The organism is Amycolatopsis sp. 2-15, from assembly GCF_030285625.1.
Lineage (GTDB): Bacteria > Actinomycetota > Actinomycetes > Mycobacteriales > Pseudonocardiaceae > Amycolatopsis > Amycolatopsis carbonis.
This window is the reverse complement of the sequence record NZ_CP127294.1, coordinates 9,053,216-9,108,366: the sequence shown is the minus strand read 5'-3', so window position 1 is coordinate 9,108,366 and position 55,151 is coordinate 9,053,216. Positions and strand designations below refer to the sequence as shown.

Here is a 55,151-nt window from a genome sequence, read left to right as displayed (position 1 = left end):
CGACGGTGCTCGTGAACAACGCCGGCGTGCTGCACTTCGCCGAGCTGGCCGGCACCACGCTGGCCGACTACGAACGCGTGGTGGGCGTGAACCAGATCGGGGCGTTTCTCGGGATGCGGTCGGTCGTTGAACCGATGACCGTGGCCGGTGGCGGCTCCATCGTCAACGTGTCCTCTGTGGAGGGACTTGCCGGCATGCCGTTCCTCGTCGCCTACACCGCGAGCAAGTTCGCGATCCGCGGGATGACCAAGGTCGCCGCGCTGGAGCTGGGCGCGCGCGGCATCCGGGTGGACTCCGTCCACCCCGGCATGATCGACACGAAGATGGTTTCCGAAGCCGCCGGCACGGATGTCGACGTGTCGTGGGTCGGCAAGAAGGTGGCGCTCGGCCGGGTGGGGCGGGCCGACGAGATCGCGCCGCTGCTCGTGTTCCTGGCGAGTGACGAGAGCTCGTACTGCACCAGGAGCGAGTTCGTAGCGGATGGCGGGGCTACGGCGACTCACGCGTTGAAGCTGTGATCCAGGCGACTGAGAGCGAGCAGTGAACACCGCTAACGGAAATCGGGCGGGAGGTATGGACAAGACTCGGGGGTGACTACTGGGAGGTGTGGTGAGCGAGAGCGGCTCGATCATCCTCCCGGGCACCGCGGCGCTGACCCAGGTCGGCCGGCTCGCCACGCTGTCCTGGGAGGTGCTGCGGGCGATCTTCCGGCGTCCGTTCCAGTTCCGCGAATGGATCCAGCAGTGCTGGTTCTTCGCGAGCGTCACGATCCTGCCGACGGCGCTGGTCGCCATCCCGTTCGGGGCCGTGATCGCGCTCCAGCTGGGGTCGCTGACCACGCAGATCGGCGCGCAGTCGTTCACAGGGGCCGCGAGCGCGCTCGCGATCGTGCAGCAGGCCGCCCCGCTGATCACGGCGCTGCTCGTGGCCGGCGCGGGCGGCAGCGCGGTCTGCGCGGACATCGGCGCGCGCAAGATCCGCGAAGAGATCGACGCGATGGAAGTGCTCGGCGTCAACCCGATCCAGCGCATTGTGGTGCCGCGAGTGCTGGCCGCGATCGTGGTGTCGGTGCTGCTCAACGGCCTGGTCAGCGTCGTCGGCGTGCTCGGCGGCTACTTCTTCAACGTCGTGCTCCAGGGCGGCACTCCGGGCGCGTACCTGGCCAGCTTCAACGCGCTGGCCCAGGTGCCGGACCTGTGGATCAGCGAGATCAAGGCGTTCCTCTACGGCTTCGTCGCCGGCGTGGTCGCGGCCTACCGCGGCCTGAACCCCGCGGGCGGGCCGAAGGGGGTGGGCGACGCGGTGAACCAGGCCGTGGTGATCACGTTCCTGCTGCTGTTCCTCATCAACGTCGTGCTCACCGCGATCTACCTCAAGATCGTGCCGCCGAAGGCGCTGTGACGTGACCGCCGAACCGATCGAGGCCCCCGCGCTGTCCGACCGGACGCTCGAGATCATCGCGCGCCCGGGCGCGAGCCTGGAAGGGCTCGGGCGCCAGCTGTCGTTCTACGGCCGCGCGCTCGCCTGGTCCCCGCGCACGATCCGCCGCTACGGTCACGAGACCCGCCGGCTGCTCACCGAAGTCTGCTTCGGCACGGGCGGGCTCGCGGTGATCGGCGGGACGCTCGGCGTGATGATCGGCATGACGCTGTTCACCGGCCTCATCGTGGGACTGCAGGGCTACTCCGCGCTCAACCAGCTCGGCACCGCCGCGCTCACCGGCTTCATCTCCGCCTACTTCAACACGCGGGAGGTCGCGCCGCTCTCGGCCGGGCTCGCGCTGTCGGCCACGGTCGGCTGCGGCTTCACCGCGCAGCTGGGCGCGATGCGGATCTCCGAGGAGATCGACGCGCTCGAAGTGATGGCCGTACCGAGCATGCCCTACCTCGTGACCACGCGCGTGCTCGCCGGCGTGACCGCGGTGATCCCGCTGTACGCGATCGGCCTGCTGTCGTCCTACCTCGCGTCGCGGCAGATCACGATCTGGCTCTACGGCCAGTCGGCCGGCACCTACGACCACTACTTCACGCTGTTCTTGCCCCCTGAAGACGTGTTGTGGTCGTTCGCCAAGGTGATCGTGTTCAGCGTGATCGTGATCCTGTCCCATTGCTACTACGGCTATACCGCAGACGGTGGCCCGGCCGGCGTCGGCGTGGCGGTGGGCCGCGCGGTGCGCACGTCGATCGTGCTGATCTCGGTACTCGACTTCTTCCTCAGCCTCGCGATCTGGGGCGCCAACACCACCGTGCGGATCTCCGGATGAGCACGCGGCGCGAAACGCTGAAGCGGCTCCGGTACCAGGTGCTGGGGCTGGTCTTCCTCGTCGTCGCGGCGCTGTTCTTCACGACCACGATCGCGATCTACAAGAAGGTCTTCACGCCCGTCACGCTCGTGAAGCTGGAGACCGACCACGTCGGCAGCCAGCTGCGCACCGGCGGCGACGTGAAAGTGCGCGGCCTGCTCGTGGGCGAGATCCGTTCGGTGACCGCGAAAGGCGACCACGCGGAGCTCGAGCTCGCGCTGCAGCCGGACAAGATCGGCGAGATCCCGAGCAACGTGTCGGCGCGGCTGCTGCCCAAAACACTCTTCGGCGAGCGTTACGTCGCCTTGCAGCTGCCCGGAAAGCCCGCCGCGCACATCGAAGCCGGCGACGTGATCCCGCAGGACCGCAGCAGCACGGCGATCGAGCTGGAACAGGTGCTCGACGACGTGATGCCGCTGCTGCAGGCCGTGCAGCCGGAAAAGCTGTCGAGCACCCTCAGCGCCGTGTCGACCGCCCTCGACGGGCGCGGCAAGCAGCTCGGCCAGACGCTCGTGAACCTCTCGGACTACCTCGGGCAGCTGAACCCGTCGCTGCCCGACCTCAAGGCCGACATCACCGGCCTGGCCGACGTTTCGGCCACCTACGACAAGGCCGCGCCGGACCTGCTCGACGCGTTGGCGGACCTCACCACGACGACGCAGACCATTGTGGAGAAACGCCAGGGACTGTCCGATGTGTACGCCTCGGTCTCGGCCGCTTCGGCCGACCTCACGAGCTTCCTGGACGTCAACAAGGACAACCTGATCCGGCTCACCACGGCCGTGCAGCCGACGCTCGACGTGCTCGCGAAGTACGCACCCGAGTACCCCTGCCTGCTCAAGCAGCTCGCCGCTTCGGTGCCGGAGGCGGAGCTGGCGTTCGGCAAGGGCACGGCCCACCCCGAGGTGAGCCGCGTGACGATCGAGTTCAGCGCCAGCCGCGGCAAGTACCTGCCGGGTGTCGACGAGCCGAAGTACGATGACAAGCGCGGCCCCCGCTGTTACCCGCAGGTGCCGAAACCCGGGTACTGGCCGCAGTATCCGCCGGACGGCGCGGTCAAGGACGGTTCCTCGAAACCCGCGCCGCCGCACAGCCCCGCCGAGTCGCTGCCGGGTGAGATCACCTCGGGCGCGATCACGTCGAACACCGTCGCGGGCCGTGGCAATGGCGACGGCGGTGGCGGTGGCGGTGAATCGGGCGGCGCGCCTTCGATCTTCGGGTCCACCGACGAACAGGACCTGATCGACCTGCTGGCCTCGTCCGCGATGAAGACCACGCCCGACCAGGTCCCCGGCTGGGCGGGCCTGCTCGTCGGGCCGCTCTACCGCGGGGCGGAGGTGGAGCTCAAGTGAGGTCGTTCATCCCCGCGCTGGTGAAGATCCTCGTCTTCGCCGCCGTCACGGTGTTGCTCACCGGCATCCTCGCGGCCACCATCGCCAACACGAACTTCGGCACCACGGCGGGGTTCGCCGCCAAGTTCACCGACGCGTCGGGCCTGCAGCCGGGTGACGACGTGCGCATTTCCGGCGTGAAGGTGGGGCAGGTCGACTCGATCGACGTGCAGCAGGGCGAGCAGAATTTCGCTGACGTCCGCTTCGCCGTGGACGCCCAGTACAAGCTGCCCGCGCTCACGACCGCGACGATCAAGTACCGCAACCTCGTCGGCCAGCGCTACCTCGCGCTCGGCACCGACGTCACGGGCGGCGGCACGCTGGCCGACGGCGCGACGATCCCGCCCGAGCGCACCAAACCCGCGTTGAACCTCACCGTGTTGTTCAACGGGTTCAAGCCGCTGTTCCAGGCGCTGGACCCGAAAGAGGTCAACCAGCTCTCGGCCGAGATCATCCAGGTCTTCCAGGGTGAGGGCGGCACGATCACGAGCCTGCTGGCCCACACCGCGTCGATCACGACGTCGATCGCCGGCAAGGACCAGGTGATCGGGCAGGTCATCGACAACCTCAACCAGGTCCTGACCACGGTGAACTCCCGCGGCCCGCAGCTGGGTGACCTCGTCGACCAGACGCAGCGGCTCGTGAGCGGCCTGGCCGAGCAGCGCAAACCGATCGGCGACGCCGTGGGCGCGCTGGGCGAGCTGACCGAGACCACGTCGGGCCTGCTCGCCGACGCGCGCCCGGCCGTGCAGGAAGACGTGAAGCAGCTCGGCACGCTGTCGAACAACCTCGCCGATTCCGATCAGCTGCTCGACCACCTGCTGCAGGTGCTCCCGGGCAACCTGGAGAAGTTCACGCGCACGCTGAGCTACGGCAGCTGGTTCAACTACTACCTGTGCGGGATCGAGGGCACGATCGGGATCTCGTCGCTGGACGTGACGTTGCCGATCGTGCCGTTGCCCGCCACGCAGCGCGCGGCGAGGTGCGGGCCGTGAAGCGGCTCAAGGAACGCAACCAGGCCGCGGTCGGCGGGGTGACGCTGGTGCTCATCCTGCTGGTGACCGCCGTGGCCTACTTCTCCGACAGCATCCCGATGTTCGGCAACGGCACCACGTACTCCGCGTACTTCGGCGAAGCCGCCGGGCTCGCGCCGGACAACGAGGTGGAGGTCGCCGGCGTGAAGGTGGGCCAGGTGACCTCGGTGGCGCTGGGGCACAAGCAGGTGCTGGTGAAGTTCCGGGTGAAGGGCGTGCGCGTGGGCGACGCGTCCACCGCGTCGATCGAGATCAAGACGCTGCTGGGGGAGAAGTACCTGGCGCTCGACCCGAAGGGCGCCGGCACGCAGAGCCCCGGTGACACGATCCCGCTGCAGCGCACGCGCACGCCGTTCCAGCTGCAGGACGCGTTCGACCAGCTCTCCACGACCGTCGGCGACATCGACACCAAGCAGCTCGCCGACAGCTTCACCGCGCTGTCGGATTCGCTCTCCGGCAGCCCGCAGTACCTCAAGGACACGCTCTCGGGCCTGTCTGCGCTGTCGAAGACGGTGTCCTCGCGCGACGCCGACCTGCACACGCTGCTGGCGAACACGAGCACGATCTCCAAGACGCTCTCGGACCGCAACACCCAGCTGCAGCAGGTGATCAGCGACGGCAACCTGTTGCTGAGCGAGCTGCAGAACCGCCGGGACCAGATCAGCGCGCTGCTCAAGGGCACGCAGCAGATCTCGCAGCAGCTCTCGGGGCTCGTCGCCGACAACCGCACGCAGCTGAAGCCGACGCTCGACGCGCTGGGGAAGGTGACCGATGTGCTGCAGCGCAACCAGGGCAATCTCGACCGCGGCCTGGCGCTGATGGCGCCGTTCGCGCGAGTCGGCGCCAACGCGACGGGCAACGGCCGCTGGTTCGAGGGCTACCTGTGCGGGCTGTTGCCGCCGACGATCACCGCCGGCGGGCTGTCGATCAACCCGGAGGGCTGCACCCCGCCGATCGCGGCGCCGAACCAGGGGGTGGGCGGACGGTGACTATCGAAACGCGAGCGCAGCGGAACCTGGTGACCTGGCTGGGTTTTGCCTGCGTCGCCGCGTTGCTGCTCACGGCGGGGCTCTGGCTGGTGTTCCGCACGAGCAGCGGCACCACGCTCTCGGCGTACTTCGGCAAGACCGTCGGCCTCTACGCCGGTTCTTCGGTGCGCGTGCTCGGCGTGCCGGTCGGCGAGGTCACCGCCGTGACGCCGGACGGGCAGGCGGTGCGCGTGGACATGCGCGTGAACGACGACGTGCCGATCCCCCTCAATGTGGGCGCAGTCGTGGTCGCCCCGAGTCTCGTCAGCGACCGCTACGTGCAGCTCACCCCGGCCTACGACAGCGGCCCCACGCTCGCGAGCGGCACCGTTCTCGCCCGCGACAAGACGGCCACACCGGTCGAGCTCGACGATCTCTACGCGAGCCTCGACAAGCTCTCCACCGCCCTCGGCCCCGACGGTGCCAACAAAAACGGCGCGCTGTCCGACGTCCTCGACACCGCGGCCGCCAACCTCAAGGGCAACGGCGCCGACCTCAACTCGACCGTCGGCCGCCTCGCCGACCTCGCGGGCACGCTCGACGACTCCAAGGACGACCTGTTCGCCACCGTCCAGAACCTGAACTCGTTCACGGCTGCCCTCGCCCAGAGCGACAGCCAGCTCAACGAGTTCTACGAACGCGTGGCCGACGTCAGCGGGTTCCTTGCCGACGACTCGGCCGACGTCGGCGCTGCGCTGAGTTCCCTGGCTTCCTCACTCGGAGACGTGAAACAGTTCGTGGCCGACAACAAGGCCGGCCTGGAGTCCAATGTGGACAAACTGGCGTCGCTCACGGGCGTGCTCGTGGACCAGCGCGCCGCCCTCGCCGAGGTGCTCGACATCGCGCCGACCGGCGCCACGAACTTCATCAACTCCTACGATGCCGCCTCCGGCACCATCGCCGTGCGCGACAACCTCAACGAGATCACCAACCCGCCGATCCTCACCGTCTGCCGGATCCTCGCCGCGGGCACGCCGAAGGGCGCGCCCACCACGTTGACCGACATCTGCAAGCAGCTCGCGCCGGTGCTCGACGGCGCGCTCAAGCTGCCGACCGTGCCGCAGGTGCTCAACTCGCTGCAGAACGGTCAGCTGCCCCCGTTGCCGCTTCCGCTGGTGGACGTGATGACGCAGCTTTCCGGCGGTGGCAAGTGAAGCGGCGGCGCCTGGCCGGGGTGCTCGCCGGCGTGCTCGTGCTCGCCGGCTGCAGCGACGGCGGCTTCAACGGCCTCTACTCCACGCCGCTACCGGGCGGGCCGAACCTCGGCGACCACCCGTACTACGTGACGGCGCTGTTCACCGACGTGCTCGACCTCGTGCCGCAGGCGAGCGTGAAGGTCGACGACGTGGCCGTGGGCCGGGTCGACAAGATCACCCTCACGCCCGACACCCGCTCGGCCCTCGTAGCCATGACGGTCAACGGCGACGTGCAGCTGCCCGCCAACGCGCGCGCCGAGCTGCGCCAGTCGAGTCTGCTGGGCGAGAAGTTCGTGGAGCTGGGCCAGCCGACCGCCGAGAAGCCCGCCGGTCACCTCGCCGACGGCGCGCAGATCCCGCTCGGGCGCACCAACCGCAACCCCGAGGTCGAGGAAGTGCTGGGCGCGCTTTCGCTGCTGCTCAACGGCGGCGGCCTCGGCCAGCTGCAGGACATCAGTCACGAGCTCAACGACGCGTTGTCCGGCAACGAACCCGAGATGCGCGCGCTGCTGTCGCGGGTGGACGATCTCGCCACGCAGCTCGACTCGCACAAGGGCGAGATCCTGCGCGCGATCGACGGGCTGGACAAGCTCTCGCACACGCTCGCGGGGCAGCAGCAGAACATCAAGACCGCGCTGGACAATCTGGCGCCGGGCCTGAAGATCGTGGCCGACCAGCGCGACCAGCTCGTGGGCATGCTCAACGCGCTCACCAAGCTTTCGGGCGTCGCGGTCGACACGGTGAACCGCAGCCGCGACCAGCTCGTGGCGAACCTCAAGGCGCTGCAGCCGACGTTGCAGAAGCTCGGCGAGGCGGGCCAGGACCTGCCGAACGCGTTGCAGATCCTGCTCACCTACCCGTTCCCGGACTACGCGGGCAACACGATCAAGGGCGACTACGCCAACGTCGACGCGACCGTGAACCTCGACCTCGACAAGCTGCTCCAGAACTTCACGAACTCCTCGCAGCCGCCGATCCAGATCTCCGGGCTGACTTCGCAGGGCTCGGGTGCGGCCACGCCGGCGTTGCCCCTGCCGTTGCCGACCACCGCGCCGCCGGCGAAGAACCAGGCCGGGCCCGGCGGGCTGCTCGGCGGCCTCCTGGGCGGCCTGCTCGGGGGAGGTGCGGGATGACCTCGCGCAAGACGCGGATCCAGCTCATCGCGTTCGTGGTGATCGCCGTGGTGTCGGTGGTCTACGCGGGCGGCAAGTACGCGGGCCTCGACCGGCTCTTCGGCTCCCGCGGCTACCAGGTGACCTTGCAGCTGGCCGATTCCGGCGGCATCTTCGTGAACTCCGAGGTCGCCTACCGCGGCGTGACGGTCGGGCGCGTGTCCGCTATGACGCTCACCGGCCACGGCCTCGACGTGCACCTCGACCTCGACTCCGGCGGCCCGGACATCCCCGACGACCTCCACGCGCAGGTGGCGAACCGCTCGGCGGTGGGGGAGCAGTTCGTGGACCTGCTGCCCGACCGCGAGACGGGCCCGTATCTGCACGACGGCTCGGTGATCACGGAGGACCGCACGTCGCTGCCCACGTCGCCGGACTCCGTGCTGTCGCATTTGGACGATCTCGTGGCGAGTGTGCACCCGGACTCGCTCAAGACCGTGGTCGACGAGACCTACGACGCGTTCGCCGGTACGGGCCCGCAGCTGCAGAAGCTGTTGGACAGCACGGGTTCGCTCACCGCGAAGGCCGCCCAGTACATCCCGCAGACGCGTGGGCTGCTCGCCAACTCGCGCACGGTGTTCGCCACGCAGGAGCGCCAGGCGCAGAACATCACCGACTTCGCGGGCGGGTTGAAGACGATCGCGGCGCAGCTGAAGTCGTCGGACCCGGACCTGCGCACGGTGATCGACCAGGCGCCGCAGCTGAGCCGCCAGATCAGCGACGTGCTCGCGACCTCGGGCACCGATCTGGGTGTGATCTTCGCGAACTCCCTGACCACGGCCCAGATCACCTCCACGCGCACCGACGCGATCGAAGAGCTGCTGGTGGCCTACCCGGTGATCTCGGCGTTCTCGCCGTCGACGTCGCCGGACGGCACCGGGCACCTGGGTGTGGTGTTCAACTTCTTCGACCCGGCGTCGTGCACGAAGGGCTACGAGGGCACGAAACAGCGCCCGGCCAACGACACCACCGAAGCGCCGGTGAACGTGAACGCCTACTGCGCCGAGCCGCCGGGCAGCCCTGTCGAGGTTCGCGGTGCGCAGAACGCGCCCTACGCGGGGAAGCCGCCCGCGATCCCGGCTGCGCCGAAGGAATCGGCGCCGTCGACCACTCCGGACGCGAACCAGCTGCCGGGCCTGCTCGGTCTGCTCACGCCGCCGGCCGGCGGTCTCGGGGCGCTGCTGGGCGGGTCGTGATGAAGGCGCTTCTGATCGTGCCGGTGCTCGCCGTACTCGCGGCCGCCTGGTTCGGCTGGTCCTGGTGGCAGGCGGCCCATGACGAAGGCCTGGCCCGCGGCCGCGACCGCGACGCCGTGCTCGCCGCGGCGAGCACGGACTTGGTGGCGCTCAACACGATCGACTACCACACCGGCGGCGCCGACGTGGACCGCTGGATCGGTGCCACCACGGGGCAGTACGGTGCGAACCTCGCCGGCGACCGGCAGCTGCAGCTCGACCGCGCGACGAGCACCAAGACGGTGTCGACGGCGTCGCTCCTGCAGGCCGCGGTCACCGACCTCGACCCGGCCGCGGGCACGGCGCGGGTCATCGCTGTGCTCGACGTACGTGTAAGCACCGGCGGCGGCGCGCCGGTACCGAAACAAGCGCGCCTGACCGTGGACTTCGCGCGCGAGGGCGACACGTGGAAGGTCGGCGGCGTCCAGGCGGTGGGCTCGTGAAGCGCTGGTCGATCGCCGTGACCGTGGTGGCGCTCGCGTGCGCGGTGTGGTTCGCCGTGCAGGCCTCGGCGCTGCGCCCGCGCGACGACGACACGTTGGTCGACCAGACCACCACCACCCAGGTGCGTGACCAGGTGAGCGCCGGGGTGAAGGCGTTGTTCTCCTACGACTACGCCAATCTCGACCGCACCTCGCGCGCCGCCGCCTCCGTGCTCAGCGGTCCCGCCGTCGGCCAGTACCACGCGCAGTTCGCCGCCGCGAGCCAACGCGCCACCGACGGCAAGCTCATCCGCACCACCACCATACGCTCGGCCGGCGTCCGGACGCTGCACGGCGACGACGCGACGCTGCTGCTTTTCCTGGACCAGCAGACGATCCTGCCCGGCGGGGGAGCACCGCAGTCCTCGGTCGCGCAGCTGGCCGTGACCGCCCACCGCGTCGACGGGTCGTGGAAGATCACGGGTCTCGACCCGCTGTAGATTCCGTCCTCCGCGGGCGAATACAGCGCTTTCGCCGGGAACGTTCCGGTCGGTCACACGAAACGCGCGTCCTCTTTGTTCACAGTGGTGACCCGGTTCACCCCTTGCGCGTCCACAGTGGACGCATCGGTGTGATCCGCGTCGCCGCAAGGGGTTCCGGTCGAACCCGGAACCGGGGCGCTACGTGTTCCGGGTGTGGGGGAGTCGCGAAGGAGAAGGGTGGAAACCGTGAAAAACCTCAGGATTCTCGCCATCGCGGGCAGTGCGGTCGCGGCGATGGCCGGGCTGGCCGCGTGCGGGAGCGGCGGCATGGCCGCCTCGGCGCCCCCGCCGGCCGGCGCTCAGGCGCCCGCCTCCTCGGCGGCCGCGCCCGCGACGCTGGGCGAGGCGAACACCTCACTCGGGACGGTTCTCGTGAACGCCAAGGGCTTCACGCTCTACACGTTCGACGAGGACAAGCCCGGCATGTCGGCGTGCACCGACAGCGGGTGCAAGTCGCTCTGGCCGCCGATCACCGGCCCGGCACAGCCCGCGAACGGCGTGAGCCTGCCCGGGCAGCTCGCCACGTTCACCCGCTCCGACGGTATCGAGCAGGCGACGTTCAACGGGAAGCCCGTTTACACCTACGCCCAGGACAGCGCCCCCGGCCAGACGAAGGGCGACGGCGTGCTGGGCACGTGGCACGCCGTCGTGGTCACCCCGGGCGGGGGCGCACCGGCGACCACCGCGAACGGCACGGGCACCAGCGGCGGTGTCTCGGGCTACTGATCGCTCGGCGAGGGCCCGGCCCGGCATGGCCTGGCTCGGCCTGGCCCGGCTCGGCCTGGCCCGGTCCGGCCTAGCTCGACCCGGCCTAGCTCGGCCCGGTCCGGCCTGGCTCGGCCCGGTCCGGCCTGGCCCGGCCCGGTCCGGCCTGGCCCGACCCGGCTCGGCCTGGCCTGGCCCGGCGCGGCTCGGCCTAGCTGGCCTGGCCTGGCCTGGCCTGGCCCGGCTCGGCTTGGCCCGGCTCGGCCCGGCTCGGCCTGGCCCGGCTCGGCTTGGCCCGGCTTGGCCTGGAGCGGCGTGAGCCGTGCGGTGCCAGGCGGCTACCCGTTCCCGAACGGCCCGCCCGCACCGAACACCAGGTGCGCGAAGCGTCCACCGACCCACTGGTGGGTTTCGGCGTCCGGGTGCAGGGCATCGGGCAGGGGCAGCTCCGCGAAGTCCTGCTCGCCGTAGAGGGTCAGGCCGTCGAGCAGGTGCAGGTTCGGGTCGTCGCGCCGCTGCGAGACGATCCGCGCGAGTTCTTCCCGGATGACCTTCAACGTCAGCTTGCCCGGGCCGGGTTCGCCGGTCGCGCGGAAGCGCACGACACCGTCGGCCTCGAAGACCGGGGCGCCGGGGCCGGGGGTGTCCTCGTGGATCGGGCACAGCAGCGGGGAGACGACCAGCAGCGGCGTGGCGGGGTGGCCGGCGCGGATCGTGTCGAGGAACCCGTGCACGGCCGGGCCGAAGGCGCGCAGCCGCATGAGGTCGGCGTTGACGAGGTTGATGCCGAGCTTCACGCTCACGACGTCGGCCGGGGTGTCGCGCATGACCTGCGCGGTGAACGGATCCAGCAGCGCGCTGCCGCCGAAACCCAGGTTGGTCAGCTCCACGCCCGCGTGCCTCGCGGCGACCGCCGGCCACGTCGTGGTGGGGCTCGCCGCGCCGGACCCCTGGCTGATGGAGCTGCCGTGGTGCAGCCGCCGCCGCCGCCCGTCGGGGTTCGCCGCGCTGGCCGGCGCGTCGGCGCGCAGCTCGACGAGCGTGGTGAGCTCGTTGTGGGGCAACCAGATCTCGACGTCCTTGACCCGCGCGGGCAGCCCGGCGAACCGCACCGTGCCCGGCTCGCCGCGCCGCACCTCGGTGCCGCCGGTCGTCATGTCGACGCGCAGCTCGTCCCCGCCGCCGACCGTCCCGGCGCCGACGGGAGCGCCGTCCACGAACAGCTCGTACACCCCGTCGGGCCGCGCCGCCGCGCCGACGTAGGACACCTTGGTGCGCACCGCGTCCAGCTCCACCACGGTCGCCGCGGTCCGGAACACCAGCCGCACCCCGGAGGGCTGCGCCTCCGCCATGGCCAGCTGCGCGTCCCCCCGCGCCCTGGCCCACGCGGGCAACCGATGCGGCACCAGGCCCCGCTCGGTGCGCTCGAGCTCCAGCGCGCCGCGGACGACCTCGGGCAAGTCGATCATGTGCACGCGCCCCAGTCTGACCGCCCCGACCGAGGAGCGCACGGTGTTTTCAGTGGTCGCGCTGCGGCACGCGCCTTCGCACCCGGACGAAGTGGAGGAGCTGGTGGCGTCGATCCGCGAGCTGCGCGCGACGGCGGTGGCCAATGCGCCGCATGCTTGGCCAGCATGGACTTGCCCGTGCCCGCGGGACCGACGAGCAGCACGTGGCAGCGCGCGTGCAGGGCCACCAGCACCTCCGGCAGCACGGCGTGGGTGTCCTCGGCCAGCTCGATCGGCTTGCCCTGCGGCCAGCTCCTTCTCGGCCGCCGCCTGCACGACCGAGCGGACACGCGCCACGGCCACGGCCGACACGCGCTCGACGAGGTCGGGTTTGGCCTGCCGCGCCACCTCCGCCACGGCCTTCTCGATCGTGCCCGACAGCGCTGCCGTCGCTTCACGCACCAGGTGCTCGCGGGCCTCGGCGACATCGGGCGTCGCGTTCGCGACGGCCTCGCGGGCCAGCTCCGGCAGCACCGTGCGCCGGAGCTGGTCGGCGAGCGTGGTCCGCAGGTCGGCCGTCGCCTGTTCGACGGCTCCGGCCACGGTCTTGGCGGTCTGCTCGCGCAGCGCTTCGGCCACCTCCGGCGTGGCCGTCGACACCAGCTTCGCGCGGATGGACTCGACGTCGGGCGTCGCTTCCCGCACCGCGCGTTCGGCCAGCGCCGGCAGCAGCCGCGCCGACGTGATCTCCACCGATTCGGCCGCCGACGCGCGCAGCGTGTCCCGCAGCGCGAGCTCCACCGACGCCTGCGCCTCCGCCAGGTCCGGCGTCGCGTCGGCCACCGCGGCCTGCGCGAGCGGGGGCAGCAGGCCCTCGGCGTGCCGGCGGATCGTCTCGGGCAGGCGCGCGTGCACCTCGCGGTCGATGCCCCAGTACATCGCGGCCTGGGTGAACATCGACCGCGCCACGGCCTCGCAGATCTGGGCGATCTCGGCTTTCTGGCTGTCCCGCACTGCCTCTCCCCGCTTTCCGCGTTGCTCTGCGAAGACGATAAGAGCGCAGGAGCGGGAGGGGTCCCGGATGGCCGCTTCCGGTCAGCCGTCCCAGACCGCGGCGCCTTGGCGCACCACGGTGACGGGCGCCGGCGCGGTAACCGGCCACAGGTCCACGACGTAGCGGAAGTGCTCGCCGTACTCGTGCTCGTTCCACGTCACGGCCGGCGGGCCACTCTCCACATAGGACACTCGTACGCGGTAACGGCCGGGCGCGAGCTCCAGCACGCGCTCCTGACCCGGGTAGTCGGCCGGACCCGCGAGCGTCACCTTCCCGCCCGGCACGGCGAGGTCGGCCTCCACCACGTGTTCGGCCCCGGATGGCACCGGGGGCGAACCGGGGTGCACGGCGACCTCCACCTCGACCAGATCGGAGCGCGCGGTGGCGACCGCGAGCGACGACGGCTCCACCGCGATCCGGTGCGAGGTCACCGCCTCGTCGGACCACCCACCGTCGCCGGGGACCCAGGCGGTGTTGTCCCGCAACGAGAACTGACGCTGATCGGCATGGACCACGTGACGCACGAGACCCCACCGTAGACCCTGGACAGGGGGTCACCCGAAATGGTATCGACGCGCGGTTTAGCGTGGTGTCATGACCACTGCTCCCGTCGACGTCGACACCGCCCGTCGCGACTACGCGGCGCTCGTCGAGCGCGGCCTCTCCCTGGACATCACCCGCGGCAAGCCGTCCCCCCGGCAGCTCGACCTCTCCGCGGACCTGCTCACGCTGCCCAACGGCGAGTACAAGGCCGAAGACGGCACCGACACCCGCAACTACGGCGGCCTCAAGGGCCTGACCGAGCTGCGCCGGATCTTCGCCGGCGCGCTGCAGGTCCCCGTCGACCAGCTGCTCGCGGCCGGCAACTCGAGCCTCGAGCTCATGCACGACGCCGTGGTGCAGGCGCTGCTGAGCACCCTGCCGGGTGGCGAGCGCCGCTGGGCCGACGAGCCGCGCATCGCGATGCTGTGCCCGGTGCCGGGCTACGACCGTCACTTCGCGCTCGCCGAGCGCTTCGGCATCGAGCTGATCCAGGTCCCGATGACCGACGAGGGCCCGGACATGGACGTGGTCGAGCGTCTCGTGGCCGAGGACGCCGGCATCAAGGGCATCTGGTGCGTGCCCAAGTACTCGAACCCGACCGGCGTCACCTTCTCCGACGAGGTCGCCCGCCGCCTGGCCGCGATGCCCACTGCCGCGCCGGACTTCCGCATCTTCTGGGACAACGCCTACGCGGTGCACCACCTCACGGACACCGAGGCCGAGGTCGCCGACATCCTGGCGCTGTGCGCCGAGGCCGGCAACGGCGACCGCGCGTTCGTGTTCGGCTCCACCTCGAAGATCACGCTCGCCGGCGCCGGTGTCGGGTTCTTCGGCGCGTCGGCGGCCAACATCGCGTGGTGGTCGGGTGTGCTGGCCAAGCGCACGATCGGCCCGGACAAGGTCAACCAGCTGCGCCACGCGATGTTCCTGAAGGACGCCGACGGCGTGCGCGCCCACATGCGCAAGCACGCGGAGATCATCGCGCCGAAGTTCGCGGCCGTCGACCGCATCCTCACCGAGGAGCTGGGCGACTCGGGCCTGGCGACCTGGACCAAGCCGACCGGCGGGTACTTCGTCTCGCTGACCGTGCCCGAGGGCACCGCCAAGGAGATCGTGCGCCTGGCCAAGGAGGCCGGTGTCGCGCTGACCCCGGCCGGCGCCACGCACCCCTACGGCGACGACCCGAAGGACGCGACGATCCGGATCGCCCCGACCTTCCCGGTGCTCGAAGAGGTCGAGGAAGCGGTGCGCGCGCTCGTCGTCTGCCTGCGCCTCGCCGTCGCCCAGACCGCCTGAGCCACCCGAGTTCCCGCTTCCGTGTCACTGCCGCCCGGTACGGTCGGCGGTGGCACGGACTCGGGCACTGGGGGGATTTAGATGCGCGTTCTCATCGCCGGCGGTGGCGTCGCGGGCACGGTCACGGCGATGGCGCTGCAGCGCGCCGGCCACGAGCCCGTGGTCTTCGAGGCCTATCCCTCCGGAGGAGCCGACGCCGGCGCCTTTCTCACGGTGATGCACAACGGCATGGACGCGCTGAAGGCGATCGACGCCGCCGGCCCCGTCAACGACGCGTCGTTCGCCGCCCTCGGCGTCGAGCTGGTCGGGCCGGACGGCACGACGACGGGCACCCGCGAGTTCGACACCGGTGAGCTCGCGGGGCCGCGCACGCTCACCCGCGCCGCGTTCTACCGCGCGCTGCAGGAGGAAGCCGACCGCCGCGGGATCACCGTGGAGCACGGCCGCCGCCTCGTTTCGGCCGGACCAGTCTCCGCCGAAACCGCCGCCTCCGGCGTGGTCGCCACCTTCGCCGACGGGTCCACCGCGACCGGCGACGTGCTCGTGGGCGCCGACGGTGTGCGCTCCGAGGTCCGCACCCTGATCGACCCCGCCGCCGACCGCCCCCGCTTCACCGGCCTCACCGTGGTCTACGGCTACACCCGCGCCGAGGGCCTGCCCGCGGCGCCCGGCATCTACCGCATGATCCGCGGCAGCCGCGCCGCCTTCGGCTTCACCACCGCGCCCGACGGCGCCACCTTCTGGTTCGCCCGCATCCCCGACACCGAACGCCCGCGTGACGAGATCGCCGCCGTCACGCCGGCCGGCTGGCGCGAGTTCGCCCACGCGGCCTTCGACGGCGACCCGCTGCCGTGCGCCGACATCGTGGCCGCGACCGGCGACGAAGTCTTCGGCGGCCACTCCTACGACGTGCCCACCACCCGCGTCTGGTCCACCGAGGCGATGGTGCTCGTCGGCGACGCGGCCCACGCGGCTTCCCCGGCCGCCGGGCAGGGCGCGTCGATGGCGATCGAGGACAGCGTGGTGCTCGCGCTGTGCCTGCGTGACCTGCCGGACGCGCCGGCCGCGTTCGCCGCCTACGAGAAGCTGCGGCGCACCCGCGTCGAGAAACTCGTGGCGGCCAGCGCCGGTCAGGACGTCGGCGAGGAACGCGGCTGGCTGTACCACCACCACATCGACTGGAACTCGCGAATCACAGGCTGATTCGCGAGTGCGCGGCGCCACCGATGGCTACGATCCGGCGCATGACCCAACCCGCACCCCCCATGCAGTTCCCGATCATGCTGTCCACGATGAACGATCTGCCCGGTTACCGCGTGGTTCGCGTGTTCGGCGAGGTTTTCGGCCTCACCGTGCGCAGCCGCAACATGTTCTCCAACATCGGTGCCGGCTTCAAATCCATGGCGGGCGGTGAGCTCAAGGGCCTGTCGAAGCTGCTGTCCGACTCCCGCTACGAGGCGCTGGGCCGCCTTTCGCAGGAAGCCATGGCGCACGGGGCCAACGCCGTGCTCGCGCTGCGCTTCGACTGCAACGAGATCGCCCAGACGGCCAGCGAGATCGCCGCGTACGGCACCGCCGTGTACGTGGTCCCCGACGGCGCCCCGCAGCAGCCCGGCCAGCAGCAGGCCCAGCACGCTCCGCAGCAGCCGCAGGGCCAGCCCCAATACCAGCAGCAGCAACAGCAGGCCTTCCCCCAGAACTGACCCGAGCACCCCAATGTGGCGTTGGTTGCGTTCAACGCACCGAACGCCGCATTGGGTGCGTTGAGCGCACCGAACGCCGCATTGGGTGCGTTGAGCGCACCGAACGCCACATTGGGGCGGTGCGGTGGGGGAGGGGCTCAGCGCTGGTAGAGCGCCTCGATGTCGGACGCGTAGTTCTTGTTCACCACGTTGCGCTTGAGCTTCAGCGAGGGCGTGATCTCGCCGCTCGCCTCGGTGAAGTCCTTGGCCAGCACGGTGAACTTCTTGATCGCCTCGGCGTGGGAGACCTGCTTGTTGGCCTCGTCGACCGCCGTCTGGATCTCCTTGAGCAGGTCCGCGTCGGCCGCCAGGTCGGAGACGGTGGCCTGCGCGGGCTTGCCGTGCTGGGTCTTCCAGGACGGGAAGAACTCCTCGTCGATGGTGACCAGCGCGGCGATGAACGGGCGCTGGTCGCCGACCACCATGGCCTGGCTGATCAGCGGCGACGCCTTCATCGTGTCCTCGAGCCCCGACGGCGCGACGTTCTTGCCGCCGGCCGTCACGATGATCTCCTTCTTGCGGCCGGTGATCTTGAGGAAGCCCTCGTCGTCCAGCTCGCCCAGGTCGCCGGTGTGGAACCAGCCGTCGGTGAGGGATTCGGCGGTCGCGGCGGCGTTGTTGTAGTACGCGCCGAACACGACGCTGCCTTTGAGCAGGATCTCGCCGTCGTCGGCGATGCGCACCGAGGTGCCCGCCACGGGCTTGCCGACCGTGCCGACGCGGAACGCCGTCTTGGTGCTCACGGCTGCCGCGGCCGAGGTCTCGGTGAGGCCGTAGCCCTCGAACACCGGCACGCCGATGCCGCGGAAGAAATGCGCCAGCCGCTCGCCGAGCGGGGCGCCGCCCGAGACCGCCGCGACGCAGCGCCCGCCCAGCGCCGCGCGCAGCTTGCTGTAGACGAGCTTGTCGAACACCAGGTGCTTGGCCCGCAGGCCGAACGCGACGCTGCCCTTGTCCACGGCGTGGCTGTACTCGACCGCGGTGGCCTCGGCCGCGTCGAAGATCTTGCCCTTGCCGTCGCTGTGGGCCTTCTGCTTGGCCGAGTTGTAGACCTTCTCGAACACGCGCGGCACGGCGACCACGAACGTCGGCCGGAACGTGCCGAGGTCGGCGACGAGGTTCTTCACGTCCGACGTGTGGCCCAGCGTCACGCGTGCCGAGAGCGCGGTCACGGCGAGCGCGCGGGCCAGGATGTGGGCCAGCGGCAGGAAACACAGCAGCGAGTTTCCCTGCTCCATGAGCTCGGGGAACGCCTCGATGTCGGCGCGGATCTCGGCCAGGAGGTTCCGGTGCGTCAGCTCGACACCCTTCGGCCGGCCCGTCGTGCCCGAGGTGTAGACGATCGTGGCGAGTTCGGCGGCGCTGACCTCGCGGCGGCGCGCGTGCAGGTCCTCGTCGGTGACCTCGGCGCCCAGCGCGGTCAGCTCGTCGACCGCGGGGGAGGCGCCTTCGATCTGCCAGGTGTGCCGCAGGGCGGTGAGCCGGCCGCGGATCTCGTCGACGGCGCCGGCGTGGGTGTCGGTCTCCACGAGCACGGCCGTGGCGGCCGAGTCGGACAGGATCCAATACACCTGCTCGGGTGACGACGTCTCGTAGATCGGCACGGTGACGGCGCCCGCGGCCCAAATCGCGAAGTCGATCAGCGTCCACTCGTAGCGGGTCTTCGACATGATCGCGACGCGGTCGCCGTGGCCGATGCCGGCGGCGATCAGGCCCTTGGCGACGGCCGCGACCTGGTCGGCGAAGTCCTTGGCCGTCACGTCCAGCCAGGTGCCCTCGACCTGCCGGCGGAAGCTCACGACGTCGGAGAACCGCTCGGCGTTCGCCCAGACGACGTCGGCCAGGTTCTCGTCGTCGGTCACCGGCTTCCCGGCGGGGGCGCTGTATTCGCGCACGTGGACCTCCGTGTTCGACGCGTGCGGGGTTACCCGCCGGTCAACTTAGCTTGCCGTAGACCTTAAGACCACGCCGCGCCGACCCGCCGGACGAGGTCGTGACATTCTGCGCCTGTGAACCCCGGACCACCCGCTCTCGATCTCGTGGACGAGACCTTCATCGTGGTGCCGCCGAGCACGATCGCCGCCGCGTTCGCCGACCCGGCCGCCTGGCGGCGGTACTGGCCGGACCTGTCCCTTCAGGTGTACACCGACCGTGGCGACAAGGGTTTGCGCTGGACCGTGACGGGTGCGCTCGTCGGTACGATGGAGGTCTGGCTGGAACCCGTGCTCGACGGCACCGTGCTGCACTACTTCCTGCGCGCGACGCCCTCCGGCCCCGGTGGTGCGCCGCGGACCCTGGCTCCGCGTGAGCTGCGCCGGGAGTTCGACCGGCGGGCCCGCGCGGCGAAGCACCTCGCACTGGAGCTCAAGCACGTCCTCGAGGACGGGCGCGAGCCCGGGATCCCGCCACGGTCTGCAGACCTCGGGACCACTGACTAGGAGGGTCTTGTGCGGGTTCACGTCGTTTCGGACGTGCACGGCAACGCCGACGCGCTGAAGCGGGCGGGTGAGGGAGCCGACGCGCTGGTCGTGCTCGGCGACCTGCTGGACTTCGTCGACTACCGCGAGCACGACAAGGGCATCATGGGCGCCCTGTTCGGCGCGGAGAAGGTGGCGCAGTTCGCGCGCCTGCGCCGCGAGGGCAGCCGCGACGAGACGGTGGCCTATTCGCGCACGCTGTGGGCCACGCTCGACGACCCGGCCTCGGCCGTGGACGAAGCCGTGCGCGAGCAGTACGCCACGCTCTTCGCCTCGATGACCGCGCCGACCTACGCCACGCCCGGCAACGTCGACTCGCCCGCGCTGTGGCCGGAGTTCGTCGGCGACGGCGTGCAGGTGCTCGACGGCGAGGTCACCACGATCGGTGGCCTGCGCTTCGGGTTCGTCGGGGGAGCGGTGCTGCCCGAAGGCGTGGCGCCGCGGCCCCGCAAGGGCGCCGCCTGGCGGCCTTACTTGCGGGCCCGCGAGGAGTTCGACGAGGGCGTGGCCAAGCTCTCGGACGTCGACGTGCTGTGCACGCACATCCCGCCGGCCGTGGCCGAGCTGACCTACGACGTGGTCGCGCGGCGCGCCGAGCTGGGCTCGCGGGCGCTGCTGGAGCTCATCCACGAGCAGCGGCCGCGCTGGTCGGTGTTCGGCCACGTGCACCAGCCGCTGGCCTCGCGGCGGCGGCTCGGTCACACCGAGTGCCGTAACGTGGGTCACTTCAAGGAGACCGGGCAGCCCTACGTGCTGCGCTGGTGATGACGTAGTCCGGCTACGCTTCGTCCCATGGCCGAGCAGTCCACGCAGTCCATCGAGGTCGACGCCGAGCCCCAACGGGTGATGACGGTGATCGCCGACTTCCCCGCGTACCCGGAGTGGGCGAAGGCCGTCCAGGAGGTCGAGGTGCTGGGCACCGACGACGCCGGGCGGGCCAAGCAGGTGAAGCTGACCCTGGACGCCGGGCCGATCAAGGACGTCTACACGCTCGAGTACGACTGGGACGCGACCGGGCTCGGCGTGAGCTGGCACCTGGTCAAGGGCCAGATGCAGAAGGCGCAGAACGGCCGCTACGCGCTCGAAGCGCTGCGTGACGGGCGCACGAAGGTCACCTACACGCTCTCGGTGGAGCTGGCGCTGCCGATGATCGGCCTGCTGCGGCGCAAGGCCGAGAAGATGGTGATGGACACGGCGCTCAAGGAACTGAAGCGACGGGCCGAAGGCTAGGCGACATGCGGATCCTGCTGTTCACCGGCAAGGGGGGTGTCGGGAAGACCACGCTCGCCGCGGCCACCGCCACCGCGCTCGCCGGGCGCGGCAGGAAGACCCTCGTGGTCTCCACCGACCCGGCGCACTCGCTCGGCGACGCGTTCGGCGCGGCGCTGGGCGGCGAACCGTCCGAAGTGGACGTCCGCCGGGACGGCTCACCGGCGGGCCTGTGGGCCGCCCAGGTGGACTCCCGTGCGCTGGCCGACCGGACGTGGCACGAGCTGCGCGACCAGCTGCGCACGCTGCTCGCCGGCGCCGGGCTCGACACGCTCGACGCCGAGGAGCTGACCGTGCTCCCGGGCGTCGACGAGCTGCTCGCCCTCGGCGAGGTGCAGCGGCTGGGCGGGCAGGGGCCGTGGGACACGGTGGTGGTCGACTGTGGTCCGACCGCCGAGACGCTGCGCCTGCTGGCGTTGCCCGAGGCCGTCGCGGGCTACCTGAGCAAGGCCTACGGCCGGCGCGGCGCTGGTTCCGTGCGGCGCCTGGGCGCGCACCTCGACTCGCTGCGCGAGCTGCTCACCGACCCGTCCGTGACCACCGTGCGGCTGGTCCTCACGCCGGAGCGCGTGGTGGTCGCCGAGGCTCGCCGCACGCTCACGTCGCTGGCCCTGCGCGGCATCGCCGTCGACGGCCTGATCGCCAACTGCCTCATGCCCGCGCCCGGGTTCTGGCGCGGTTCGGCGGCCGGCTGGCTGCGCACGCGGCGCGCCCAGCAGGACGCCGTGCTGGCCGAGCTCGCGGCCGCCGGGTTCGGGCCGGCCGACCTGGCGCGCGTCGAGCACCGGGCGAGTGAACCGGTGGGCGCCGAGGCGCTCGCCGAGCTGGCCCGCGAGCTTTACGGCACGCGGGATCCCTTGTCCGGCACCGGAAAACCCGTGACGCCGCTGCTGCAGGTGACGCCGGACGCCGACGGCTTCCGGCTGCGGATCGCGATCCCGTTGCAGCGCGAGTCCGACGTGGACCTCGCCCGCGTCGACGACGACCTCGCGATCACCGTCGACGGCTTCCGCCGGCTGATCGCCCTGCCGGAGACACTGCGGCCGTGCCGGATCACCGGCGCCGAGTCCGACGGAGGTGGCCTGGTCATCAGCCTGGCCGGGAACCGGGGTCGCGAGTGAGTGAAGAGGACGAGCCCGGGTACGCCGCCGAAGGCCTGCGGCTGGCCGAGGAGATCCGCCTGCTCGTGGAGCTGGTGGTCGAGCGGGCCGCGCCGTGGCTGGACGGCTTGGTGACCGCCGGGCACGGCCGAGACGAGGTCCACGAGCCGTCCCGCGACTCCGAGCCGGGTGCGGCGGGGATTCCGGGGTGCGGCTGGTGCCCGTTGTGTGCGATCGTCGCCGTCGTGCGAGGTGAACGGCCGGAGTTCGCCGCCCGGCTGCTGGAGCAGGCGGCGCAGCTGGTGGCGTTGCTACGGGCGGTTCTGGCGGACCGCTGGGAGCCCGACGAGGGTGTGCACATGCCGGGCTTCCGGCCCTCGCACAGCCCTACACCCAGCCCCAGAGACGCCACCGTGCCCGCGGACGACCCGGGAGCCGCCGCCCGGGTGCAGCACATCGCCGTCCGCAAGCGGGAAGACTGGCGGCCGGAGCAGGAGAACTGAGTGCTGACGATAGGGGTGGACGTCGGCGGCACGAGTGTGCGCGCCGGTGTGGTGGACGAGCGGGGATCGCTCCTGGACACCGCACGCGTCGGGACACCGAGTGAGGAGAACGCCCTCGAGGACGCCATCGCCGGCGTCGTCGAGGACCTGCGCAACCGCCACGACGTCGCCGCCGTGGGCCTGGCCGTGGCCGGGTTCGTGGCGCGCGACCGCCGGTCGGTGATGTTCGCGCCGCACCTCGCGTGGCGCGACGCGCCGGTGGCCGACCGCATCGAGAAGCGCGTGGGCCTGCCGGTGACGCTGGAGCACGATGTGAACTCGGCCGTGGTCGGCGAGCACCGCTTCGGCGCGGCCCGCGGCGCGCAGGTGGCGGCGCTGGTCGCGCTCGGCACCGGCATCGGCGCCGGGCTGCTGCTCGACGGCGAGATCTACCGCGGTGCCTATGGCGTCGCCCCCGAACTGGGCCACCTCACCGTGGTGCCGGGCGGGCGCGCGTGCCCGTGCGGCAAGTACGGCTGCTGGGAGCGCTACTGCAGCGGCACGGCGCTGGCCGCCACCGCCGTCGAGCTGCTGGCTCGCTACCCCGGCCGCTCCACGGTCCTTTCGCGCGAGGTCGCGGGCGACCCGGGTTCGGTCACAGGCCGCCGCGTCGCCGGAGCCGCGCGCGACGGCGACCCGATCGCGCTGCGGGCGATGGCCGAGCTGGCCAAGTGGCTGGGCGAGGGCCTGGCGCTGGTCGCGGACGTGTTCGACCCCGAGATCATCGTGATCGGCGGCGGCGTGTCCGAGTCGGCGCCGCTGTTCCTCGACGAGGCGCGCGAGCACTACGCGGGCGCCATCACCGGCGCGCGCTACCGCCCGCTGGCCCGCATCCGCACCGCCCACCTCGGCGACGACACGGCCATCGTCGGCGCCGCGGCCCTGGCCCTCGACGCGGCCAAGGCCCCGGTCGCCGAGGTTGCCGGCTGACGCTGTCGCCGGCGGACGCTGTCGCCGACACTCCCCGGACGCGGAAGTGCCCCAGCACCGTCGGGATGCTGGGGCACTTCCACCGCAACGGTCAGAGGCGTTCCAGGAACGCCCGCCACGCCGCCCCGGCGATCAGCAGGGAGCCGCCATCGCGGTCCTTGGAGTCGCGCACACCGGCCTCTTCGGAAAGCGTGCGCACCTCGACGCACTGACCTTGCTGGCCGCTGTACGACGACGTCCGCCAGACAGTGCACACTTCGACACACTCGCCCTGTTGGCCGCTGTACGACGACGTCCGCCAGACACCTTCGTTCATCCCGTTCGCTCCAACTCATCCGCGATTTTCGCGATGGCGCGCACCGAAGCCACTGCGCCCATCGCGTCACGGCGGATTCGCTCCGCCGCTTCCACGTAGTCTTTCACGTCGCGGGTGTTGGTCAGGGTCGTCGACGAGCGGTACTGCTCGACGTGGACCACAGTCGTCGAATCCGAGCGGATGAGGTCGAAGCCGCCCTCCCGCGCCGGGTGATAGCCCAGCCGGAATGGCAGCAGCTGAATCGAGATGTGGGAAAGCTCGGCTATCTCGCAGAGATCGCGCAGCTGCCTCACTGCTATATCGGGCGGGCATGCCGGGTACCGGATCGCCTGCTCGCCGATGACTGATTCGTACCGTGCGGTGCCGTCGAGATGTCTCCGCCGTCGCGCTGCTCGCAGTTCGAGCTTGCTGTCGATCTCGGCTTCCGGCATGTCACCGTCGACCATCATCACGCGGGTGTATTCCGGGATCTGCAACGGTCCGGGGATCAATGACGGCTGATACGCGAAGATGTCATTCGCGACCGATTCGTACTCAGTGACCACGGCGAGGTCCCGGGCGATGCCGGGGATCAGCCAGTTCGGGTCGGTTCCGTCGCGGCAGAGCCGAAGCGCCTGGCTGGTCTCCTCGCTCGTGGCGCCGGAGACCGTCAGGGTTCGCTCCAGCTCGGCCTGTTCTTCGAAGCCGAGTTCTCCGCGCTCACGGCGCGAGATGTGTGAGTGCGATCGGCTCACCAATTCCGCCACTTGCGGCTGAGTGAGACCGGCGCGTTTGCGAATCCTGCGCAAGAGCACGCCGAGTTCGACCTGCCGGGGTGTCGCACGTGTGCTGGGCATGCACAAACCCTATCAGTAAGTGTGCACACCGATTGGGTGTATCTAGTCGTTGGAACTTGCAACCTGTGCATGCACAGAAGAAACTCATCACGAGCAAAGAAATGGTGGTCGATCACCCGGGGAGGGCTCCATGTACGTGTGGCAGCAAGCGGAAGGACAGCGTCACGCGAGAGCGGCCGTGCACTTCGGTTCGCTCGATGCCGGGGCAACGTTCGCCGCCTTGTGCGGTTCGGAGCCGACCGTCGGGGAGAACGACATTCACAGCCCCGGCAAACCGTGGCTCGACCCGACCTGCCCTAGCTGCGACACGGCGTTCCGCCGCGCGCTGGGCATTCCGGAGCCTCGGCCGGACACCGGTCCGTCGCGCAAAGCCTTGTCGAAAGCGGCGTTCTCGAAGGTGCAGGGCTGACCCATGACCGCACGACTCCGCGTTGCCGGCGAAGACCCGCAGGACGACCCCGGTGCCGCTGCACCCGCATCACCTGCCGGGGACACCTCGACCCCTGTCGCCACGTCGGGTGGCGGCAGGGCCACCGCGTCCCGGGGCACTCGTGAACCCCGGCCGAGTGCCCCGGGACTCACCACCGGCGAGCGGCGTTTGCTCGAAGAGCTCCTGGACTCGGCCGACTCCGTGACCTACGGCCTGTCGATCCGCCTGGCGGGGGTGGTCTTCCGGATCCGGGAGAACCAGCCACCGAGCCGGCTCGAACTGGAGCTGCTCCGCAAGCGCGCGAACCGGCTGAAAGACAACCTCGACGCCTGCACGGCGTTCGTCGCCGAACGGCTCGGCGAACGCGGCTGACGATCACAGTTGTCCACACGGAGGCTGCGTCCGGCGGTCTTCCGGTGGAAGGCTGGCCGGGTGACGCCGATGACCGCCAACCGCTTCGTGCGGTGTTCGTGCGGTCGGCTGCACTGGGGTGCGCACGGCGCGGCCGGGCTGCTCCTGTCCGATCCCGCGCGTGGGGTCCTCCTACAGCGGCGCGCCTGGTGGGTGCACAACGGCGGCACCTGGGCTCTGCCCGGCGGCGCGCTGGAGACGGGCGAGACCGTACGCGAGGCCGCGGCCCGCGAAGCGTGGGAAGAGGCCGACGTGCCGAAGGCCGCGTTCCGGGCGCTGTCGTCGTCGGTGCTCGACCACGGGACCTGGCGCTACACCACCGTGCTCGGCGTCGCCGACAGCTCGCTCGACGCGCGCGTGGCCAACCAGGAGAGCTCCGAGCTGCGCTGGGTCGCGCCCGAAGACGTGGCCGAGCTGTCGTTGCACCGCGATTTCGCCGAGTCGTGGCCGGGGCTGCGGGAACAGCTCGGCCGCGAGCTCGTGCTGATCGTCGACGGTGCCAATGTGGTGGGCTCCCGGCCCGACGGCTGGTGGCGCGACCGCCGCGGCGCGGCCGAACGCTTGCGTGACCGGCTGGCGAAGCTGGCCGAGTGGGGGATCGCCGACTCCGTCGCGGGGATCGGCGCCGGGCCGACGTGGGAGTGGTGGCCGCGAGTGGTCCTCGTCGTCGAAGGCCAGGCGCGCGGGGTCGAGCCGGTGACCGGCGTCGAGATCGCGACGGCACCGGCCGACGGTGATTCCCACATCGTCGAGGTCGCCGCGCAAGCCCGTCCGGGCGACCACGTCGTGGTGGTCACGGCCGACCGCGAGCTGCGGTCCCGGGTCACCGCGCTGGGCGCGTCGATCATGGGCCCGGGCACCCTGCTGCGCGAGCTGGACGCCGGTTAACGCACGATCCCGTCGCGCATCTCCGCGACCAGCGAGGCGACCACGGCCTTCAGGGAACCGTTGTGCTGCTTGGCCACCGCGCGCTGACGCCGGTAGCTCGGCCCGTACTTGAGGATCGTCTCGACGTCGCGCAGCTCGGCCACGCAGCCGAGCCGCCGCGCGACGGGTTCGAGCTTCTCGAGCAGGTCGGCGAGGTCGTCGGTGACGAGCCGCTCGCGGCCGGCGGCGTCGAGGATGATGATCGCGTCCGTGCCGTAGCGGGCGGCGCGCCACTTGTTCTCCTGCACGTGCCACGGCGGCAACGTCGGGAGCCGCTCGCCGTGGTCGAGGCGCGTGCTGAAGTCCTCGACGAGGCACTGCGTCAGCGCGGCGACCGCGCCGACCTCCTCCAGCGTCGGCAGGCCGTCGCACACGCGCATCTCGATCGTGCCGAAGTGCGGCGCGGGGCGGATGTCCCAGCGGATCTCGGAGAAGTGGTCGATCACGCCGGTGGTGAACATGTCGTCGACGTAGTGCTCCAGCTCGGCCCACTCGCGGAACTGGAACGGCAGCCCGGCCGTGGGCAGCTGCTGGAACATCAGCGCGCGGTTCGACGCGTAGCCGGTGTCCTCGGCGCCCCAGTACGGCGAGGACGCGGAAAGCGCCTGCAGGTGCGGCGCGTAGTTGAGCAGCGCGTCGAGCACCGGCAGCACCTTGTCGCGGTGGTCGAGGCCGACGTGCACGTGGACGCCGTAGATCAGCATCTGCCGGCCCCACCACTGGGTGCGGTCGATGAGCTTGGCGTAGCGCGCCTTGTCGGTCACTTTCTGGCGGTACCAGTTGGAGAACGGGTGCGTGCCCGCCGAGAACAGCTCCACGCCCAGCGGGTCGGTGACCTTGTGCACGACGTCGAGCGACTCGGCCAGGTCGGCCTTCACCTCGGCGACAGTGGAGCAGACGCCGCTGATCACCTCGATGGTGTTGAGCAGCAGTTCCTGTTTGATCTTGGGGTGCTCGTCGGCGCCGTCGGGGCGCACCGCGTCGAGGATCCGTTCCGCGACCGAGGCCAGCTCGCCGCTGCGCCGGTCCACCAGGGCCAGCTCCCACTCCGCGCCGATCGTCGAACGCCGCGAAGGACTGAAGTCGATCCGCATACCCGCCCGGTCAGACCTGGGCGCCGTTGGTCGGGTCGGCGCCCGGCGGCGGGCCCTGGCGCACCCGCAGCAGCAGGAGCGCGATGGCGGTGGCGAGCGCGAGGATGCCCAGCGGCGTCGCCAGCGCGGGCCCGACGCCGATCAGGTTCGGCACGATCAGCAGCAGCAGCCCCACCACGAAGAACAGCAGCACCACGAACGCGCCCTTGCGCGGACGCGGCAGCGGCGGCGGCTCGGGCGGCACGAAGTGCTCGTCGTCCTCGGCCGGGTCGTCGCTGAACATCGTGGCGTCCCACGTGGTGCCGCCGGTGCGCCAGTTGTCGGCCTCGGGTGCCTTCTCGGGCTTGTCGGGCTTCGGGTCGGTCTTGGCGACCGGCGGCGGGGCCGGTTCGCCGCCCTGCTCGCCCGCCGCGTCGTCGGCGAGCTCCAGCGCGTCCTCTTCGAGGAACAAACCCACACCCTCGGCACGCAGGTCGGCCACGATCTCGGCGAACGTGGCGTCGACGTCCTCGGGTCCGTCCGTGCCTTTCCCCCGGGTCATCAGGCACCCACCTGTCCCGCCCGCAGCGCCCGGGCGAAGTCGACACTGCGGCTGAAGATCAGTTCCGCGTCGTTGTCCTGCGTCGCGACGTGGAAGCTGTTCTCGAGCACCACCTCGGTCACGTCCGTGCTGGCGACGCCGGCGAGCACGATCCGCGAGTTCTCGGGCTCCACCACGTGGTCGACGCGGGAGCGCAGCAGCAGCACCGGCTGCGTGACCTTGCCCAGGTCGGCGCGCACGAGCTTCCACAGGCGCGCCAGGCTCGCGGCGGCGCGCACCGGCGTACGCGGGTAGGCCAGCTCCGTGACGCCGGGTTTGGCGATGTCGTTGGCGATCGCGGGGATCGACGGGATTACGCGCGCGAGCAGCGGCAGCAGCTTCGCGTCGGCGCTCAGTCGTGTGACCGACGGGTTGACCAGCACGATCCCGGCGATCCGGTCGCCGAACTCCTCGGCGAGGCGCAGCGTGAGGGTGCCGCCCATCGACAACCCGCCGACGAACACGGTGTCGTTCCCGGCCAGCAGGGCGAGCAGCTCTTCGCGGACGGCGCCGTACCAGTCTTCCCACGTGGTCCGGTTCAGGTCCTGCCAGCGCGTGCCGTGGCCCGGCAGCAGCGGGCAGCGCACGCTGAACCCGGCCGCGGCGAGATGGTCGCCCCAGGCCCGCAGCCCGGCCGGCGTCCCGGTGAAGCCGTGGCACAGCAGGAACCCGGCCCCGGAGGAACCGGTGTGGGCGAACGGTTCCGCGCCGGCGAGCACGCCCATGACGAACGCCCTTCCGATCGAAGCGGTGTAGGTCTTCCATGCTCTCACGGTCGAGTGGTCTTGTGGGGCCCCGGCCGGTGCCCGGAACTGGCAGGTACCGCTGTGAGATCGATCGCTGCCACCCAGTAGCGGCTCGTCCCGCATTGTGCGCACACCGCCGCGTTTCGTAGGCTTGACCACTGGGAACTCTGGTTGAGCCTCGGGAAGGACTGGCGCGCGGTGCTGTACTGGCTCATGAAGTTCGTCTTCATCGGACCACTGCTCAGGTTGCTGTGGCCGACGAAGGTCGTCGGCGCCGAGAACATCCCCGAGAACGGCGGCGCGATCCTCGCCGGCAACCACCTGGCGGTCGCCGACTCGTTTTTCATGCCGATCCGCGTGAAGCGCAAGGTCACGTTCCCGGCGAAGTCGGAGTACTTCACCGAGCCGGGTCTGAAGGGCCTGCTCAAGAAGTGCTTCTTCACCGGCGTCGGCCAGTTCCCCATCGACCGCTCCAGCGGCAACGCGGCGCAGGCCGCCCTCGACACCGCCATTCGGCTCGTGAAGCAGGGCCACCTGCTCGGCATCTACCCCGAGGGCACGCGCTCGCCCGACGGCCGCCTGTACAAGGGCAAGACCGGCGTCGCCCGCATCGCGCTGGAGTCGAAGGGCGTGGTCGTGCCCGTCGCCATGGTCGGCACGGACAAGGTCAACCCGATCGGCTCCAAGATGTGGTGGCCGCGCCGCCTCGAGATCCGCTTCGGCGCCCCGCTCGACTTCTCCCGCTACGACGGCCTGGCCGGCGACCGCTTCATCGAGCGCTCGATCACCGACGAGATCATGTACGCCCTGATGGAGCTCTCGGGCCAGGAGTACGTGGACATCTACGCGGCGAAGGCCAAGGAACTGCTCGCCGCCGAGGCCTCCGGCGCCAAGCCGAAGGTGCCTGCACAGCCGTCGGGCCGCGACGCCGACCGGGTGCCGGACAGCAAGGTCGGCTAGGCCCACTAGAGTTCACCGGTGCGTTTTTTCTACGACACCGAGTTCATCGAGGACGGCGTGACGATCGACCTGGTTTCGATCGGTGTCGTTGACGAGCGCGGCCGCGAGTTCTACGCCGTGTCGACCGACTTCGACCCAGCCAAGGCGGGCCCGTGGGTGCGCGACAACGTGCTGCCCAAGCTGCCCTCGCCGGCGGACCGCTCGTGGCGCAGCCGCGAGAAGATCCGGGAGGACCTGCTGGAGTTCTTCGGCAAGCCCCCGGGCGGCATCGAGCTGTGGGCCTGGTTCGCCGCCTACGACCACGTCGCGCTCGCCCAGCTGTGGGGCCCCATGCCCGCGCTGCCGCGCCAGCTACCCCGCTTCACGCGCGACCTGCGCCAACGCTGGGAAGACGCGGGGAAGCCGAAGCTCCCGTTGGCCCCCACCGACCAGCACGACGCGCTTGCGGACGCGAAGCACAACCTGCAACGGTGGGAAGTGATCGAGCCGGCGTTCCGGCGCCGTTGAGCTTTTCCTGGGGGCTCGTCAATGCGTCGGGTACTTGCTGGCTTCGTCGTGCGCCGTGTGCTGTCGTGGTTCGCGGCGGTAGCTCTGGTGCCCGGCCTGGTCACGGCCGCGGCGGCCCCTCGGCCGGAGTCGCCATGAACTACCTGATCAACCCCCTCGGCCTGCTTCCGTAAGTCGGCCGCCCGTCCGGCACCGCCGATCGGTGCTCGCGCGGACCTCACGGCTTTGTGGTTGTGCGCCCTGGCGGCCATCCCCACTCGATCGGGCTGTGGACAACTACCCGCCATGGCAGGCTGTTGTCCGGTTTTGTCGGTGGTGGCCGATAGAATGGGCTTGGGGACGCCCCCCTCGGGAGGGCGGGGGCATGTTGTCCCGCCGGGCGAGGTGGCAAAGCTGCACCGGCGAACTGCGAATGGCGAAGGCCCCGCGGGCTCGACCGGGCATCCCGGGCCTTCAGCAGACAGGATGGGAACCGCGGCTCGTCCTCGAACTTGCCTTCCTCCGGGGCGCGGCTTGATCTTCGTGAGGAATCGGCCGGCGTCGGCGGTGACCTGGTTCCCCTGCTCACTGTCGCCGCGCCGCTGCTGGGCGAGGGCGCGCGGGATCGTTCGAGGGGCCGGACGGTTCGACCACCTGGACCCTGCACGCCGGTCGCATCACGATCGGCACGGCGCCGGTAGCCGAATCCAACCCGCTGCGCCTGGCCAACCCCCGGCCCCCGGTCGCCGTGCTCACCTCGGCCCGCACCGGAAGCTCGGGCGAGGCGACACTCATCGCGTTCCGTGGTCTCGCCCGCGCGCGAACCTTCGGCCAGGCGACTGCCGGTTTGGCCACCGGCAACGAGGTCTACCACCTCAGCGACGGCGCCGAACTGCTGATCACGACCGTGCGCGAAGTCGACCGCACCGGCCGCGTCTACGGCAACACCCCGATCGAACCCGACCACCCACTGCCCGCGACCGCGACCACCGACGAGGTGATCGCGGCCGCATCAGCGTGGCTGCACACCCAGTCCGGCTGTACCCGCTGAGCTCAGGTCTCGATCACCCGCACTCCGGTGAGCTTGCGGAGCACCTCGGCGATGTCGGCGGGCGAAACGTCGATGCTGTGGGTGAAGACGAGCAGCGGGCTGCCGTAGCGCTTCCGCGCCAGGTGGGCGTTGCGCGCCGAGAGTTGCCGGCCCGGCCGGGCGTAAGGGTCGTACACGGAAACGGCGGGCACGCCACCCTCCTCCCCGGGAACGAAGGCGATTACGCGTGCGAGCCCGCGCGGGGAGGGGAAGGCGGAGAGGAATCCCACCCAGCGCGGTCGGTACGGGCCGATCCGGATCTCTGCCAGTGCGGACCAGGCGACCGGCTCGAAGCCCCGCACTTCGACCCCGGCCGCGCTGCAGCGCACTTGCCAGGGCGCCCGGGCTGCTCGCCAGGCCGCGGTCGCGGTCAGCGCCAACGCCACGAGGAACACGGCCGGGGCGGAAACCCGCCACCAGCCGTCAAGAACCCCGGTCAGCGCCAACGCCAGCTCGAACCCGAAGAACACCGCGAAGAACGCGGTGCCGAACATCAGCCTCTTGGCCGTCGGCACGAGCAGCAGTTCCTCGTCCCCCATGCGGAGTTCATACCCCGAAATACGCGCGATTCATATGGCCGGGCGCCCTGGAAGTGGACGCCCGGCCCCCGAACGACTCAGCGCCGCGTCCGCACCGCGCCAGCCAGCGTGTCCAGCAGATCCGCCGTCGTGTCCCAGTCCAGGCACGCGTCGGTGATCGACTGGCCGTAGGTGAGCTCGGAGGCGTGGCCCAGCACCAGTTTCTGGGTGCCCGCAACCAGGTTGCTCTCCATCATCAGCCCGACGATCCCGCGCTCACCCGCGGCGATCCGCGAGGCCAGCTCCAGCACCACCTCACGCGAACGGACGTGGTCCTTGTTGCTGTTGCCATGGCTCGCGTCGATGATCACGCGTTCCGACAGGCCCGCCTTGGCGAGGCGGCCGAGGGTCTCGGTGACCGAAGCGGCGTCGTAGTTGGGGCCCTGCGAGCTGCCGCGCAGGATCACGTGGCAGTCGGGGTTGCCGGAGGTGGTCAGGAGGGCCGCGAGGCCGTCGACGTTGATGCCCGGGAACACGTGCGACGCGGCGGCCGCGCGCGTGGCGTCGACCGCCACCTGGATGTCGCCCTCCACCGAGTTCTTGATGCCCACCGGCATCGACAGCGCGCTGCACATCTGGCGGTGCACCTGGCTCGCGGCCGTGCGCGCGCCGATGGAGCCCCACGTGACGATGTCGGCGATGAACTGCGGCGTGATCGGGTCCAGGAACTCACAACCCACCGGAAGGCCGAGCGCCGACACGTCGAGCAGCAGCTTGCGGGCCAGGCGCAGACCCTTGTTCACAGCGAAGGTGCCGTCGAGGTCGGGGTCGTTGATCAGGCCCTTCCAGCCCAGCGTGGTGCGCGGCTTCTCGAAGTACACGCGCATCACGATGTGCAGGTCGCCGCGCAGTTCTTCGGCCTTGGCGGCCAGCTTGTGGGCGTACTCGATCGCGGCTTCGGGGTCGTGGACCGAGCACGGGCCCACGACCACGGCGAGGCGGTCGTCGCGGCCGTCGAGGATGTCGACGGTCTCGGTGCGGCCGGCGTGCACGATCTTCGCCACGGCAGCGTCCACGGGATGGTCTTCGCGCAGTAAGGCGGGCGAGATCAGCGGGCTGATCGACGTGGTGCGCTGGTTGTCGAGGGTGCTCGCGTCGGCGGGCCCGGCGGTCAGCTGCGGGGTGGTCACGGCGGGTGGTTCCTTCCTGGTGGACACCGACCCGCGGGAACTCGCCGAGCCGGTTTTCGAATCCGGCTCGGGGTGGGGGCTCAGCGCAGGTTCACGCCGCCGCGCCCACCCGGGGCCGGCTTCGTAAACCAGAAATAGCGCTGCACGCCGATGAAGTTAGCACACGCGGCCGCCGCCGGGGCGCGAGGACCGATTCGCCAGGTGGTACGCCCTGCACCGATCCAGACGATTGCCGCTACTCTGGCGGCGAAATGTGACTGCGATCTCCACATGAGAACAGACGGAGGCAAGAGATGCGTGTCGGTGTGCTGACGGGTGGCGGTGACTGCCCGGGCCTGAACGCGGTGATCCGCGCGGTGGTCCGCAAGGGCATCGAGGTGCACGGCTGGGAGTTCACCGGCTTCCGCAACGGGTGGCAGGGACCGCTCACGGGCGAGAGCAAGCCGCTCGGCCTGCGCGACGTCGAGGACATCCTCACGCGCGGCGGCACGATCCTGCGCTCGTCGCGGACCAACCCGTACATGGTCGAGGGCGGCGTCGAGAAGATCAAGGCCGTGCTCGCCGAGCAGGAGATCGACGCGCTGATCGCGATCGGCGGCGAGGACACCCTCGGTGTCGCGAAGCGCCTCACCGACGACGGCGTCGGCGTCGTCGGCGTGCCCAAGACGATCGACAACGACCTGAGCGCCACCGACTACACGTTCGGCTTCGACACCGCCGTCTCCATCGCAACCGAGGCGATCGACCGGCTGCACACCACGGCCGAGTCGCACCACCGCGCGCTGGTCGTGGAGGTCATGGGCCGCCACGCCGGCTGGATCGCCCTGCACTCCGGCCTGGCCGGCGGCGCGAGCGTGATCCTGGTGCCGGAGCGCCACTTCTCCGTGGACCAGGTCGTGGAGTGGGTCGAGCGCCGCTTCGAGAACGAGTACGCGCCGATCATCGTCGTCGCCGAAGGCGCGCTGCCCGAAGGCGGCGAGGAGAAGCTGGTGGCCGGGGACAAGGACGCCTTCGGGCACGTCCGCCTCGGCGGCATCGGCACCTGGCTGGCCGACGAGATCGCGCACCGAACCGGCAAGGAGTCGCGCGCGGTCGTCCTCGGCCACGTGCAGCGCGGCGGCACCCCGACCGCCTACGACCGCGTGCTCGCCACCCGCTTCGGCCTGCACGCCGTGGACGCGGTGGCCGACGGCGACTTCGGCGTGATGGTGGCGCTCAAGGGCACCGACATCGTGCGCGTGAAGCTGTCGGAGGCGACGGCCGAACTGAAGACGGTGCCGCTGGAGCGTTACGAAGAGGCCGAAGTCTTCTTCGGCTGAGTCTCTTCCGCCGCGGTCTTTCCCGGGCCGGGTGTGGGCCTGTCCCACCCGGCGTCCGGGCGCGCGGATTCCCGGCGTCGCGTACCAAACACGGCGGTCCTTTGTGGACCAATCACGCCACTGCCGGACGTGACACGGTGTCTAAGACCCCTGCCACGGTGGCATCGTCCAGTCCCAGTGCGGCACCGGCTCGTCCGTGGCCGGTTCGGCACCGGGCGCGGAGAACAGCACGGCCAGCCGGCTGCCCCACTCCAGGTACCCGGCGAACGCGGCGCGGAACTCCGGGTCGGCGGGCAGGCCGGTCTCGTCGGCGGCGTCGAGCAGCAGCGACACCCAGCGGCGACGCTGCTCCTCGGTGATCCCGCGGCCGAGGTGCCGGCCGATCATGTGCGGGTGCCCGCCGTGGTGGACGGTGTAGTCCGCCGGGCCGCCGAGGACCTCGCCGAGCCAGACCGCGACGTGCTCGGCGTGGCGGGCGTCCATGCCGCGGAACACGGGTTCCAGCAGCGGGTCTTCGGGCACGTGGCGGTAGAAGACCTCGGTCAGGCGCCGGAGCGCGGGGCGCCGCCGGCCCATTCGTACAGCGTGGGCGGCCGGGGGCCGGTGACGGCGGTCGGCTCGTAGTGGCGCATTTCGTCGAGGTCGCCGACGTAGTCGCGGATCGCCGCGAAGAACGGCGGGAAGTGCGGGCCGCGGCGGAAGCCTTCGAGATGCGCCTCGGCCGAGGTCCAGCGGATCGCGAGCACGTAACGCGTGGGGTCTTCGACGCAGCGGCTCAGGTCGTAGCCGACGCACTCGGGCGCCTTCGCGAGCGAGAGGGCAGCCTCGGCGTAGGCGGTTTCGAACGCCGCCGCGCGCTCGGGTGGGATGGTGTAGCGCAGGTATTCCACAATCATGGGGTCAGCAGAGCGCACCCGGCGCCGGCGGGCAACCACGTACTTTCCGGTGCGTAGCGAGGAGGCCGTGATGGCGGGCAGGCAGTACTGGTGCCCGGTGGAGCTCACCGTCGACGTCGTCGGCGGCCGGTGGAAGCCGGTGATCCTCGCGCACCTCAAGGAGGGCGTGCACCGCTACGGCGAGCTGCGCCGCCGCATGCCGGCCATCAGCGAGAAGATGCTCACCCAGCAGCTCCGCGAGCTGACCACCGACGGCCTCGTCCACCGCCAAGCCCTCGACGGCCGCGTTCCCCACGTCGAATACCGCCTCACCCCGGACGGTGAAGCCCTCGGCCCGGCGCTCACCGCCCTCACACCTGGGGCGAACGCCGAGCGGCGGCAGCGGGGATCACGTTCGAGACGCCGGCCTGACGCTTCCGGTGTGCCGCGCCGCGAGTGCCGCGGGGCGTACGCGGGCCCCGCAGCCGTGTCGTGACCAGGCCGTCTTCGCTCCGCGCGTGATCGACATCGAGCAACGAATTGTCCGGTTGATTCCATGGACTAGACCATTGACCTAATGGTCTAGTCCACTTACGGTGTGAGAGTCCCACTGTCCCCGTTCGGTCACCTGTGCGGCCGGCGGCGCAGGGGCGCGCCGGCCGCACCGGGTCCCCGGGCGAACCGACCCCGCCGGAGCTGCTCCGGCGGGGTCTCCCGCGTCCGGCGGAGAAACTGTCGGTGGCGCGGATTATCGTGCTCGGCGTGAAGTTCACTGGATTCGGTGAGTACGCCGTCGATTTCTACGACGGGCTCGAGGCCGACAACTCCAAGTCCTACTGGGACGAACACGTCGCGACCTACAAGTCCGACGTGCGCGAGCCGATGGAGGCCCTGCTCAAGGAGCTGGAGCCGGAGTTCGGCGAGGGTTTCGGCGAGGGCAAGGTGTTCCGGCCCTACCGCGACGTGCGCTTCGCGAAGGACAAGACCCCGTACAAGACGCACTGCGGCGGCGTCATCGAGTCGGGCCGCGGCGGCGGCGCCTACTACGTCGAGCTGAGCCCCGCGGGCCTGCGCGTGGGCGGCGGCTGCTTCCACCTCGCGTCCGACCAGATCGCGCGGTTCCGCACGGCCGTCGACACCGAGCTCCACGGCCCCGTGCTGGAACAGATCCTGGCCAAGCTCAAGCGCGCCGGGTTCGACATCCACGGCGACCGCCTCAAATCCCGTCCCCGCGGCTTCGCCGAGGACCACCCGCGCCTCGACCTGCTGCGCTACCGCTCCGTGTACGCCGCCCGCTCCTGGGAACCCGCCGACTTCCTCCACGAACGCGAGGCCTTCGACCGCGTCCGCAAGTCCTGGCGCCAGCTGCGCGCCTTCAACGAATGGGCGCGCGACCACGTCGGGCCGAGTGAACAGCCGCGCCGTTAGAGCCGGTCAGCGGGGGAGCGGGTACCGCCAGACCCGGCTCGCCGAACCTGTTGTCGTGGCGAGCAGCAGGTCCGGGCCGTCCGCGAGCAACGCCAGCGACGCGGCCGGCTCGGGCAGCGGCAGTTCCGCGAAGTCCTCGCAGTGCCGGCCGACGCGCCACAAGCGGGGCCGCCCGGCGACCTTCACCGCGACGTCGAGGTGGCCGGACTCGTCCAGGGTCAGCCCGGTCACCTCCAGCAGCTGCGCCGCGGGGATCACCGGCCCGCCCGCGGCCGTCGTCCACGAAGGACCCGAGTGCCAGCACGCGAGCCGCTGTTCGGTGGTCACCCCGACGGCGTCGCAGGCCGAGCCGGAGCACGTCACGCGCCACGCCGAGGCCGAGTCGGCGGGGGACGGCAGGGAAACCCGCGTCCACGCCGAACCGTCCGCCGACGTCCACGCCATCGGCCGCACCGAAAGGCCCGACCGGGCGTCGCCGACGGCCACGTAGTCCTGCCCGTCAAAAGCCGCAGCCAAGACGCGAGTCTGCTCGCTTGCGGTGCTGAGCAGCGCCGGATCCTCCCGCAAAGCCCACGAAGCGCCGTCCGCCGAGGTCCAGACCGCCGCGCCGACGCCGCCGGACCGGTGGTCCCACTGGCCCGTCAGCACGAACTCCGCCGGCCCGGCCGCGGACCCGGACGTGGTCACCGCCCGCTCTCCGCCGAGCAGCTCCACCGGCTGTGCGTGCTCGGTCAGCCCGTCCGTCACCGACCCCGTCCAGATCGTCGGGCGCGGATTGGCGTGCGCGCCGCCGTATGCGGAGCCCAGTGCGAGCAGCCGGGCACCCGAAGCGGCGGGCAGTGTCAGCTCCGCCTGTCGGCCGTAACCCGTCGCCGGGAAAAGCGGCACCGCGGTGCCGTTCAACCACGCCGCCGGAGCCCGTCCGGAGGGCCCCGGCACCGAGCCGGTCATGACGATTCCCGATGAAGTTCGGACGAATCCCAGTACGCGCGTACCGGAAACCGGCAGGTCAACGGGCCGCCACGGGGGCTTCACCGGCGCGGAACACGCCCCGACCAGGGCGAACGCCGCGATCACGAACGCGAGCCGCCGAACCGCCATCATGCTTACGGAGGTTAGTCATCTGAATGGTTTCTGAACACTTCCTCCGAACTTTCGGTATCGGTACAGACGTGCGGGGGATGAGCGACTACTCTCATCGAACGTGAGCCGACGCGCGAAGATCGTTTGTACGCTGGGTCCCGCCACCTCCACTCCGGAGAAGATGCGGGCACTCGTCGACGCCGGAATGGACGTCGCGAGGATGAACTTCAGCCACGGAAGCCACAGCGACCACAAGCAGGTCTACGACCTGGTCCGGGCTGCTGCGGCCGAGAGTGGCCGGGCGGTGGGCATCCTCGCCGACCTGCAGGGCCCGAAGATCCGCCTGGGCACCTTCGCCAGCGGCTCGGCCGAGTGGCACACGGGCGACGTGGTCCGGATCACCGTCGAGGACGTGGTGGGCACGCACGACCGCGTCTCGACCACCTACAAGGGCCTCGCGAGGGACGCCAAGCCGGGCGACCGCCTCCTGGTGGACGACGGCAAGGTCGGCCTCGTGGTCAAGAGCGTCGAGGGCCAGGACGTGGTCTGCGAGGTCACCGAAGGCGGCCCCGTCAGCAACAACAAGGGCGTCTCGCTCCCGGGCATGGACGTCTCCGTGCCGGCGCTGAGCGAGAAGGACATCGAGGACCTCGAGTTCGCGCTGCACCTGGGCGTCGACTTCATCGCACTGTCGTTCGTGCGCTCGCCGGCCGACATCGACCTGGTGCACCAGGTCATGGACCGCGTCGGCAAGGGCCGGTTGCCGGTCGTCGCGAAGATCGAGAAGCCCGAGGCCGTTTACAACCTCGAAGCCATCGTGCTGGCCTTCGACGCGGTGATGGTCGCCCGCGGCGACCTCGGCGTCGAGCTGCCGCTGGAGCAGGTGCCGCTGGTCCAGAAGCGCGCCATCCAGATCTGCCGCGAGAACGCGAAGCCGGTCATCGTCGCGACGCAGATGCTCGAGTCGATGATCAACAACTCCCGCCCGACGCGCGCCGAGGCCTCCGACGTCGCCAACGCGGTGCTCGACGGCACCGACGCCGTGATGCTCTCGGGCGAGACCAGCGTCGGGCGCTACCCGATCGAGACGGTTCAGACGATGGGCCGCATCGTCGAGGCGGTCGAGACCGACTCGCCGGTCGTCCCGCCGCTCACGCACGTCCCGCGCACCAAGCGCGGCGTGATCTCTTACGCCGCCCGCGACATCGGCGAGCGGCTCAACGCCAAGGCGCTGGTCGCGTTCACCCAGTCCGGTGACACCGTGCGCCGCCTGGCCCGCCTGCACACGCGCCTGCCGCTGATGGCGTTCACGCCGGAGGACTGCGTGCGCAGCCAGCTGTCGATGACGTGGGGCACGGTGACCACGATCGTGCCGCGGGTCGACTCCACGGACCAGATGATCCACCAGGTCGACCAGGCGATGCTCGAAATGGGCAAGTACCAGCGCGGCGACCTCGTGGTGATCGTGGCCGGCTCCCCGCCCGGGACCGTCGGCTCCACGAACCTGATCCACGTGCACCGCCTCGGTGAAGACGACCACGCATAAGGGACGAGGTTCATGCCGACCGAATAGGGTTCGGGCATGACCGATATCGCCAGGACCGCCGCCGCCGGGCTCGACGAGGCCGCCGGCGGCGGTCAGGCGGTGCTCGACCGGCTCGTCGACCTCCTCGACCTGGAGAAGGTGGAGGAGGACTTCTACCGCGGGGTCTCGCCCGCGCACTCCCCGGTCCGCGTGTTCGGTGGCCAGGTCGCCGGGCAGGCCCTGGTGGCGGCCGGGCGCACCGTGCCCGAAGACCGGCGCGTGCACTCGCTGCACGCCTACTTCATCCGCGGCGGCGACCCGAGTGTGCCGATCCTCTACGAGGTCGACCGCATTCGCGACGGCCGCTCGTTCACCACTCGCCGCGTCACCGCCATTCAGCACGGCAAGGCGATCTTCGCGTTGTCCGCCTCGTTCCAGAAGGACGAGCAGGGGTTGGACCACGGCGAGCCGATGCCCGACGTGCCCGCCCCCGACACGCTGCCGACGTTCGGTGAGCGCACTGCCGGCTTCGGCCTGCGCTTCACCGAGCGTCCGCGCCCGATCGACGTGCGTTACGTCGGTGAACCGCCGTGGATCACGCGCGCCACGGGCGAGCGCCCGGAGAGCAACCGCGTCTGGATGCGCGCCGACGGCACGCTGCCCGCCGACCAGCTGCTGCACGTCTGCGTGCTCACCTACGCCTCCGACATGACCCTGCTCGACTCGATCCTCGCGCGCCACGGCGTGTACTGGGACGTCGACAAGGTCCTCGGTGCGAGCCTGGACCACGCGCTGTGGTTCCACCGGCCCTTCCGCGCCGACGAGTGGTTCCTCTACGACAGCACCTCGCCGAGCGCCTCGGGCGCGCGCGGCCTGGCCACGGGCCGATTCTTCGCGCAGAACGGCACGCACATCGCCACGGTCGTCCAGGAGGGACTACTGCGCGTCCTGTGAGGACGGTCGCGGTTCTACTGAGAGTGTGTCGCTGAGTGGGGTGTGCGGAATCAACCACACTTCCGGGTGGCGATAAAAACGAAATGCGTAGCCGGGTAATCGCCGGAGTGCGCCTGTGATGGTCTGACAACAACTGGCAACCGAAGGTGAAGATGCCCGGGACCGGTCGGGGGCGGCCCCGGACACCTTCCGCCGGAAACGCCCGCGCACTCGGTGTCTGTTTCCGGCTGGTCGTCGTCTACGCTGCTCAGGAACCCGGAACGATCACCGTCGCCGACCCCTTCGGCGCGGCGTCACCGGTTCCGGTTCACACGGCTGTCAGAGTACAAGCGCAATCTGCAAATTGCAGGGCGGAGCCCCGTCGCGGAGGCGGGAATTCCGAAGTGTTAATACCCCACTGACTAGTCGGACGGCTGGTTAGATATGCGGTGCGGGCAGCGTTGGCCGACGGTGCCCGCATCGCGTAAGACGATCCGGAGGTGCTGTCGTGGCGAGAGGCCAGGGACCCACCGTTCGCCGCCGGAGGCTCGCGAGCGAGCTGAGGCGGCTCCGGGAAGCCGCCGACCTCACCATCGACGAGGTGGGCGAGAAGCTCGAGTGCTCCGCCTCGAAGGTGAGCCGCATCGAGACCGGGCATGTCGGCGTAACCCCGCGCGACGCCCGGGACATGCTGGCGCTCTACGGGATCACCGGCGACGAGCAGGAGGCGCTCGTCCAGCTGGCCCGCGAGGCGCGCAAGCGCGGCTGGTGGCACGCGTACAACGAGGTGTTCACCGGCACGTTCGTGGGCCTGGAGGCCGACGCGACTTCGCTGCGCGCGTTCCAGGCGCTGCTCGTGCCGGGCCTGCTGCAGACCGAGCGCTACGCCCACGCCGTGATCAGGGCGCTGCGGCCCGACGCCGAGGACGCCGAGATCCGGCGTCGCGTGGCCGCGCGTATGGCGCGCCAGGAGTTGCTGAGCGACACGCCGCCGCCGGAGTACTGGGCGGTGGTCGACGAAGCGGTGCTGCACCGCGTGGTCGACAGCCCCGAGGTGATGGCCGAGCAGCTCTACCGCATGGCCTCGGTCGCCGAGAAGCCCAACGTGACCATCCAGGTGGTCCCCTTCGGAGCCGGCGCGCACCCCGGCATGGAAGGCCCGTTCCTCATCATGGGGTTCCCCGAGCAGGCCGACCCCGACGTCGTGTACGTGGACGACAGCACATCGAGCGGCCTGTACCTCGAACAACCCGAAGACGTCCGGCGCTACGCGCTGATGTTCGACCACCTGCGCGCTGCCGCACTGAAACCGGACGACTCGGTCGACTTGATCACCGAGGCGGCCGGCCGGTTCGCCGAACGGTCAACCGCGCCGGCTGCAGTGCACCACCTGGAACCGAGGACACAGTGAGGAAGTGGGGAACATGATGCCGGACGCGGATCTTTCCCGGGCCACCTGGCGCAAGAGCAGCCACAGCGGCGGCGGCAACGACTGCGTCGAGATCGCGTTCGTCGGCGGCGACGCCGCGGTGCGTGACTCGAAGGACCCCGAAGGGGGTGCTTTCCGCCTCCCCGCTTCGGGTTGGCGGGGGCTGCTGGCGGCGGTGCGCGCCGGCGACCCGGCCCGCGACTGACGTTCCACCCGGCGACCCCTTACCCCGCCGACCTGCTCCTCGCCGGTCGATGCCTCGGGTAAGGGGTCGTTTGGCGTCCAGGACGGGGTGATCGCCCGATGCCGCGGACCCCGCCTCAGGACGACTGTGAGTGTCACGGAAGAAGGCACTCGCAGAGGATGGGGAAGAAGCGATGAGTTACCAGCTCCTGGACGCGATGAGCGCCGAGGTGGCCTACCGCGAGGAGCAGCTGCGGAAGGCCGGGCGCGACGCGCGGATGACCAAGCAGAGCCGCGTCGTGCGGTGGCTGCGGGCCCACCGGGTGACCAGCGTGACCGTGCCGGCGCAGGAACGCCGCACGGCCGCCCAGGTGGCCACCCGCGCCGATCACCTGGCGCGGTGAACGACCTGTTCGCCGAGGGTGTCACGCCCTCGGCGAAAAGCATGGCGGAACTGTCGGTGGGGTAGGACAGAATGCTCCTCGTGCCCCGCTTAGGCTCCGGAATCCCGCTGGTCGCCCGCACTCACGAGATGCGGCGGCTTCGCGCTGCCTTCGCCCGGGCGGAGCGGCGCGAGGCCGGCGCCGTGCTGATCGCGGGCGACGCGGGTGTCGGCAAGACCCGGCTGCTCACCGCGCTCGGTGAGTACGTCACGTCGAACGGCGCGCTGGTGCTCACCGGCCGCTGTATCGACGTGCGTGACGGCGGTTTGCCGTACCTGCCGTTCGCCGAGGCGCTGGCGCCGCTGGGCTCGTCGGGGGATCCGGTGGTCGCCGCCGCGGTGCGGTCGCGGCCGGCGCTCGCGCGGCTGCTGCCGCAGAGCGGGGAGCCCGAGCCGATGGGCCCGGGGGAACACGGCCAGGTGTCGGCCAGCGAGCGCGAGGTCATGCGCCGGCCGCGACCGGAACAGGACCTGGGTCAGCTCCAGCTGTTCGATGCAGTACTGGGGGTGCTGACCGAGGTCGCCGAGTCGCGGCCGGTGGTGATCCTGCTCGAGGACCTGCACTGGGCCGACTCTTCGACGCGCAACCTGCTGTCCTTCCTGGCCAGCAGGTTGCGCGCGCAGCGGCTGCTGGTCGTGGGCAGCTACCGCGAGGAGGACGTGCACCGGCGCCACCCGCTGCGGGGGCTGCTGTCGGAGCTGGTGCGCCTGGCCACGGTGGAGCAGGTCGCGCTGGCGCCGTTCGGGCCCACCGACGCGCGGGCGTTCGTGGAGGCGCTGGCCGACGAGCCGCTGCCGGCCGACGTGGTGGCCGACATCGTCGCGCGTTCGGAGGGCAACCCGTTCTTCGTGGAAGAGCTGCTGGCCACCGACGCCGACTGCCGGGACCTGCCCGCCGGCCTGGCCGAGGTGCTGCTCGCCCGGCTCGAACGGTTCCCGGCGGAGACGCGGCGCGTGCTGCGGGTGATCTCCGTGGCCAACGAGCCGGTGTCGCACGCCGCGCTCGCGGAGGTCGCGGGCATCGGCGAGCTGGAGCTCGACGAGGCGCTGCGCGAAGCCGTGCAACACCACGTGCTCGTGATCGAGGACGGCTCTTACGTGTTCCGTCACGCGTTGTTGCAGGAAGCGGTGTACGCGGATCTGCTGCCGGGGGAGCGCAACCGCACGCACGCGGCGTACGCGGCCCGCATCCGCGCGATCCCGCAGGGGCGCGGGCACGACGCCAAGCTGGCGTTCCACAGTCTTGAAAGTCGCGACTTCGTCACCGCTCTGCCCGCGCTGCTGAGCGCGATGACTGAGGCGGAGAAGCTGGGCGCGCCGGGGGCGGCCCTGCGCCACGCCGAACAGGCACTGTCCATCTGGGACGCGGTGCCCGTCGCGGACCGGCCCGAAGGCGTCGACGAGCTGAAGCTGCTACACGAGGCTTCGTATTTCGCGGGCACTTCGGGGGAGCCGGAGCGCGCGGCGGCCTACGCGCGTTCGGCGACGGAGCTGCTGGGGCCCGACGCCCCGACGCTGCGGTCCGCCAAGGTCTGGCGCCGGCTGGCCGAGGCGCTGCTGGCGCTGGAGGGCACGCTCGACGAGGCGACGCTGGCCGTCGACCGGGCGTGGGAGCTGGTGGCCGACAGCGAACCGAGCGCGACACGGGCGTGGGTGCTCGCCACGCGCGCAGGGTTCCTGCGGCTGCTCGACCAGCCGGGCGAGGCGCTGGACAACGCGCTCACATCGGTGTCCGACGCGCGGGCCGTGGGCGCGGTCGGGGCCGAGGCGTCGGGGCTCATCACGCTGGGCACGCTGGCCGACTCGGCGGGCGACGCCGCGCTGGCGCGGGAACGGCTGCGCCAGGGCATCCGCAAGGCGCGCGACGCCGAGGCCCTCAACGTCGAGCTGCGCGGGCTGTACTTCCTCGCCCTGAGCTACGACGACCAGGCCGAGATGGCCGAAGCCCTCACCCACGTGGCCAACGGTGTGGCGCGCGCGGAGGAGTCGGGGCTCACGTGGAGCTCGTTCGGCCTCGAGCTGCGCGCGCGGCAGCTCTACCTGCGCTACCTCAGCGGCGACTGGCCCGCGGAAGACGCCGCCGGGCGCGCGGGGCGCGGCGTGTCGAGCGCGGTCGCCGCCCGGATCCTCGCCAACTGGGTGCTGTTCCTCGTGGCGCGCGGCCGGTTCGACGACGCCGCGCGCCTCCTGCCCGGGCTCCGCCAGCGGTGGGCCGCCGACATCCAGATCGCCCTCTCGGCGGGCGACGCCGCCATCGAGCTCGCGACCTGGCGCGGCGATCACACCGAAGCCGTGCGCGTCACCGAGGAACTGGTGGCGTGGCTGGAAAAGATCGAGCCCTGGCTGCTGGGCGGCATCCGGATCGTCGCGCTGGGCCTGACCTCGGTCGCCGCCCTCGCCGCCGACGCCCGCCTGCACGGCGACCAGCGCGCTGCCGAAAATTTGGTGTCCGTCGGCCGCCGCCTGCTGGAACACGGCCGGCGCACCGCCGTCGAGGGCAGCCCGCGCTCCGGCACCCTCGGCCCGGAAGGCCACGCCTGGCTCGCCCGCCTGGAAGCCGCCGCCTCCGGCCTCGAAGGCCCCGCCGACGCGGCGCTGTGGTCTGCCGCCGCCTCGGCTTTCGACTACGGCGCGGTCTACGAGCAGGCCATGTGCCGCTACTTCGAAGCCCAGGCCCTGCTCGCCCACGGCCTGCCCGCCGGCGACGCCCTGACGTCCGCCCACACCGTCGCCTCCGCCCTCGGCGCGCTGCCCCTGCGCGACGCCGTACGCGACCTGGCCCACCGCGCCCGCACCGACCTCCCCGGCGTCACCCCGGCCGCCGCCCCCGCCGGCCGCAACCCCCTCACCGACCGCGAACGCGACGTCCTCGAACGCGTCGCCCTCGGCCGCACCAACCGCCAGGTGGGCGACGAGCTCTACATCAGCGAGAAGACGGTCTCCGTCCACCTCTCCCGCGTCATGGCCAAGCTGGGCGCCAGCCGCCGCGCCGAAGCCGTCGCCATCGCCTACGACCGCGGCCTGCTCACGACTCCGGCCGCGAAGGACTGACCCGCCGCGCCGGGGGTTTGGCCGGTTGCGGGTGCGGTTGTTTGTTGTCTGCTCCCCGTGGGAGGGAGTGGGCGCTGGTTGTCGCCTTCGCGTGCCGGCTCGCGGCGCCGGGCTGTCGCGACTGTCGGCTCCTGCGGCGCAGGTTTGACACTGATTGCGGTTGGGGCTTTATGCCGGTTTGCAGCGCGGTTGTCCGTTACCGGCTCCCCTGCGCAGGGGAGTGCGGGCCGGCTGTCGCGTTCGCGGGCCGAGCCGCGGCGTCGGCGCTGTCGCGACCGCCAGCCCCTGCCGGCTCCTGTGGCGAAGGATCGGCCCGCGCCGCCCGACCGCGGTTTGCCGGTTTGCGATGTGGATGTTTGTTGTCTGCTCCCCGTGAGAGGGAGTGGGCGCCGGTTGTCGCCGTCGCGCGCCGAACCGCCGCGCCGGGCTTGTCCCGGCTGCCGGCCCCTGCCGGCCCCTGCCGGCTCCTGCCGCGCAGGGCTGCCCTCGGCTCCCGGGCGGTTGTGCCGGTTGCGGGTGCGGTTGTTTGTTGCCTGCTTCGCGCCGAGGGGAGTTGGGGCGGGTTGTCGCCTTCGCGTGCCGACCCGCCGCGCCGGCGTTGTCCCGACTGCTGGCTTCTGCGGCAAAGGGCTCAAGCTGGCCGCGTTCGGGATCGGTTTGCCGGTTTGCGATGTCGTTGTCCGTCGCCGAACTCCGTGCCGAGGCTCGCCGCGTGCCGAAGCTGTCCGGCAGTGGTTCACTGGTGATCAAATAGCATGCTAACCGCGTCGGGAGGAGCCGGGGATGCGCGTCGACGTGCACGCTCACCTGTGGAGCGAGGCGTACCTGGACCTGTTGTCCCGCTCGGGCAACGAGAAGGCGACCGCGCAGGGCCGGCTGGGTGCGGGGGCGACCGCGGCGGAGCTCGATGCGCGGTTCGAGCAGATGGCGACGGCGGGCATCGACCTTCAGGTGCTTTCGACCACGCCCGCGCCGCCGCATTTCGAGGACGAGCGGGCGGCCGTGGAGGCCGCGCGGTTCGTCAACGACGACTACGCCGAGCTCGTGTGGCAGCACCCGGATCGGTTCAAGGCGTTTGCGTCCCTGCCGCTTCCGCACACCGGCGCGGCGCTCACCGAGCTCACCCGCGCGCTCGACGAGCTGGGGTTCCTGGGCGCGGCCGTCACCACGTCGGTGCTGGGGCGCACACTCGGCGATCCGGCGTTCCTGCCCGTCTACGAAGAGCTCGACCGCCGCGGCAGCGTCCTGTTCGTGCATCCCGCCGGCGTCGGCGCCGAGTCGCGGTTGATCGGGCCGAATCTGACCTGGCAGATCGGCGCGCCGATCGAGGACACCGTCGCCGTGCTGCACCTGATCGTCGCCGGCATCCCGAGCCGGTTCCCACGCATGAAGATCATCCTGCCCCACCTCGGTGGCGCGCTGCCGATGCTGCTGCCCCGCATCGACCGCCAGAACCCTTGGGAGGCACCGGAAACCCCGGAGAAGCCGAGTCTCGCCGCGCGCCGGATCTTCTACGACACCGTCGGGCACAACCACGTGCCGGCGCTGCGCGTCGCGGCCGAAACGCTCGGCGCCGACCGCCTGGTGCTCGGCACCGACTTCCCGTATCAGAAGGGCGACGGGTTCAGCGAGGCTGTGACCTACGTCGAACGCTCCGGGCTGCCCTCAGACGACATCGCCGCGATCCTCGACCGCACGGCCGTGGAGCTCCTCGGCCTCGGCTGATCACCGCCAGGGCAAGTGCCGCAACAGCTTCATGCTCGACGTCATCACCCGAGCCCACACCCCGCCCGGCACCCGGCGCGGCGGCCGCAACGCCAGCCCGCGCTGCACGGCGATCGACTGCGCCTCCGTGTACTTCAGCAGCCCCTCGGCTCCGTTGCGGCGGCCGACGCCGGAGTCCTTCATCCCGCCCATCGGCACGCCGACGCTGCCGAACGTCGCCGCGTAGCCCTCGTTCACGTTCACCGTCCCGGCCTTCAGCCGCGCCGCGACCTCCCAGCCGGCGCGGCCGTTGCGCGACCAGACGCTGGCGTTGAGGCCGAACGCGGTGTCGTTGGCGCGCTCGATGGCGTCGGTGACATCGGTGTAGCCGTAGATCGACACCACCGGCCCGAACGTCTCCTCGGCGAAGGGCACCATGTCCGGCGTGACGTCGGTGAGCACGGTCGGCTCGTAGAACAGCGGCCCGAGATCCGGCCGCGCGCGCCCGCCGGTGAGCACGCGCGCGCCCTTGGCCCGCGCGTCCTCGACGTGGGCCGACACGGTCTCGAGCTGACTCGGCGACGTCAGCGAACCCATCTGCGGGCCGAAGCCCAGCTCACCGCCCAGCTTCAGCGCGGCCGTGCGCGCCACGAAGGCGCGGGTGAACTCCTCGCGGACGCTTTCGTGCACGTAGATCCGCTCCACCGAGACGCACAGCTGCCCGGCGGAGGAGAAGCACGCGGTCACCGCGCCCGTCGCGGCCCTGGCGACGTCGGCGTCCGGCAGCACGATCATCGGGTTCTTGCCGCCGAGCTCGAGCGAGTAGCTCGTCAGCCGAGCCGCGATCTGCGTCGCCAGATCCTTGCCGGTCGGCGTGGAGCCGGTGAAGCACAGGTAATCGCACTCCTCGAGCAGCGCCGGGCCGACCTGCGAGCCGCGGCCGAGCACCACCTGCCACAACCCGTCCGGCAGGCCCGCCTCGGACGCGAGCTCCTGCAACCACAAGGCGGAAAGCGCCGTCTGGTTGTCCGGCTTCTGCACCACGGCGTTGCCCGCCGCGAGCGCCGGGAACACGTCCATCGCGGTGAGCGCCACCGGGTAGTTCCACGGCGAGATGATGCCGACGACACCCTTGGGGTGGCGCAGCTCGCCCGCCTTCGTCAACGCGGGGATCACGCCGGCCGCGCGCTTCGGCGCCAGGATCTTCGCGCTGTGCTTGCCGTAGTAGGCCGCCACCAGCGCGGCCGCGCTCACCTCGTCGAACGCGTCGAGCCGCGCCTTGCCGGCCTCCACCTGCACGAGGTCGAGCGCTTCGGCCTGGCGGTCGAGGATCAGATCGTGCAGGCGCACGAGGAACCGCTGGCGTTGCGCGACCGGCCGGGCCGCCCACTCGTGCTGGGCCTTGCGCGCGGTCGCGAACGCCGCGCGCACGTCGGCGTCGGTGGCCTGGGGGATCGTGGTGATCGGCAGCCCGGTGAACGGCGCCGTCATGCGGATCGGCGCGGAGTCCGCACCGCCGGTCACGCGGGCGACGAGCCGTGCCGCGCGCGCCGCGGCAGGCGCTCCCGCGACACCCCCGATCGTCGCGGGCAGGGCCGTCTCGCCGCTGAGGTTCGCCGGTGTCGTGCTGGTCATGCCGTCTCCGTTCAGACCGGTGTTACCGACGAGTACAGCATACCGACGGTACGGCGGTCGAGCGGAAAAGCTGAATTAGATTCACATATCGGAATCGTCGCGGTGCTTGCCCGGCGGCTCGACGCCCGGCGCGGGCTGCGCGTCCTGCGGCGGGAACGGCGGGGAAGCCGGCTCCTCGGCGGGCTCGGACTCCGGCGAAAGCACGCCCTGCCCGGGCGGCTCGGCCCAGGACTGAGCCGGCGGCGAGTCCAGCGAGTAGATCACCGGCTCGTCGTTCACAGGCGGGTAGTAGTACGGCTGCGGTGCCCACGGCGCGGTCCAGCGGCCACCGCCGAACGCGGCGAGCGCCAGTACCAGCACGGCGATCACGCCCCCGCCGAGCATCACCCAGAACCCGGTGCCCGTCGTGTAGTGGGCGACGATGGTGGCGTCTTTCTGCTCGTAGCTGAGGCTGGCCGACACGTCCATGCTCATCGTCCACACAGCCGCGACGACAGCCGCACCGCCGGCGATCAGCAGCGTGCGGGCGGCACCGCGGAAACGCGTGAACGCGAGCAGCGCGCCGACGAGCAGCACCACGGCCGTCACCGTGAGCGGGATGCCGTAGCGGGCGACGTGGCTGATCGCGAACAGGTCCCGCTCGGCCTGCGGCGCCGCTTCGACCTGGCGGTTCCACGCGGTGACCGCGAACGCGCTCTGCAGCTGACCGGCCACCGTCACCCGCGTCGCCGCGATCGGCAGGAACGTCCCCGCCACCACGAGCGCGGCCGAGAACACCCCGAGAATCCCCGCGAGCAGCCGCGACACCGCGCCCGGCTCGGCGACGGGTGACGGCGGGTACTGCGGCGCGCTGGTCATCGGGGCTCCTTCGCCTGCTCAGGGCATCTGCGATTCCACCACGAAGAACCCTCATCCGCTAAGGGGCGGCGTGATCCTGCCACCGGTCGGCCCAGGATCGGCTCAGGGTTGCGAGTACATCAGCACCGCGATCCGCTTCCACTCCTGAAGCAGCTTGCGCCGCCGGTTCGGGTCGCCGCCCAGCTCGGCGTCGAGCGCGAGGCCGCGGGTGAGGTTCACGGTGAGCCAGAACAGCGTCTCCGCGCGTTCTTTCGGCAGGTCACCCGCCACCTGGCTCACGTGGGCCAGCGTCGCGCGGCCCAGCGCCCGGTCCACGGGCCGGATCGCCGTCCGCAGTTCCGGGTCGGTGCGCGCGGCCACCCACAGCTCGGTGACGGCCGTGGAGAGCGTGCCCGAATAGCCCGCCCACAGCAGGTCGATCGCGGCCTCGACACCCGACGCGCCACCCGGCAGGTCTTCCAGCGAAGACGCGAGCTGCGTGCGCAGCTTCGTGGTGAGGTGCTCGACGGCGGCCGCCATCAGCTCGGCCTTCGTGGCGAAGTGGTGCTGCACCGCGCCCTTCGACACGCCCGCCCGGGCGCAGATCTCCTGCATCGACGCGCGGGCGTACCCGATGTCCACCAGGCACTCGACGGTCGCGTCCAGCAGGGCCGTGCGCGTCTGCTCCCGGCGCTGCGCCTGGGTGCGGTGCGCCTTGGCCTCGGTCATTCGCCTCTCCCGCTTTACGTACCGGACTGCGCGGATGTACATTCCGAACAGAACTTACCTTCCACGCGTAATGTTTTCCAGCTTCGCAGGAGGCGTCGCCGTGCCGTTGCAGATCCAGAAGAGCTCGTGGAGCACCACCGAACTCGAGGACCTCCGGGAACTTTCCCGGTCGTTCCTGCAGAAGGAGATCGTGCCGCACCAGGAGCGGTGGGCGGCGGAGAAGAAGCTCGACCGCGAGATCTGGACCAAGGCGGGCGAAGTGGGCCTGCTGTGCCTGTCGATCCCCGAGGAGTACGGCGGTGGCGGCGGCACGTTCGCCCACGAGGCCGTGCTCTACGAGGAGCAGGCCCGCTCCGGGGACAACGCCTGGGGCGTGACCGTCCACAACGGAATCGTGGCGCACTACCTGCTGTCCTACGCTTCGGAAGACCGCAAGCGCGAGTGGCTGCCGAAGCTCGCCAGCGGCGAGTTCGTGGGCGCCATCGCGATGACCGAGCCGGGCACGGGTTCCGACCTGCAGAGCATCAAGACCCGTGCCGTGCGCGACGGCGACCACTACGTGCTCAACGGCGCGAAGACGTTCATCACCAACGGTTTCCACGCCGACCTCGTGGTGGTCGCGTGCAAGACCGACCCGGACGCGGGCGCGCAGGGCGTGTCGCTGATCGTGGTCGAGACGGACACGCCGGGCTTCCGCCGCGGCCGCGTGCTCGACAAGGTGGGCCTCAAGGGCCAGGACACCGCGGAGCTGTTCTTCGACGATGTCCGCGTGCCCGTCGCCAACCTGCTCGGCGACGCCGAGGGTCAGGGTTTCGTCCAGCTGATGCTGCAGCTGCCGCAGGAGCGGCTCATCATCGCGGTGACCGCGGTGGCCGGGCTCGAGGCGGCCGTGAACCTCACGATCGACTACACCAAGGAGCGCACGGCGTTCGGCCGGCCGATCTTCGGCTTCCAGAACACGAAGTTCAAACTCGCCGAGGCCGCGACGGAGGCGGCGGTGTCGCGCGCGTTCCTCGACCAGTGCATCGAACGCCACCTCAAGGGTGAGCTCGACGTGCAGGGCGCGGCGATGGCGAAGCTGTGGACGACCGAGCGCGTGAACAAGGTCGTCGACGAGTGCGTGCAGCTGTTCGGTGGCTACGGCTACATGACCGAGTACCCGATCGCGCGCGCGTGGGCCGACGTCCGGATTTCGCGGATCTTCGGCGGCACCAGCGAGATCATGAAGGAGATCATCTCCCGCACGCTCTGAGATTTCGGCCTACGAAAGGATTTTCCACCGTGAAAGCCGGACCCCTGGGCGGGCTGAAGGTGGTGGAGCTGGCCGGGCTCGCGCCCGCGCCGTTCGCCTGCATGATCCTCGCCGACCTCGGCGCCGACGTCGTGCGCGTGGACCGCGCGACGCCGGGCGCCGACGTACTCGGCATCCCGAACGACCCGCTGGCGCGTGGCCGGCGCTCGATCGGCGTCAACACCAAGACACCCGAAGGCGTCGAGGTCGTGCTCAAGCTGGCCGAGCAGGCCGACGTGCTCATCGAAGGTTCCCGCCCCGGCGTCGCCGAACGCATGGGGCTGGGGCCTGCGGTGGTCCACGCGCGCAACTCGCGGCTCGTCTACGGGCGCATGACCGGCTGGGGCCAGGACGGCCCGCTCGCGCAAGCGGCCGGGCACGACATCAACTACGTCGGCATCGCCGGCGCGCTCGAGCCGATCGGGCGCGCCGGCGAGGCGCCGGTGCCTCCGCTCAACCTCGTCGGCGACTTCGGCGGCGGTGGCCTGATGCTCGCGATGGGCGTGCTCGCGGCGCTGTACGAGCGGACGTCGTCGGGGCGCGGCCAAGTGGTGGACGCGTCCATGGTCGAGGGCGCGGCCCTGCTCACCACGAGCCTGCACGGCCTGCGCGCGGCCGGCGCGTGGTCCGGCGACCGCGGCGACAACCTCCTCGACGGCGGCGCCCCGTTCTACGACACGTACGAGACCGCCGACGGCAAGTACGTCGCCATCGGCGCGATCGAGATGCGATTCTGGGGCGACCTCGTGAAGGTGCTCGGCCTGGCGGACCCGCCGCCGCACCTGGACAAGGCGCAGTGGCCGAAGCTGCGGCAGCTCATCGCCGAAGCCGTCGGCAAGCACACCCGCGACGACCTCGTCGCCCGCGCCGAAGGCACCGACGCCTGCCTGACGCCCGTCCTCTCGCCGTGGGAGGCCTCGGCCCACCCCCAGAACGCGGCGCGCGGCACCTTCGTCGACATCGGCGGCACCGTCCAGCCCGCCCCGGCGCCGCGCTTCGACCGCACGCCGCCCGCGACGCCCCACGCGCCCCACCAGGCGGGCACCGACACGACGGACGTCCTCACGGACCTCGGCTTGTCCGCCGCCGACGTGGCGGCACTGCGCACGGCCGGCGCCATCGCCTGACGGACTACTGGGCGCCGGGGTGAAACCCGGGGGGAGCGGGCCGCGGTTCAGCGCGGTTCGAGGTCCGAACGGATCACCGAGTAGACGGCGCTGTCGTGCCAGGCACCGTCGCGAAAGCAGTAGCCGCGCAGCACGCCTTCGCGGGTGAAGCCGGCCTTCTCCAGGGCGCGTTGCTCGGCGCGGTTGTCCACGTCCGTGGTGGCCTCGATGCGGTTGAACTGCGTGTGCGCGAACAGGTAGCGCACCAGCAGGCGCTGGGCCTCGGTGCCGTGGCCGTGGCCGCGGGCTTCCGGGCGCAGCACGAGGCCCATGTTCCAGCAGTACGAGCTGGGTCCCGAGCGGGAACGGTGCCACGACAGCAGGCCCAGGACGGCACCGCCGAGGGTCGGGACGAGGAGGCCGCCCTCGGTGGTGAGGACGGCGTTGTCGCGCCAGCGTTGGCGGAGGTAACCGGCGTCGTGCCAGCCGAACCACTGGAACTCGCCCGCGGTGACCGGGTCGTTGGTCAGGTCCTCGAGGAGGTCGAGATCGGCCTCGCACACCGGCCTGAGCACCACGTCGTCCATCGCGGCAGCCTAGCGGGCGGCGCCGGGCGCCTGATCACTCGATCGAGCCGGGGTCACCCGGTCGAGACACGCGTCCCGCTGAGCGATCGCCGAGCGGGCCTGGCCGGCCCGGCGTCACTAGAGTGAGCTTGCACGACCCGTCGTGAAGCCGGCGAGCGGATTGGATGGTGCCATGTCAGGCGGCGTGAAGAAGATCGTGGTCATCGGGGTGGTCGTCCTCGTGCTGTTCTTCCTGATCACCCAGCCCACCCAGTCGGCCAACCTCGTGCACCAGGTGCTCGGCTGGCTGCGCGACGGGGCCGAGGCCATCATCACGTTCTTCCAGACCCTGTTCGCGTGATCACCGCGGGCCTCGTTACCCGCCGGTAATTACCCAGAGTAACGCGATCCCGGGATCCGGGCTGATCGCTCGACCATCCGGGTGGATTGCCCCCTAAAAGGGCCTGGTCAAGGAATTTGTGGGGCGTGGGGTATGGCGCAGAAAGCGCGCCCGGCCCTACGGTGCTCACATTGCGTGATCAGCCGGTTCTCCGGTCCCCCGGGAACCGGGTCACAGCGGGGTTTTCCGCTCGGTCACGCGCATTGGGTGCAAGTCGTGGACGCGCAACGGGGCAGGCGTCAGGGCCGGCCCGTCGGGGACCAATGAGGAGGCAGGGATGACCGGAGATCCCGGAGTGGACGCGTTGATCCGGCAGTGGGCCGCGGAGCGCGAGCAGACCGCCGAGGAGCAGGAGGTCAACCGCATCACGTCCGCCTGGCTGGCCGACGCGCCTCAGGCTCCGCCCGGCATCCCCGGTCAGCGCGCGCGGTCCGGTCCCTCGCGCTGGGCGCAGGTCGACGCCGCGGACCCCGGTTACCTCGATGCCATGCGCGTGCGCTTGCCCGAGGTCCCGGACGAGCTGCTCGTGGCCGCCGCCGGCTGGTGGCAGATGGTCGGCGACGTCGCCGAGGCCGAGCTGTGGTGGGACGCCGGCATCAGCCCGCTCGACCAGCGGGCCCTCGACTACCGCGCGGCGGGCCTGGCGCCCTCGGACCTCAGCCGCCGGCTGGGCCCGATGACCGTGCTCCAGCACCTGCGCCGTGGCAGCGCCCCGGCCTGGTGCGTCGCGCGTCTCGCGCGGCAGCAGAAGTCCGCCTGAACCACCCTCGCGACACGACCGGGTGAACCGGCGTGGCGGCAGCGATCCGAACCCGTGCGTAACGCTAACCTGCGCGGGCTCGTTGTGTGATCGACCGACCGCCACGCTGGAGGACCGGAGTTCGTGCCCCTCACCGGAAACGCCGACGGCGAGACCGCTGCCGAGACCCAGGCCGAGGCCGCCCCCGCGGGCTCACCTGCCCGGCGCCGGGCACGAGGGGGCGCGGCCGTGGCGGTGCGGCTCGCGGTGGTTCTGGTGGTCCTCGCGGTGGCGGGTGGCGGCACCTGGCTCATCACCCGGGCGTCGGCGCCGGTCGCGAGCCCGACGACCACGGACATCCCCGCGTTGAGCGTGAAGGCGGCCGACGTGCGGCCGGGCTCGATCGCGCCGGTCAGCGCCGTCGTCGCGGGCGGTGCCGACCAGCAGACCACTCCGCAGTCGGTGCACTCCACCGCCGACCCGCTCGACGACTGGGCCAAGAAGGTCGCCGCGGTCACCGGGGTGCCCGCGCGGGCGCTGCGCGCGTACGGCAACGCGGAGCTCGCGATGCGCTCGGCCGACCCGGGCTGCCGCATCTCATGGGCCACGCTCGCCGGCATCGGCCGCATCGAGTCGAACCACGGTCAATACGGCGGGGCGGTGCTCGGCGCCGACGGCCGCCCGTCCAAGCCGATCATCGGCGTCCCGCTCGACGGTTCGTCGGGTGTGCGCGCCATCAGCGACACCGACGGCGGCCGCTTCGACGGCGACGCCGTGGCCGACCGAGCCGTGGGCCCGATGCAGTTCATCCCCAGCACCTGGCGCAAGTGGGCCGCCGACGGCAACGGCGACGGCCTCGGCGAC

The 55,151-nt window shown here is 71.1% G+C and carries 59 protein-coding genes (2 of these 59 running past the window's edge); 42 read left to right on the top strand and 17 right to left on the bottom strand.

From position 1 onward, the window contains the following. From QRX50_RS44960 to QRX50_RS44905, 12 genes are all read left to right on the top strand, one after another. Positions 1 to 518, top strand: partial view of an SDR family oxidoreductase gene (locus tag QRX50_RS44960; RefSeq protein ID WP_285969147.1) — the 3' portion only. The gene continues 109 nt to the left of window position 1, outside the view; the window shows 518 of its 627 coding nt (coding positions 110-627); its start codon lies off the left edge, out of view; the stop codon is at positions 516 to 518. An 88-nt stretch (positions 519 to 606) separates the two neighbouring features. Beyond that, positions 607 to 1,401 carry an MlaE family ABC transporter permease gene (locus QRX50_RS44955; RefSeq protein WP_285969146.1) on the top strand — a complete coding sequence of 265 codons (795 nt, stop codon included), beginning with the start codon at positions 607 to 609 and terminating at the stop codon, positions 1,399 to 1,401. Position 1,402: 1 nt separating this feature from the next. Continuing rightward, positions 1,403 to 2,263 (top strand): MlaE family ABC transporter permease, encoded by an 861-nt coding sequence (locus tag QRX50_RS44950; protein ID WP_220238142.1) that lies wholly within the window; start codon positions 1,403 to 1,405, stop codon positions 2,261 to 2,263. Further along, complete coding sequence (locus tag QRX50_RS44945) at positions 2,260 to 3,654, top strand: MCE family protein (RefSeq protein ID WP_285969145.1); 1,395 nt, start codon at positions 2,260 to 2,262, stop codon at positions 3,652 to 3,654. Before QRX50_RS44950 ends, QRX50_RS44945 begins: the two co-directional genes overlap by 4 nt. Beyond that, the gene (locus tag QRX50_RS44940; protein WP_285969144.1) at positions 3,651 to 4,688 is read left to right on the top strand and encodes an MCE family protein; all 1,038 of its coding nucleotides are present in this window, start codon (positions 3,651 to 3,653) and stop codon (positions 4,686 to 4,688) included. Before QRX50_RS44945 ends, QRX50_RS44940 begins: the two co-directional genes overlap by 4 nt. Then, the gene (locus QRX50_RS44935; RefSeq protein ID WP_285969143.1) at positions 4,685 to 5,716 is read left to right on the top strand and encodes an MlaD family protein; all 1,032 of its coding nucleotides are present in this window, start codon (positions 4,685 to 4,687) and stop codon (positions 5,714 to 5,716) included. Before QRX50_RS44940 ends, QRX50_RS44935 begins: the two co-directional genes overlap by 4 nt. Then, a complete protein-coding gene (locus tag QRX50_RS44930) occupies positions 5,713 to 6,909 on the top strand; it encodes an MCE family protein (RefSeq protein ID WP_285969142.1) in 1,197 nt (398 codons plus the stop codon). Before QRX50_RS44935 ends, QRX50_RS44930 begins: the two co-directional genes overlap by 4 nt. Beyond that, complete coding sequence (locus tag QRX50_RS44925; protein WP_285969141.1) at positions 6,906 to 8,084, top strand: MCE family protein; 1,179 nt, start codon at positions 6,906 to 6,908, stop codon at positions 8,082 to 8,084. Before QRX50_RS44930 ends, QRX50_RS44925 begins: the two co-directional genes overlap by 4 nt. Continuing rightward, positions 8,081 to 9,319: an MCE family protein gene (locus QRX50_RS44920; RefSeq protein WP_285969140.1), complete on the top strand. Its 1,239-nt coding sequence runs from the start codon at positions 8,081 to 8,083 to the stop codon at positions 9,317 to 9,319. The genes QRX50_RS44925 and QRX50_RS44920 overlap by 4 nt, the downstream gene beginning before the upstream one ends. Next, the gene (locus tag QRX50_RS44915) at positions 9,319 to 9,801 is read left to right on the top strand and encodes an Rv1363c family protein (RefSeq protein WP_285969139.1); all 483 of its coding nucleotides are present in this window, start codon (positions 9,319 to 9,321) and stop codon (positions 9,799 to 9,801) included. The genes QRX50_RS44920 and QRX50_RS44915 overlap by 1 nt, the downstream gene beginning before the upstream one ends. Continuing rightward, positions 9,798 to 10,280, top strand: coding sequence for a hypothetical protein (locus QRX50_RS44910; protein ID WP_285969138.1), 483 nt, complete (start codon positions 9,798 to 9,800; stop codon positions 10,278 to 10,280). The genes QRX50_RS44915 and QRX50_RS44910 overlap by 4 nt, the downstream gene beginning before the upstream one ends. A 219-nt stretch (positions 10,281 to 10,499) precedes the next feature. Beyond that, the gene (locus tag QRX50_RS44905) at positions 10,500 to 11,048 is read left to right on the top strand and encodes a COG4315 family predicted lipoprotein (protein ID WP_285969137.1); all 549 of its coding nucleotides are present in this window, start codon (positions 10,500 to 10,502) and stop codon (positions 11,046 to 11,048) included. Positions 11,049 to 11,365: 317 nt separating this feature from the next. On the opposite strand, the gene QRX50_RS44900 is transcribed toward QRX50_RS44905, so the two are convergent. Together QRX50_RS44900 and QRX50_RS44895 are read right to left on the bottom strand one after the other, a co-directional pair. Further along, a complete protein-coding gene (locus QRX50_RS44900; protein WP_285974728.1) occupies positions 11,366 to 12,496 on the bottom strand; it encodes a GDSL-type esterase/lipase family protein in 1,131 nt (376 codons plus the stop codon). A 1,074-nt stretch (positions 12,497 to 13,570) separates the two neighbouring features. After that, positions 13,571 to 14,053, bottom strand: coding sequence for a hypothetical protein (locus QRX50_RS44895; protein WP_285969136.1), 483 nt, complete (start codon positions 14,051 to 14,053; stop codon positions 13,571 to 13,573). 70 nt (positions 14,054 to 14,123) lie between these two features. Between QRX50_RS44895 and QRX50_RS44890 the strand changes: the two genes are divergently transcribed. The 3 genes from QRX50_RS44890 (at position 14,124) to QRX50_RS44880 (ending at position 17,071) form a co-directional block, all read left to right on the top strand. Beyond that, on the top strand, positions 14,124 to 15,368 hold the full coding sequence (locus QRX50_RS44890; protein WP_285969135.1) for an aspartate aminotransferase type Ic: 1,245 nt from the start codon (positions 14,124 to 14,126) through the stop codon (positions 15,366 to 15,368). 81 nt (positions 15,369 to 15,449) lie between these two features. Then, a complete protein-coding gene (locus tag QRX50_RS44885) occupies positions 15,450 to 16,571 on the top strand; it encodes an FAD-dependent monooxygenase (RefSeq protein ID WP_285969134.1) in 1,122 nt (373 codons plus the stop codon). Between the two features lie 41 nt (positions 16,572 to 16,612). After that, positions 16,613 to 17,071, top strand: coding sequence for a YbjQ family protein (locus tag QRX50_RS44880; protein WP_285969133.1), 459 nt, complete (start codon positions 16,613 to 16,615; stop codon positions 17,069 to 17,071). Positions 17,072 to 17,208: 137 nt separating this feature from the next. On the opposite strand, the gene QRX50_RS44875 is transcribed toward QRX50_RS44880, so the two are convergent. Beyond that, positions 17,209 to 19,005 carry an AMP-dependent synthetase/ligase gene (locus QRX50_RS44875; protein ID WP_285969132.1) on the bottom strand — a complete coding sequence of 599 codons (1,797 nt, stop codon included), beginning with the start codon at positions 19,003 to 19,005 and terminating at the stop codon, positions 17,209 to 17,211. A 114-nt stretch (positions 19,006 to 19,119) separates the two neighbouring features. On the opposite strand from QRX50_RS44875, the gene QRX50_RS44870 reads away from it, so the two are divergent. Genes QRX50_RS44870 through QRX50_RS44845 form a run of 6 tightly spaced genes read left to right on the top strand, consistent with a single transcriptional unit; the run spans position 19,120 to position 23,428 of the window. Beyond that, the gene (locus QRX50_RS44870) at positions 19,120 to 19,548 is read left to right on the top strand and encodes a polyketide cyclase / dehydrase and lipid transport (protein WP_285969131.1); all 429 of its coding nucleotides are present in this window, start codon (positions 19,120 to 19,122) and stop codon (positions 19,546 to 19,548) included. Positions 19,549 to 19,557: 9 nt separating this feature from the next. Then, positions 19,558 to 20,352 carry a metallophosphoesterase family protein gene (locus tag QRX50_RS44865; protein ID WP_285969130.1) on the top strand — a complete coding sequence of 265 codons (795 nt, stop codon included), beginning with the start codon at positions 19,558 to 19,560 and terminating at the stop codon, positions 20,350 to 20,352. 27 nt (positions 20,353 to 20,379) lie between these two features. Next, positions 20,380 to 20,817 carry an SRPBCC family protein gene (locus QRX50_RS44860; RefSeq protein ID WP_285969129.1) on the top strand — a complete coding sequence of 146 codons (438 nt, stop codon included), beginning with the start codon at positions 20,380 to 20,382 and terminating at the stop codon, positions 20,815 to 20,817. Positions 20,818 to 20,822: 5 nt separating this feature from the next. Beyond that, positions 20,823 to 21,977: an ArsA family ATPase gene (locus tag QRX50_RS44855; protein WP_285969128.1), complete on the top strand. Its 1,155-nt coding sequence runs from the start codon at positions 20,823 to 20,825 to the stop codon at positions 21,975 to 21,977. Then, on the top strand, positions 21,974 to 22,459 hold the full coding sequence (locus QRX50_RS44850) for a hypothetical protein (RefSeq protein ID WP_285969127.1): 486 nt from the start codon (positions 21,974 to 21,976) through the stop codon (positions 22,457 to 22,459). The genes QRX50_RS44855 and QRX50_RS44850 overlap by 4 nt, the downstream gene beginning before the upstream one ends. Before the next feature lie 15 nt (positions 22,460 to 22,474). Beyond that, the gene (locus tag QRX50_RS44845) at positions 22,475 to 23,428 is read left to right on the top strand and encodes an ROK family protein (RefSeq protein ID WP_285974727.1); all 954 of its coding nucleotides are present in this window, start codon (positions 22,475 to 22,477) and stop codon (positions 23,426 to 23,428) included. Positions 23,429 to 23,519: 91 nt separating this feature from the next. Here the strand turns inward: QRX50_RS44845 and QRX50_RS44840 are convergent, their stop codons facing one another. Beyond that, the gene (locus QRX50_RS44840) at positions 23,520 to 23,744 is read right to left on the bottom strand and encodes a DUF397 domain-containing protein (RefSeq protein WP_285969126.1); all 225 of its coding nucleotides are present in this window, start codon (positions 23,742 to 23,744) and stop codon (positions 23,520 to 23,522) included. Then, on the bottom strand, positions 23,741 to 24,580 hold the full coding sequence (locus tag QRX50_RS44835) for a helix-turn-helix domain-containing protein (protein ID WP_285969125.1): 840 nt from the start codon (positions 24,578 to 24,580) through the stop codon (positions 23,741 to 23,743). Before QRX50_RS44835 ends, QRX50_RS44840 begins: the two co-directional genes overlap by 4 nt. A 130-nt stretch (positions 24,581 to 24,710) precedes the next feature. Here QRX50_RS44835 and QRX50_RS44830 point away from each other — a divergent pair, with 130 nt between their 5' ends. The 3 genes from QRX50_RS44830 to QRX50_RS44820 are packed head-to-tail and all read left to right on the top strand — an operon-like array spanning position 24,711 to position 26,309. After that, positions 24,711 to 24,989, top strand: a complete 279-nt coding sequence (locus QRX50_RS44830; RefSeq protein ID WP_285969124.1) for an HC3 family zinc finger protein — start codon at positions 24,711 to 24,713, stop codon at positions 24,987 to 24,989. Between the two features lie 3 nt (positions 24,990 to 24,992). Further along, complete coding sequence (locus QRX50_RS44825) at positions 24,993 to 25,382, top strand: hypothetical protein (protein WP_285969123.1); 390 nt, start codon at positions 24,993 to 24,995, stop codon at positions 25,380 to 25,382. A 60-nt stretch (positions 25,383 to 25,442) separates the two neighbouring features. Beyond that, the gene (locus QRX50_RS44820) at positions 25,443 to 26,309 is read left to right on the top strand and encodes an NUDIX domain-containing protein (protein WP_434533206.1); all 867 of its coding nucleotides are present in this window, start codon (positions 25,443 to 25,445) and stop codon (positions 26,307 to 26,309) included. Here the strand turns inward: QRX50_RS44820 and QRX50_RS44815 are convergent. Genes QRX50_RS44815 through QRX50_RS44805 form a run of 3 tightly spaced genes read right to left on the bottom strand, consistent with a single transcriptional unit; the run spans position 26,306 to position 28,747 of the window. Continuing rightward, on the bottom strand, positions 26,306 to 27,442 hold the full coding sequence (locus QRX50_RS44815; protein WP_285969121.1) for a glutamate--cysteine ligase: 1,137 nt from the start codon (positions 27,440 to 27,442) through the stop codon (positions 26,306 to 26,308). The genes QRX50_RS44820 and QRX50_RS44815 overlap by 4 nt on opposite strands. A gap of 10 nt (positions 27,443 to 27,452) precedes the next feature. Continuing rightward, entirely contained in the window at positions 27,453 to 27,983 is a 531-nt protein-coding gene (locus tag QRX50_RS44810) for a hypothetical protein (protein ID WP_285969120.1), read from the bottom strand. Next, a complete protein-coding gene (locus tag QRX50_RS44805; RefSeq protein ID WP_285974726.1) occupies positions 27,983 to 28,747 on the bottom strand; it encodes an alpha/beta hydrolase in 765 nt (254 codons plus the stop codon). Before QRX50_RS44805 ends, QRX50_RS44810 begins: the two co-directional genes overlap by 1 nt. Positions 28,748 to 28,966: 219 nt before the next feature. Here QRX50_RS44805 and QRX50_RS44800 point away from each other — a divergent pair, with 219 nt between their 5' ends. From QRX50_RS44800 to QRX50_RS44790, 3 genes are all read left to right on the top strand, one after another. After that, positions 28,967 to 29,728, top strand: a complete 762-nt coding sequence (locus QRX50_RS44800; RefSeq protein ID WP_285974725.1) for a lysophospholipid acyltransferase family protein — start codon at positions 28,967 to 28,969, stop codon at positions 29,726 to 29,728. A gap of 18 nt (positions 29,729 to 29,746) precedes the next feature. Then, a complete protein-coding gene (locus QRX50_RS44795; protein WP_285969119.1) occupies positions 29,747 to 30,235 on the top strand; it encodes a polyadenylate-specific 3'-exoribonuclease AS in 489 nt (162 codons plus the stop codon). Between the two features lie 727 nt (positions 30,236 to 30,962). Next, positions 30,963 to 31,265 carry a S41 family peptidase gene (locus QRX50_RS44790; protein WP_285969118.1) on the top strand — a complete coding sequence of 101 codons (303 nt, stop codon included), beginning with the start codon at positions 30,963 to 30,965 and terminating at the stop codon, positions 31,263 to 31,265. Positions 31,266 to 31,267: 2 nt separating this feature from the next. Here QRX50_RS44790 and QRX50_RS44785 read toward each other — a convergent pair whose 3' ends face one another. Continuing rightward, positions 31,268 to 31,843, bottom strand: coding sequence for a hypothetical protein (locus QRX50_RS44785; protein WP_285969117.1), 576 nt, complete (start codon positions 31,841 to 31,843; stop codon positions 31,268 to 31,270). 77 nt (positions 31,844 to 31,920) lie between these two features. Next, positions 31,921 to 33,012 (bottom strand): 3-deoxy-7-phosphoheptulonate synthase, encoded by a 1,092-nt coding sequence (locus QRX50_RS44780; RefSeq protein WP_285969116.1) that lies wholly within the window; start codon positions 33,010 to 33,012, stop codon positions 31,921 to 31,923. A gap of 293 nt (positions 33,013 to 33,305) precedes the next feature. Between QRX50_RS44780 and QRX50_RS44775 the strand changes: the two genes are divergently transcribed. Then, positions 33,306 to 34,331, top strand: a complete 1,026-nt coding sequence (locus QRX50_RS44775; protein ID WP_285969115.1) for a 6-phosphofructokinase — start codon at positions 33,306 to 33,308, stop codon at positions 34,329 to 34,331. A 141-nt stretch (positions 34,332 to 34,472) separates the two neighbouring features. Here the strand turns inward: QRX50_RS44775 and QRX50_RS44770 are convergent, their stop codons facing one another. After that, a complete protein-coding gene (locus QRX50_RS44770) occupies positions 34,473 to 34,907 on the bottom strand; it encodes a group II truncated hemoglobin (RefSeq protein ID WP_285969114.1) in 435 nt (144 codons plus the stop codon). Then, positions 34,874 to 35,227, bottom strand: a complete 354-nt coding sequence (locus QRX50_RS44765) for a putative quinol monooxygenase (protein WP_285969113.1) — start codon at positions 35,225 to 35,227, stop codon at positions 34,874 to 34,876. The genes QRX50_RS44770 and QRX50_RS44765 overlap by 34 nt, the downstream gene beginning before the upstream one ends. 70 nt (positions 35,228 to 35,297) lie before the next feature. Between QRX50_RS44765 and QRX50_RS44760 the strand changes: the two genes are divergently transcribed. Next, a complete protein-coding gene (locus QRX50_RS44760) occupies positions 35,298 to 35,702 on the top strand; it encodes a winged helix-turn-helix transcriptional regulator (RefSeq protein ID WP_285969112.1) in 405 nt (134 codons plus the stop codon). A gap of 266 nt (positions 35,703 to 35,968) precedes the next feature. Further along, the gene (locus QRX50_RS44755; protein ID WP_285969111.1) at positions 35,969 to 36,634 is read left to right on the top strand and encodes a DUF2461 domain-containing protein; all 666 of its coding nucleotides are present in this window, start codon (positions 35,969 to 35,971) and stop codon (positions 36,632 to 36,634) included. Positions 36,635 to 36,640: 6 nt separating this feature from the next. Here the strand turns inward: QRX50_RS44755 and QRX50_RS44750 are convergent, their stop codons facing one another. Continuing rightward, entirely contained in the window at positions 36,641 to 37,738 is a 1,098-nt protein-coding gene (locus QRX50_RS44750; protein WP_285969110.1) for a hypothetical protein, read from the bottom strand. A gap of 100 nt (positions 37,739 to 37,838) precedes the next feature. Here QRX50_RS44750 and pyk point away from each other — a divergent pair, with 100 nt between their 5' ends. The 7 genes from pyk to QRX50_RS44715 all read left to right on the top strand — a co-directional run bounded on the left by pyk (position 37,839) and on the right by QRX50_RS44715 (position 47,005). Beyond that, positions 37,839 to 39,263, top strand: a complete 1,425-nt coding sequence (gene pyk / locus QRX50_RS44745; protein ID WP_285969109.1) for a pyruvate kinase — start codon at positions 37,839 to 37,841, stop codon at positions 39,261 to 39,263. A 36-nt stretch (positions 39,264 to 39,299) separates the two neighbouring features. Then, positions 39,300 to 40,196 carry an acyl-CoA thioesterase gene (locus QRX50_RS44740; protein WP_285969108.1) on the top strand — a complete coding sequence of 299 codons (897 nt, stop codon included), beginning with the start codon at positions 39,300 to 39,302 and terminating at the stop codon, positions 40,194 to 40,196. A 487-nt stretch (positions 40,197 to 40,683) separates the two neighbouring features. Continuing rightward, entirely contained in the window at positions 40,684 to 41,586 is a 903-nt protein-coding gene (locus QRX50_RS44735; RefSeq protein ID WP_285969107.1) for a helix-turn-helix domain-containing protein, read from the top strand. 13 nt (positions 41,587 to 41,599) lie between these two features. Beyond that, on the top strand, positions 41,600 to 41,809 hold the full coding sequence (locus QRX50_RS44730) for a DUF397 domain-containing protein (protein ID WP_285974724.1): 210 nt from the start codon (positions 41,600 to 41,602) through the stop codon (positions 41,807 to 41,809). A gap of 172 nt (positions 41,810 to 41,981) precedes the next feature. Then, positions 41,982 to 42,191: a hypothetical protein gene (locus QRX50_RS44725; RefSeq protein WP_285969106.1), complete on the top strand. Its 210-nt coding sequence runs from the start codon at positions 41,982 to 41,984 to the stop codon at positions 42,189 to 42,191. A 71-nt stretch (positions 42,192 to 42,262) separates the two neighbouring features. Then, positions 42,263 to 45,280, top strand: coding sequence for a helix-turn-helix transcriptional regulator (locus tag QRX50_RS44720; protein ID WP_285969105.1), 3,018 nt, complete (start codon positions 42,263 to 42,265; stop codon positions 45,278 to 45,280). Between the two features lie 783 nt (positions 45,281 to 46,063). After that, positions 46,064 to 47,005 carry an amidohydrolase family protein gene (locus QRX50_RS44715; protein WP_285969104.1) on the top strand — a complete coding sequence of 314 codons (942 nt, stop codon included), beginning with the start codon at positions 46,064 to 46,066 and terminating at the stop codon, positions 47,003 to 47,005. Here QRX50_RS44715 and QRX50_RS44710 read toward each other — a convergent pair whose 3' ends face one another. From QRX50_RS44710 to QRX50_RS44700, 3 genes are all read right to left on the bottom strand, one after another. After that, the gene (locus QRX50_RS44710) at positions 47,006 to 48,619 is read right to left on the bottom strand and encodes a succinic semialdehyde dehydrogenase (RefSeq protein ID WP_285969103.1); all 1,614 of its coding nucleotides are present in this window, start codon (positions 48,617 to 48,619) and stop codon (positions 47,006 to 47,008) included. An 81-nt stretch (positions 48,620 to 48,700) separates the two neighbouring features. Then, positions 48,701 to 49,477 (bottom strand): hypothetical protein, encoded by a 777-nt coding sequence (locus QRX50_RS44705; RefSeq protein WP_285969102.1) that lies wholly within the window; start codon positions 49,475 to 49,477, stop codon positions 48,701 to 48,703. Between the two features lie 102 nt (positions 49,478 to 49,579). Then, a complete protein-coding gene (locus tag QRX50_RS44700; RefSeq protein WP_285969101.1) occupies positions 49,580 to 50,185 on the bottom strand; it encodes a TetR/AcrR family transcriptional regulator in 606 nt (201 codons plus the stop codon). Between the two features lie 100 nt (positions 50,186 to 50,285). On the opposite strand from QRX50_RS44700, the gene QRX50_RS44695 reads away from it, so the two are divergent. Then, entirely contained in the window at positions 50,286 to 51,437 is a 1,152-nt protein-coding gene (locus QRX50_RS44695) for an acyl-CoA dehydrogenase family protein (RefSeq protein WP_285969100.1), read from the top strand. 29 nt (positions 51,438 to 51,466) lie between these two features. Beyond that, positions 51,467 to 52,603 carry a CaiB/BaiF CoA transferase family protein gene (locus tag QRX50_RS44690; RefSeq protein WP_285969099.1) on the top strand — a complete coding sequence of 379 codons (1,137 nt, stop codon included), beginning with the start codon at positions 51,467 to 51,469 and terminating at the stop codon, positions 52,601 to 52,603. Between the two features lie 47 nt (positions 52,604 to 52,650). On the opposite strand, the gene QRX50_RS44685 is transcribed toward QRX50_RS44690, so the two are convergent. Then, positions 52,651 to 53,169: a GNAT family N-acetyltransferase gene (locus QRX50_RS44685; protein ID WP_285969098.1), complete on the bottom strand. Its 519-nt coding sequence runs from the start codon at positions 53,167 to 53,169 to the stop codon at positions 52,651 to 52,653. A gap of 172 nt (positions 53,170 to 53,341) precedes the next feature. Between QRX50_RS44685 and QRX50_RS44680 the strand changes: the two genes are divergently transcribed. The 3 genes from QRX50_RS44680 to QRX50_RS44670 form a co-directional block, all read left to right on the top strand. Beyond that, the gene (locus tag QRX50_RS44680) at positions 53,342 to 53,509 is read left to right on the top strand and encodes a hypothetical protein (protein WP_220238194.1); all 168 of its coding nucleotides are present in this window, start codon (positions 53,342 to 53,344) and stop codon (positions 53,507 to 53,509) included. 316 nt (positions 53,510 to 53,825) lie between these two features. After that, positions 53,826 to 54,308 (top strand): helix-turn-helix transcriptional regulator, encoded by a 483-nt coding sequence (locus QRX50_RS44675; protein ID WP_285969097.1) that lies wholly within the window; start codon positions 53,826 to 53,828, stop codon positions 54,306 to 54,308. Between the two features lie 123 nt (positions 54,309 to 54,431). Continuing rightward, positions 54,432 to 55,151, top strand: partial view of a lytic transglycosylase domain-containing protein gene (locus QRX50_RS44670; RefSeq protein WP_434533205.1) — the 5' portion only. Its footprint extends 189 nt past the window's final position; 720 of the gene's 909 nt are visible here — the first part of the coding sequence; the start codon lies at positions 54,432 to 54,434; its stop codon lies beyond the right edge, outside the window.

What these genes read in the sequence shown, in the direction of transcription:
- QRX50_RS44760 (WP_285969112.1), top strand. Translation starts at nt 35,298, where the DNA reads ATGGCGGGCAGGCAGTACTGGTGCCCGGTGGAGCTCACCGTCGACGTC.
- QRX50_RS44835 (WP_285969125.1), bottom strand. Translation starts at nt 24,580, where the DNA reads ATGCCCAGCACACGTGCGACACCCCGGCAGGTCGAACTCGGCGTGCTC.
- QRX50_RS44890 (WP_285969135.1), top strand. Translation starts at nt 14,124, where the DNA reads ATGACCACTGCTCCCGTCGACGTCGACACCGCCCGTCGCGACTACGCG.
- QRX50_RS44710 (WP_285969103.1), bottom strand. Translation starts at nt 48,619, where the DNA reads ATGACCAGCACGACACCGGCGAACCTCAGCGGCGAGACGGCCCTGCCC.
- QRX50_RS44945 (WP_285969145.1), top strand. Translation starts at nt 2,260, where the DNA reads ATGAGCACGCGGCGCGAAACGCTGAAGCGGCTCCGGTACCAGGTGCTG.
- QRX50_RS44770 (WP_285969114.1), bottom strand. Translation starts at nt 34,907, where the DNA reads ATGGGCCGGCGGCGCCCCGCGCTCCGGCGCCTGACCGAGGTCTTCTAC.
- QRX50_RS44805 (WP_285974726.1), bottom strand. Translation starts at nt 28,747, where the DNA reads ATGGGCGTGCTCGCCGGCGCGGAACCGTTCGCCCACACCGGTTCCTCC.
- QRX50_RS44885 (WP_285969134.1), top strand. Translation starts at nt 15,450, where the DNA reads ATGCGCGTTCTCATCGCCGGCGGTGGCGTCGCGGGCACGGTCACGGCG.
- QRX50_RS44915 (WP_285969139.1), top strand. Translation starts at nt 9,319, where the DNA reads ATGAAGGCGCTTCTGATCGTGCCGGTGCTCGCCGTACTCGCGGCCGCC.
- QRX50_RS44920 (WP_285969140.1), top strand. Translation starts at nt 8,081, where the DNA reads ATGACCTCGCGCAAGACGCGGATCCAGCTCATCGCGTTCGTGGTGATC.
- QRX50_RS44830 (WP_285969124.1), top strand. Translation starts at nt 24,711, where the DNA reads ATGTACGTGTGGCAGCAAGCGGAAGGACAGCGTCACGCGAGAGCGGCC.
- QRX50_RS44685 (WP_285969098.1), bottom strand. Translation starts at nt 53,169, where the DNA reads ATGGACGACGTGGTGCTCAGGCCGGTGTGCGAGGCCGATCTCGACCTC.
- QRX50_RS44825 (WP_285969123.1), top strand. Translation starts at nt 24,993, where the DNA reads ATGACCGCACGACTCCGCGTTGCCGGCGAAGACCCGCAGGACGACCCC.
- QRX50_RS44840 (WP_285969126.1), bottom strand. Translation starts at nt 23,744, where the DNA reads ATGAACGAAGGTGTCTGGCGGACGTCGTCGTACAGCGGCCAACAGGGC.
- QRX50_RS44700 (WP_285969101.1), bottom strand. Translation starts at nt 50,185, where the DNA reads ATGACCGAGGCCAAGGCGCACCGCACCCAGGCGCAGCGCCGGGAGCAG.
- QRX50_RS44725 (WP_285969106.1), top strand. Translation starts at nt 41,982, where the DNA reads ATGAGTTACCAGCTCCTGGACGCGATGAGCGCCGAGGTGGCCTACCGC.
- QRX50_RS44785 (WP_285969117.1), bottom strand. Translation starts at nt 31,843, where the DNA reads ATGGGGGACGAGGAACTGCTGCTCGTGCCGACGGCCAAGAGGCTGATG.
- QRX50_RS44880 (WP_285969133.1), top strand. Translation starts at nt 16,613, where the DNA reads ATGACCCAACCCGCACCCCCCATGCAGTTCCCGATCATGCTGTCCACG.
- QRX50_RS44765 (WP_285969113.1), bottom strand. Translation starts at nt 35,227, where the DNA reads ATGATTGTGGAATACCTGCGCTACACCATCCCACCCGAGCGCGCGGCG.
- QRX50_RS44675 (WP_285969097.1), top strand. Translation starts at nt 53,826, where the DNA reads ATGACCGGAGATCCCGGAGTGGACGCGTTGATCCGGCAGTGGGCCGCG.
- QRX50_RS44740 (WP_285969108.1), top strand. Translation starts at nt 39,300, where the DNA reads ATGACCGATATCGCCAGGACCGCCGCCGCCGGGCTCGACGAGGCCGCC.
- QRX50_RS44855 (WP_285969128.1), top strand. Translation starts at nt 20,823, where the DNA reads ATGCGGATCCTGCTGTTCACCGGCAAGGGGGGTGTCGGGAAGACCACG.
- QRX50_RS44815 (WP_285969121.1), bottom strand. Translation starts at nt 27,442, where the DNA reads ATGCGGATCGACTTCAGTCCTTCGCGGCGTTCGACGATCGGCGCGGAG.
- QRX50_RS44680 (WP_220238194.1), top strand. Translation starts at nt 53,342, where the DNA reads ATGTCAGGCGGCGTGAAGAAGATCGTGGTCATCGGGGTGGTCGTCCTC.
- QRX50_RS44775 (WP_285969115.1), top strand. Translation starts at nt 33,306, where the DNA reads ATGCGTGTCGGTGTGCTGACGGGTGGCGGTGACTGCCCGGGCCTGAAC.
- QRX50_RS44860 (WP_285969129.1), top strand. Translation starts at nt 20,380, where the DNA reads ATGGCCGAGCAGTCCACGCAGTCCATCGAGGTCGACGCCGAGCCCCAA.
- QRX50_RS44810 (WP_285969120.1), bottom strand. Translation starts at nt 27,983, where the DNA reads ATGACCCGGGGGAAAGGCACGGACGGACCCGAGGACGTCGACGCCACG.
- QRX50_RS44730 (WP_285974724.1), top strand. Translation starts at nt 41,600, where the DNA reads ATGATGCCGGACGCGGATCTTTCCCGGGCCACCTGGCGCAAGAGCAGC.
- QRX50_RS44750 (WP_285969110.1), bottom strand. Translation starts at nt 37,738, where the DNA reads ATGATGGCGGTTCGGCGGCTCGCGTTCGTGATCGCGGCGTTCGCCCTG.
- QRX50_RS44720 (WP_285969105.1), top strand. Translation starts at nt 42,263, where the DNA reads ATGCTCCTCGTGCCCCGCTTAGGCTCCGGAATCCCGCTGGTCGCCCGC.
- QRX50_RS44715 (WP_285969104.1), top strand. Translation starts at nt 46,064, where the DNA reads ATGCGCGTCGACGTGCACGCTCACCTGTGGAGCGAGGCGTACCTGGAC.
- QRX50_RS44900 (WP_285974728.1), bottom strand. Translation starts at nt 12,496, where the DNA reads ATGATCGACTTGCCCGAGGTCGTCCGCGGCGCGCTGGAGCTCGAGCGC.
- QRX50_RS44705 (WP_285969102.1), bottom strand. Translation starts at nt 49,477, where the DNA reads ATGACCAGCGCGCCGCAGTACCCGCCGTCACCCGTCGCCGAGCCGGGC.